Raw genomic sequence first — 57,671 nt, forward strand, 5'->3', positions numbered from 1 at the left:
AAACATGTTTGGTTATCGTTCTACATCTCCCAAGATCCGCTTTATTACGGACAGAATGGTTGTTCGTGTGGTATATGAATGGGATGCCTGTCGGTTGGCTGAATATTATGCAAAAAATAAAGATTTTCTTAAGCCGTGGGAACCCAGCAGGGATGGCAGTTTTTATCAACCTTCCGGATGGACAAATCGGCTGAATTATATTGCGGAATTACAACGGCAGGGATCGGCATTTAATTTTTTGTTATTGAGTCCTGATGAAAATGAAGTAATGGGAGTGGCTAATTTCACTAATATTGTGCGAGGGGCGTTTTATTCCTGTTATCTTGGTTATTCTTTGAGCGAAAAATGGCAAGGGCAAGGGTTAATGTATGAAGCCTTGCAACCGACAATCCGCTATATGCAGCGTCACCAGAAAATGCACCGGATTATGGCTAATTACATGCCACATAATCATCGCAGTGGAAATTTACTTAAGAAATTAGGTTTTGAACGGGAAGGTTATGCCAAGAGTTATTTAATGATTGATGGAGTCTGGCAGGATCATGTGTTGACATCATTGATTGATGATACGTGGTGGGATCATATTAATTTGTAAAATTGCCACAAATTCGGTTATGGAGGGGGGGCGTTCTGACGGGTTTATTGCCAGGGCTGAGTCAACCGCATGTAGAAACGACAAGGAATATCCCATAGGGCGCAGTTTGACCAGAGGCTGATAATTATCTTCAAGATTGCGTACAATGCTGACGGGTGGGGGGGCGCCCACAATCAAAGTATATAACACCGCCCCCAACGCATAGATATCTGTCCAAGGCCCTTGTTGGTTTTCTTCATTGGCGGTGTACTGTTCCACGGGGGTGAAGCCGGATCGGACCGTTATCTCGGTATCATCAGACAAGCATTTTGTTGTCTGGCGGCTCGATCCTAAATCCAGCAATAGGGGTGATTGATTCTCTTGGATAAAAATATTGTCCAAAGAGATATCGCAGTGTAAATAATTTCTTTGATGGAGCGTATCAAGGGCATCCAACAAAGGAAGTAATATCCGGCAAAGCCAGTTTTCATTGATAAGATGTGGGTGCCTTACCCATAATTTATTTAATGTTATCCCCTTATAAAAGGGCATTGCGATATACGCCGTGCAGTTTTGTTGCCAAAAGCGCAGAAAACGGGGAAGACAGGGATGTTCGAAACAGGACATCAAGTGCGCTTCGCGGATAAAGTTTTGCAATCCGGTATGAAATCGTTTTCTTAGCTTTTCTCTTCGTGAGTGCTTTTCTCCCCGTAAGTTGAGTTTCATATCCCGGCAGCGCATAGCGAAAGAGTGGGGCATATATTCTTTGATAGCAATAGCTTGCTTAAGATGGTGATCCCAAACACGATATACAATACTACTCCTGCTTTTGCTAATGACTTCTTCGATTTCAAATTCATTGAGGCAGTACCCAATGGGAAGAGGGGGAGTAAAACCCATGTTGCCATCGTCATAAGTTCGGTGAAAATTCTGCAAGTGGATGGCCTCTTGGTGATTTAATGGGTGAACTGAAATTGAAACTCATCCTGTTCGAGATAAACCCGAAGATGCTGGTATTGTTCATGATGCGCGCTGGCAGAAAGCAGTTGCTGACTGATTTGCGGCAGCAGCGTATTGGTCAGGATTGCATCAACCATTCGTCCACCGGACTCAATTTCGGTGCATCGGCTGACGATATGTTCGACCATAGCATCATCGAATGTTGCTGTAATACCGTGGTTTTCCAACAGGCGTTTTTTAATCCTCGCCAGTTGTAATTGTACAATACTTATCATCACTTCATCACTCAACGGGTAATAAGGAATAACCAGTAGTCGTCCCAACAGGGCAGCAGGAAATACATTCAATAATGGCTTGCGCAACGCAGCACTGAGCGTTTCTGGCTCTGGCAGTGTCTCTTGTTGGGTGCAAAGTGCATTGATCAATTCAGTGCCGATATTGGACGTCAGGATAATAATCGTATTGCGAAAATCGATATGGCGCCCTTCGCCATCTTCCATCCAACCTTTGTCAAAGACCTGAAAGAAAATCTCATGGACATCAGGGTGAGCTTTTTCGATTTCATCCAACAAGACCACGCTGTAAGGACGGCGGCGGACAGCTTCCGTCAATACTCCCCCTTCGCCATAACCCACATAGCCTGGCGGAGCCCCTTTCAAGGTTGATACGGTGTGCGCTTCCTGAAATTCACTCATATTGATGGTGATCAGGTTTTGCTCCCCACCATATAACGTTTCGGCCAGCGCGAGCGCGGTTTCGGTTTTACCCACACCGGACGGACCACACAACATGAAAACCCCGACGGGTTTATTAGGATCGTCCAGTTTGGCGCGTGAAGTGCGTACACGTTTGGCAATTAACTCTAACCCATGATACTGACCAATAACACGTTGGCTGAGGGTATCCGCCAACTGTAATACGGCGTCGATTTCGTCTTTTACCATGCGATTGAGGGGAATGCCTGTCCAGTCTGAAACAACCGAAGAGACAATATTGCTGTCTACAGCGGCAAAAATAAGTGGCTCTTCTCCCTGTACGGTTTTCAATTGTTGCTGTAACGCTGACAATTCGGCGTGCTTTGCTTCAGGGACATCATCATGTTGCTCTGTGTGCAATTGAATTCGCAGGGAAATAATTTTATCGATCAAGAAAAGTTCTTGTTCCCAACGTTCCTGCAATTGCGCTTTCTGCGCTTCCAGCGTGGCGAGTTCATGCAGAATAGTTTCTGAACGTTGTTGATCACCGATGCCTAGCTTAAATTCCCGTTCGGCAATCTCCCGCTCAATGTGCAGTGCCTCTATACGATGACGGCAATCTTCCAGTTGTGCAGGTTCGGCATATTGGCTGATGGCGACTCTGGCACAAGCTGTATCCAGCAGTGCCACTGCCTTGTCGGGTAATTGACGGGCGGGAATATAACGGTGTGAAAGGCGCACGGCGGCTTCCACGGCTTCATCCAGCAACAGCACATGATGGTGCTGTTCCAGTGCCTTGACCAGACTGCGCAGCATAAGCAGCGCCTTGCTTTCATCAGGTTCATGAACTTGAACCACCTGAAAACGACGGGTAAGGGCAGGATCTTTTTCGATATATTTTTTGTACTCAGACCACGTTGTGGCACCAAGAGTACGTAATTGACCGCGCGCCAAGGCCGGTTTTAACAGGTTGGCAGCATCACCGGTTCCCTGTTGTCCGCCGGCACCAATCAAGGTGTGAATTTCGTCAATAAACAGAATGATGGGCGTCGGGCTGGACTGAACTTCGTCGATCACTTTGCGTAAACGAGATTCGAATTCGCCTTTGGCACCGGCTCCAGCCTGTAGCATACCGATATCCAATAACCAAAGCTGGACATTGCGTAAAGGCGGAGGGACCTCTTGTGCTACAATCTTGAGCGCTAATCCTTCAATCACCGCGGTCTTGCCGACACCCGCCTCACCGGTCAGCAGGGGATTATTTTGGCGGCGACGCATCAGAATATCAATAATCTGACGAATTTCCTCATCACGCCCTGAGACTGGATCAATTTCCCCATTGCGCGCCCGGGCAGTCAGTTCCTGGCCATATTGTTGCAGAGAAGATTGTTGCAGAGAGGAATTTGCCGCAGTCTGTGGCGTTATTCCCTGTATATCCGTTGATGATGCACTTGCTTGGGACTCATCGCTATCGCTGCAAATGCCAGTGAAATTATCGAGCAGGGTATCGGCATTAATCCGATCAAATTGGGGAGAAATGGATTTCAGCGTATTGCGTAAATTAAAGGTTTTCAGGATGCCGATCAGCAAATGAGCGCTGCGAATTTCACTGACACCAAATTTCAATGATCCGTATACCCAGGCGCGCTCCACCGCATTATCAATATGCTCGGAAAGGTCAGAAATAGCACTGGCGCCGCGTGGTAAGCGATCCAGCGCGGTCACAATGTCTTTCGTCAGCGCGGATTCATCCAAGGAAAAATAGCGGATAAGTTGCTGTAAATCGCTGTTTTGTTGCTGCATGAGTTGATGCAGCCAGTGGACTAATTCGACATAAGGATTGCCACGCAGTTTACAAAAGGTGGTGGCACTCTCTAAACAAGTGAACAGAGTACGGTTAAGTTTGCCGAAGAGTACAGAACGACTGATTTCTGACATAGCGTATCATCCGTAGAGTGAGGGTTAACGGTGATAGATCAAATCGCCACGATGGGCGGGTTGGGGATTTTTACCCGGCTCAACGTGGCCAAGCCAACTACTTAATCCCAATTTGACCGGTTCTGACAGACGAATGCCTTTGACATCCGATTGATGGAGAATCAACCGGATGTCCCATGCGTATTCAATCCCCAGATATTGATAAACCCAATCATATAACTGTTTTGATTTAGATTCTCCCGGCAAGAACATCTTATATTCAGCGATGCTGAGCGGGCCCAACTCAATGCGAAACTTATGCTGAATATCGTAGAGTGCAATGCCCAGAAAAGCCGATTGACCTAAGCGGGGCAGGTGGCGTCCTGCTTTTAATTGCGCTTGATCCGATATTTCGATATTTAGCCATTGAGGAATATTCTGCACAATTTTTAACGGGATCTGGAAATAAGAAGCCAGTATTTTTTCCAACCCTTCTGCACTGTGTCCCTGACGGGATAAATGGCCGGATAAGGAATAACGGGCATGATCATGGATGGCATCTGGATTTTGCTGTGCAGGTAATCCCATCCCCACCAAACAGGAGAGATAATGGTAAAAGCGTTGGTTATCCTGACGGTCGAGTGATACGGTTGGCCGGGTATTGGCCCAGGCGCGATAGAACAACTGGATTAGCCTGTGGTGAAATAAATTGGCAAATGCGTTCAGCGTGGGATCTTGATGATTATATTGTCGCGTATAAGCATATTCGGTCATATGCAGTGGTAGTGGGCCATTGGGGCCGAACAAGCCAAAACTGTAAATCAGCATGTCAACCTGTTTTGAGTTTTCCCGCTGCTTGACGTCGGCAATCGTCGAAGGAGCGAAGATCAGGGACGCTTTTTGCCCCAATCGCAGTAGATCATGTTTCGGCAATGGGGCAGTACCCAGCCTGTAGTATGCCCCGGATTGGGCATCGATACGGCGCAGCGTTTGAAATAAGTCGAATTGCCAAGGTGTTTGGGTGAGTTGTTGCCAAAAATCATCGGGCAAACGACAGAGACGATGCAGAGAAATAGCGTTCTTTTGATTCGTATTCATTGTTGTTTATATCAATCGCTTGTTGCCCATGCGGGCAGGCCAAAAACCGATATTGCCGCGTTGCTGGCTATACAGCGTCATTTCAGTAAACGCGTTCATGGTGACCAGACGTGAGAAGAGTCTTTCCAGTACGCTGCCTAACAGCCAAGGGCTGGTGCCCGCAAATTCTTGCTCATTGACCTCTATCCTGATGCTGACGCCACGGGCGAAAACAATCGGGCCGGGTTCAGGCACCCGTCGATAAATGGTCTTTAAGGTACAATGGCGGATGCCGTTAATTTGGCGGATGACGGCCGGTTCTGCAAGGTTGGCATAGAGACTCAGCAATTGCCGCAATGCCTGAGTCCCTTGCTCGTCATCTTTATCCATAAAGTTCAGGTAATTGAGTTGAAGTTGGCTAATTAATTTCCAAGCGGCTGAACCTTGGGTTAAGGCAGGGCGTGGAATGGTGGGTCTTTTGAGAAACGCAATTTGGTTAATAGGAATTGAATCCAGCATGGCAAAATTGTCGAGATCTTGCTGACGCAGCATCGCCGATAAATCACGGTTAGTACACATCACTTCGGCAGTCAGGAATTTTAATTCATTGGGCCACGGAGCGTGTTGTTCATCGACAATGGAAACAAAGGCTTCCGTTCCGACATAACTGGTGCGGGTTCCGTAGTGCTGGGCATGTTCAGATAAGATACGCGGTTCACGGCGCACAGAAAAGTAAGCACCGTAATTGCCTTTATCATCACTGAAAGTCGACCAAAATGGCCTGAATATTTGGGTTTCTTTGCGCTTGATGTTTGCCCCGTGCAGGCGCTGTACTGAGAAAATTTCGTAGTCCAGCGGACGAATATTATCGACTACCAAATGGTATTCATTGGTACTCTCTTCCACAGAGACACGTTCCGTGATTTTAGGGAATAAATTAATCACGGGGGTACTGTTTATGGCCAAATACGTGGTCTCTACCAGACGTTCCAGATTGGCATCGGCTTTGTCCAAAAGCAGTATCAGCTCAAATTCACTTTTTTCTTTTGTTTGTTTCAGCAAAGATTCCATGCCACTGATACTGAAAAATTGAAAGCGCGCGGGAAAAGCAAAATATTCTTGGAGTTGCCGATAACCACTGAAATTACGTGGATCATTGGGGAGTAATGCCTGATCATCATCAAATCCCTCATGATGGGGGAATATATCGGGCAAGACCTGATATTGAGGGGCATGACCCAGTGTCTGGCATACTATGCCGACAGAATGTTCCATAATCAGTTCCAACAATTGCTGAGATTGAATATCTGGCCCGGCAAGAAAAAAAACCAGTTTCTTGAGATCCAGCTCATTGAGGAAGAATTTTCCCTGGCAGCTAAGGTGAATGCGCAGCGCACTGACGGCGCCATATTGATGAAGGTTCAATGCCACGAGTGGAAGATCGGCCGGAATTCTGCCCAGTTCAACGTTTTTTAGCTGCAATGGCTGCAAAGTGACATCTTGTGTGGTGGTATAGTGGAAATTGATGCCGTCTTTTTTTAATGTTTGACAGTGCATGACGGTGCCACGCGGCACTAAAAAGCCGTGACTGATATCGCCCTTGCTGGTATCCGGCTGGAGCTCGACGATGGCCATTGACGGTGTGGGAGACAAATAATTCGGGTACAGCATCTCCAGTAATTGCTCGGAAAAACGTGGAAATTCCGCATCCATTTTTAATTGAATGCGAGAAGTCAGAAAAGCGAAGCCTTCCATCAGGCGTTCAACATAGGGATCGACAACATCAATGCCATGCATACCTAAGCGATTGGCGACCTTAGGGTAGCGTTCGGCAAATTCTTTGCCCATTTCACGTAAATACATTAATTCACGGTTATAATATTCAAGCAATTTATTGTCCATAGCCCCTCTTATCTCTTCTCTGTTTCGACCTTACCCGGCTTCTTTGATGGTGAAATAACCATTTTCCAGATCGATATCACTACGGAACAGGAATTCCAGTGGCCAGGGAACGCACCACAAAAATCCTTTTATTTCTATGGATAAAGTATTGTATAGCGTCAATGAATGGGTATCGGAAACACAACTCACTTCAAGCCCATCGGGAATGATACGGGGTTCGAAGATATGAATTGCTGTCATGATCCGATGTTGGATATCTCCCCATTCTATTTCAGACAGACATTTACCCGATAAGGGAGGCAAACCAAAGTTATAAACCGAATGGCGAATTTCTGGAAAGGGCGTGAGATTTTGTTCAGACTCACTATTGATATTATTGAGCAACCATTGCAAATCTCTCAGGACATTCTGTCGTAAGGCCGAGTGCGATAGCATGTAATTGTTGATTGCTTCTTGTTTTTTATCCGGCTCATTATCGGTGAGCCTGTCCAATAAAGAAGGCAGCATTCTGTCTTTAGCAGTAATGCGTACCGTGTTATTGCGACTATGATAACCACCATGCAGTAAAGTGAGATTGTCATTCATGGATTACCTACTCGCTATTATGATTGGGCGTTTTTATAACGATTCACTTCTGCTTCATAGGCTTGCAGGAAATTTGCCCCAAACAGAACAGAATCTTGTTCAAACTCATGCACGATTTTTTGATAATGTTTGGTGAGATACTCCCACATTGATGCTTTGTTGCTCGATGATAGCGACAAACGTGGCAAACAATCGTCTTCCCGCGCTTTTCGTTCAAGAACAGCAGGATGGAATAAATGTAATATGTCTGTTGTAATGGCGCGTATTCCTGCAATCATGCCTGATTGGTGCGCTTGCAACTCGATTAAAATGTCATGGGTTGCCTGTTCAAGTGGCATAAAACCGGGTATATGGCCACCAAACATCAGTGCTAAAACCGATTGACCGGAAGGTAACAGTTTAAAGGGATTGTTGGCGTCAAGCAGGGATTGGGTCATGGCGGCATTGGCTTCGCGTTTGAGTTGGGTACGTGAAGCATTGAGTGCGATGATGCCTTGGGTTAAGCGGCTAACCAAAAGACCTAATTGATACATCTGGTGTTCATCAAATTGCAGCCTGCTTATCTCTTTTAGCCCCATGCCATCCAATAATGCCGCCAGTAACTTCCCTTCCAATTTGACACTATTGGTTTGATATTTATCTGTTCCTTTGTTTTGGGAATAATCTTGGAAAAATCCTTGTGGGTCGTGGAAGGCTTCCTCTTTAATCGGATTTCTTTTTTGTGTATCAGCCAATACAGGCTCAGAAGGCGGTTCAGGCAGCTCAGAAGGTTCAAAAATAAATTGAGGTTTCGAATGAGTTGCTTCATCCACTGAGTTCAAGGGGGCAGCGTTATCTAACAACATTTGGTTTAAGAGATCATCATTTTTGGCATGTTGTAGTGTCTTCATGTGCTTATCAGAAAACAGTGCCAGTGGGTCAATTTCCTGCTTATCATCATCTTGATCATCAGGTGGCAATCCATCAGGCGGCAATAATGTGGTCGGTGTATGGTCATTCAGGATATCTTTCTGTTGGAACGTCGTATCTGAATTGAACATCGCAATCGGATCGGTCGCCCGTAATTGTAAGGCATCAAGATCGGTTGTTACCTCAATGTGCGCCAGCGGGTCAATGGGGTTCCGTTCTTGATAATGTTGGCCTTTTATCAGGGGATTGTTTACCCGAAGATCGCTGACCAGCGGATCGTTATCGTTTAACGCTTGTTGGGTCTGATGAGCATTAACAGGAGAGCCAGCATCAGGAGTGGGGAAAATTTGCTCAAGATCATCCCAGACTTCACTGGGGATCTTTGTTTCATCACCGGTCAGCGGATGTTCACCATGAGCTATTTGGGAAGTTGCCTGTTGTGATGCACGCTTATTAATATCAATGATTTGGATCTGATAATTGCCAATATTCAGCATATCACCATCGCGGATTTCAACCTGACGATCGGGAGCCAGAGGTATCATGTTCAATAAGACCTCAGAAGCAGAACCTTGATTGTTGAGCCGGCATTCTCCATCAGCGGAAATGGACACAATAACCTGCAATCTGGCAATGGTCAGCTCGTCATCGGGTAAATACCAATTATTTTCCGTGCCGCGACCGATTGTGCCGCCTGGAGGAGAAAAGTCATAACTCAGTTGTGGTGGTTGGTTTGAACCTGAGTTTTTAACAATGGTGAATCTCATAAGTATGAATACCTATTTAACCTTCCTGCGGGAACCCACAGGAAGGTTGTTAATGTTGGTTTATGTGCTTTATCCGACTTGATTGCTATAAGAATCCCATTCATAGCTGACTTCAGCGCCTTTAGAACCTGAGGCAAACTCTTGAGAGAAGTAGCTTTCTTTATGTTTTTGGAAGGCGATAAGAATAGAAGCATAAAAACCGCCATCCCCGTATGCCAGGCTGGATCGCGCGATCAAGGCATTGGTCAAGGTTAATGTATACCAAGGCTCTTGTTTACCTCCTTGCCGGCGTACATTCAGTTTCACTTCCTTGATATGTGTCCCTTTGACGAGATACTGGCGCAAGGTGATAGCCGATTTGTCAAACAAGATATCCAAAGACAAACCAGAAACGGACACGATACCTGCACCCAATCCAGTACCTTGAGTGGCATGATTGATACGGTTAAGCACTTCCAGTGAAAACGATCTGACAGCAGTCCAATCTTTGAACTCGTTATCACCTGACTCCCCTTTAACATCAGTAAAATTAATATATGCATCAATGCCAGGAATAGACATAACTTCCGCCTTATTAAAGTTGAATGAAATAATGGGGCCAATAAAAGCATTCAATAAATGCTTATTGGCGTTAAGCATAAAAATATATGCGTGTTGAAAATCAAAGATGGGTAGGAGGTTTTGGCTAGTAGGATGTTCTATAGGTAAAATAGCTTAATTCCTTAATATCACGCTCCTTTTAATGAAGGTAATTTTGAAACCAGGCGCAGAGAAACGGTCAAGCCTTCTAGCTGATAATGGGGACGCAGGAAAAATTTAGCCTGATAATATCCCGGATTACCTTCTACGTCTTCGACCTGAACCTCTGCGGCTGCCAGCGGTTTTCTTGCCTTGGTTCCTTGTGATGAATTGACGGGATCACCATCAACATAATTGATGATCCAATCATTCAGCCAACGTTCCATGTCAGAACGCTCCTGAAAAGTCCCAATTTTGTCGCGAACAATACATTTCAGGTAGTGGGCAAAACGACAACAGGCAAATAAATAGGGCAAACGAGCCGCAAGGTTGGCATTGGCAGTGGCATCAGGATCGTAATATTCCGCCGGTTTTTGCAGGGACTGGGCGCCAATAAAGGCGGCCATATCCGTATTCTTGCGATGCAATAACGGAATAAACCCATTTTTTGCCAACTCTGCCTCACGGCGATCGCTAATGGCGATTTCTGTGGGGCATTTCATGTCCACACCGCCGTCATCAGAGGGAAACGTGTAGCAAGGCAAGTTTTCCACAATACCGCCGGATTCTACGCCACGGATGGAAGTACACCAGCCATACAGTTTAAAAGAACGATTGATATTCACCGCCATAGCATAGGCGGCGTTTGCCCAAGTGTAGTTATTGTGAGTGGGACCTTCGGTATTCTCCTCAAAATTGAAATTATCAACGGGGTTTGTGAGCGCGCCATAGGGGAGGCGGGAGAGGAAACGCGGTAGCGCCAACCCGATGTAACGCACGTCTTCGGATTCACGTAAGCTGCGCCAAGGCGCATATTCCGTGTTTTGGAAAATTTTTGTCAGATCCCTGGGATTGGCGAGTTCCTGCCAGGACTCCATTTGCATCACACTTGGTGAGGCGCCTGAAATAAAGGGGCAGTGTGCCGCCGCACTGATTTGTGCCATTTGGCGCAGCAGTTCAACATCCGGTGCCGTATGGTCGAAATAGTAATCTCCCACCAGGCAGCCGAAAGGCTCGCCACCAAACTGACCATATTCCGCTTCATAGATCTTTTTGAAAATCGGGCTTTGATCCCAACTCACCCCTTTGAAACGTTTTAGTGTGTTGCTCAATTCCTTTTTGGAAAGACACATCACCCGGATTTTCAGCATTTCATCAGTTTCGGTATTGTTGACCATATAATGCAAACCACGCCAAGCGCCTTCCAGGGTCTGGAATTCCTCATGGTGCAGAATATGATTCATCTGTTGTGATATTTTGGCATCGATTTCAGCAATCAATGACTGGATAGTACGGTAGGTATCGCCAGAAATAGTGACCGTATTTTCCAATGCCTGTTGTGCCAGTGTCTTCACCGCATTTTCAACGGCACTGCGGGTATGATCACTTTGCGGACGAAATTCCTTATTCAACAGAGAGCTTAGTTCATCAGGGGTATACTCTTTTGCGACTTGCGCTTGTTGAATTTGGGTTTCTTGTTCAGTTGAGCTCATCAATTACTCCTTATCTTCAGTACCTTCTTCCGAAGCATGATCTTCAGGTTTTGGTGCTTCCGCCAAGGATTTCAGCAGGGCGGGGTTTTGCAATATTTCGGCAATCAGTTTTTCTGCGCCGTTTTTACCGTCCATATAAGAAAGCAGGTTTGCCAGTTGGGTGCGTGCTTCCAGCAATTGCGCCAAAGGCTCGACCTTTTTGGCGATGGCATCAGGTTGAAAATCTTCCATATTTTCGAAGGTTAAATCGATATTCAGTTTGCCATCACCGGTCAGGGTATTTTCAACCTGAAAGGCCGCCCTTGGCTTGATGGAACTCATGCGCTCATCAAAGTTGTCAATGTCAATTTCCAAAAATTTGCGATCATTGACGTCAGGTAAGGCTTCTACCGGTTTTCCTGCCAAATCGGCCATAACGCCCATAACAAAGGGTAATTGAACTGCCTTCTCTGAGCCGTAAAGCTCGACATCGTATTCAATCTGTACGCGAGGGGCGCGATTGCGTGCAATAAACTTTTGTCCACTGGATTTCATAACACCTTCTCCATGACTGGATTCACCGACAAATAAGTGAATGGATTAAAATAAAAAATGATTAATCTGTATCAGGGGTATCATCAGGATGATTTGGACGGCCGAAAATGGTCTCAAGCTGATTTAACCCTTCTGGCACAAGATCGTAGATAATATTCATAAAATCGCGGTCAATCAGCCGTAGAATGCGATCAATCATTATCGGAGCCGGGTGGCTTGGCTCATGTTGAAGAAAATACGTTTTGGCTTTTTCCAATAAAATACGTGCATCATCACGGTGGCTGGCTTCGACTTCGTGCCAATGAACCGATGTCACGTTCTCGGAAGTCGCAAGGGTTGCTGCTGATGATACTGTTTGTCCTGTTGCGGTTTTCGGTTTTATAAACGGCGCGGACTCAATGAGTTCTGTATTGGCAGCATGTTCTGCAATACCACAAAACCCAATGATGGTATCCAGTTGTTTTAAAAACTGCGGCAATTCGGGGATATGGGTATCAGATAATTTGTGGCGAATAATTTCAGTCAGGGCAGTGAGTTGCTCGCGAATGGTGATGATTGCCAAGATCTCAGGGCTATTAGCTTGTTGTTTTAATTCATCCACTAATCGATTGCGTCCACCGGTATAACCTTTGATTTCGGTGACTGTACCGTTAAGCAGTAAGCAAACTTCCTGTAATGATAATTCTGTCGAAACACTTTTGAGTATCACGGTGTGTTGCGCTTTTAGCGTGCACGGGGAACCATCTTCGATCGCAGCCAGCGTGTTGAGACGAAACAGGGGATCATATTCACCATTAAACTCCAGTTTTGGCCACACATCTTGCCAATAACGCTCCAGCGCCTGACGGAGTAAATTCAGGCCATCGGCATAGCCACAAATTCCCCGTGTATTTAACCATGCCTGCATCAGGGCGATGATGACACGCAGATCTTTAGAACGGGACAGCAACTGAGTGGCTTTTTTTTCCACCTCTGTCCAGTTGGGCGGCTCAGCCGGGATAAGCACCTCACCAAACTGTTGTTCTGGTTTTTCGATGAGGAACCGTTCTAATGCCAGAAATTCATCATCATATTCGAGGTCTTCCCCGCAGGGAAACTCCGCACTGATCGGAGTGAGTAAGGCATCAATATTCATGGTATTTTCAGCTTATATTCAGTTCACCGTGGTGATCTCGATCGTGGGGATATTGATTATGCTGCTTGAAACAGTTCCGGGCTTGGGCACGAGAAAGCAGGGAAGTTAAACGGGCTAAAAACACTGTTCGGCGTAAATTCCAGTAACACTGTATGACCACTGATATTAAACCCTGCCCGTAAGCTCATATCATCAGCATAAGTTGGGTTGCCGGTTTTGCCACGCCAGATTTGTTTGGCATGATCCAGTAATCGGTTCAGTGCCCAGAAACCCGACGTTGATAAGTTCGCGGTTGTACCATTACTGAGATTTAATTGAATGCGAACCAGATTGGTTTTAGCGGGTCCCGGCCAGCTAACGAGCTGTGAAAGTTGCGGGCCGTGGCTGTATTCTACTTTCTGTCCATCGACATCCAGTATCATGCTTAATATGTCATTATCCATGCTGACCGGGCGAACCATGACGCGAAATAATGGCGTCGGGGTTCCGGCGGTAAATAGCGTATCGCGGATAATCTGGGCTTGCTGGAAAGGTTTAAGCAACGCTTTTCCCCCCGGCAGGGATTTGCCATTCACGCCGGGCATAAATTGCCATGTTGGTTGCGTTGTATCGACCTTACCCACTAAATTTTTCTGGAAAAAACTGTCCATTAAACCGGTTTCGGGAGCAAACATCCGGGCCATGTCATCAGGCTTGATATCCTGCCGTGCGTTAGGCATCAGCGGATAGCGATGAGCAATGGCCTGGTTGCAAAAACCACCAATTTCTGCACTGAGGTGCTTACCGACATTTTTCATGTCACTGAGCTGAGTATCGTGACTTGCGCCAACCGCGAGTGAGGAAACCATGCTCCGAAACGGCATGGGCAGCCGTTCTGATGTGGTTTGTAACTGCGTAATAATCTTACCGTCAGGCAAGGGCATCCCCGTATTGGTTGCATTTTGCACTGAGATTAAATACAGATATAACTCACCAATTTCTTTTAAGGTTTTATCAAAAGGAATAATGGAACTGTTTTTATTGGTTCTTTTTGCCAATTCAAGAATGGGGGCAAAATGTTTTTCTATTTCTTGTTCGGGTTGCTGTTCCGGTAAAGATTGAGCGTTATAGGACAACATTTGTTTCGGGATCTGTCTGGGCACTAATTTCGAGGTTAATTTATTCGACTGATTCTTCACAATATTATTGAGTTGCTTAATATTTGGGTTATTTTCATTCAGCGTGACATTCTTGCTGATATTAATTAAAAGATTGCGCATCGGGGAATCGGAAGAAGACAATAAACGTGCTGTACTGGCCCGTTGCTCTAAACTATCGATATTTCTTAAACGAATATCCGCTAAAAATTGATTCCACTGATAGATGTAGTCATTAATATAAAATTGCTTAACGGAATATTTGATCTCCTTATCGGTCTGCTTTTTTGCATAAGTACTGTTTGCATAAGTACCGAGCACCCAGTTATCTTGTGAATACAACGTGGTGAGAAAAGTATTGAGGTTTTTTCCAATTCCTGTCTGATAACCCGCCGGTGTGAACATGCCCGCTATCCCCTCTGTAATAGGCGCGTCACTGATACGTGAGAAAGCCAATTCAGCTTGAGGGCCGGCAAGGGTGTCCAGATTGACGGGAGATAAATTGGGATCATTCATTAACTTTTCTTTTAAATAGTTATAAGCGCGTTGTGTTGGTGGCAGGCTGCTGATTAATGCCTGTTTTTTTTCGACCAGAGCGTCATCAAAAATAAAGGGGGAAGCCACAACGTGGTGATCTAACAATTGACCGATATGTTCCCCAATTTGTTGCAACTGCTGTTGAGTGATATCTGCATTTAAGTGGGTTTTTAAATACTGCATGATCCAGTTATGCAGAAATTTACCCTCATAATGTTTAGGCTGATATAACATTTGATAAGCCTTGAGCGTATTGTAACTTTTCTCTGCGTCCTCACTATTATCATCATGCATCTGGTGGGTGATGATGATGGCTATTTGCGGCAGTAATAAAGTTTGCAGTGCTTTTCTGTACAGAGACTGGCTGGCATCACTGATTTTTTCACCGCTATACAGCCCCATCCGATAGGATAAGGGGGGATTTTCTAAAGAGAAATGCGAGCTTTTATCTAAATAGGCCAAATTGTTTAAAATGGGTAATAAGGCGTAAACATCATGGGACTCTTTTTTTAATTGCTCACCTTGTTTCACAATCGCCGGAATTTTGGCTTGGACTTCCAGCAAATAATTTTTATTATTGCTATAGCTGGTCAAAAGTAAATTCGCCAACAATGCCAGTATGGCAACCGAAATAATATATCCCAATCCACCCAAAACGCGCTTGCGGTATACCCACCAGCGGTTATAACCGGCAATGCCTGCTTCCTGAAAGATATTGTCCAGTAAATTTTTCAAAAAATAAGTTTGTCGGGTTGGGACAGGGGGAATCATCCCTTTACCATTTCCCCATGACATCGTATGGCTATTGTTATCTGTGGGTAACTGAAAAGTGTGGTTAAATTTTTCCATCACATGGTCAAATGGAGTTCCTTCTTGTGTCCCACTGGTGAAATACAGCCCTCGTGGATAATAGGGTATTTCAAATCCCGACCTGGCGAATACGATGTCAAGATATTGTGCAATCAGCGGGCGCAGGGACGCAATTTCTTGTGGGAACAGATAACTTTCAGCACATTGCCGTGGATTATGTCCGTTTAACAGAATAGAGGGTAATTCAGCCTCCAACCGCAATTGTAACTGGCTATATTGTTGTTCAAAGATGCCATTCAGGTTGAACTCATTATTTTTATTCCATTTGCCTTGTGGAACCGAATCCCATGGGAAATTAAATCCCCAAATTTGCTCACGGGCGTTTTTGTCAAAATGAGCGAAATAAGCACTAAACCCTTTTAATAAATCGGTTTTGGTGACCATGACATAAATAGGTAACCGTATCTTGAGTTGTTCATGTAACTCTGACAGACGCCGGCGCAGCATATAGGCCTGTTGATCCCGTTTCTCCGTTGAGGGATTCAGTAAATCTTCCACATTAATCGTAATAATGACGCCATTAAGCGGTTGGCGGATACGGTATTTTTTCAACAACCAGATAAGGTTTTTCCATTCATCGGCATCTTGCTGGTGCACACTGTCCTGTGTGGTATAACGGCCTGTGGTATCGAGCAGAACCGCCCTATGGGTAAACCACCAGTTACAGCTATCCCTGCCCTGCATACTGTACAGGGCGGATTGACCAAAATAGTCCGACAGTGGAAAGTGCAGGCCGGAATTTGCCAGAGCGGTTGTTTTACCCGAATGGGGGGCACCGATAACCAGATACCAAGGTAATTGATAGATATATTGGCGGTTGAAGACGTTTATCCAGCTCGGTTTATTTTTGTTGTATAAACCAGAAAAATAGGCTCTTTTCAATAATTTTGCCGCATCGGAAAAACGTTCTGCCAATGTAATAGAGTGTTCATTCTGCTGATTTTCTTGGTTTTCATCCTTGGTGATATTTAATTGCTTGGTCAGCTTTTGATTGATCCAGGATTGGTAAAACCGCGGTATTAGCTGAGTGAATAACCAAATCACGAATAAAATAATGATGATAATAATGCGTGTCGTCATTGACGCAAAAGGAACCGAATTACCGACAGAAATAATAGGTCCAAAAAACCAGATAACGAAAGAGAAAGCGGTTATGCCGAGAAAACTCCAGGTTAATCGGCTGGTCATAAGAGAAAAGAGGGCATTCAGCATGTCTTAGTTTCCTTGCATCGTTTGATTTACAGGAGAAACTAACAGTGTGATTTCGACTCGTCTGTTTTGGGCTCGGTTATCGGCGCTATTATTGGGAACCAACGGATCGCTGGCACCTCTGCCTTCGGTTTTGATTCTTTCAGGTTGGTTCAGGTAACGTTGCAGTTCTTTTTTTACCGACTTCGCTCTTGCGAGTGATAAAGCGTAATTGGAGGGAAAACGGCGGGATTTAATCGGAATATTATCCGTATATCCGACCACCAGAATTTCTCCGTTAAAATGGTTCAACGCCTCAGCCACTCGCCTGATGACATCCAAATAACGACTTTTGACCTGAATAGCACTGGTGTTAAACAAACCGTCTCCTTTTAATGTGATCACGCTCCTGTCAGGCAGGTCAGTGACAGTCAATAATTCCTCCGCGACTTCCTCCCGCAGCATACTTTGCAGATTCAGGGTGGGGGGGACGGGCGGTGATACCCGATCGCTGACTACCAGATTGGGCAAATTAGTCTGGTAAATTTTTGCCAAAATAGGATTGACCATATCATTCAACCGCCAATTCAGGCTGATATACAGGATACCGACCAAAAAAATTAATATTATTGTCGAGATCCACACCGGTAAGGAAAAGTGCCGGGATTTGATTGGTGCAGTAATGGCGCGTACTTTTTGTGATAATTCAGCGGGGTAACTCCCTCTCATTGAACGTATTAACTGAAACAGGCGTTGTTTTACCGTTTCCAATTGGGTGCGGCCGTTATCCATCACCCGATAACGCCCTTCAAAACCCAGTTGGAGACAGAAGTTAATCAGTTCTAACAGGAACAAGTTATCCCTGGGATTTTGCGATAGCTTGGCTAATAGCTGGAAAAATTTTTCCCCTCCCCAGGTTTCATTGTGAAAAGTGACGAGCAGGCCACTGCCAGACCAAACACTGCGAACCCCCCAAGGTGTCAGGGCTGCCGCTTCATCCAGTGCGGTACATAAACAGTAGCGGGCACCGATGATCACGGCGTAGGGCAGTTTGGCCTGTTGGCATTCCACCTCAAATCGCCGGATTTCATTGATCAGTTGCTGGCGTAAATGGGCGGGATCAGGGTGAACCGTTGAATGCCGGATCTGCGGGATGGTATTTAATAATGGATTGGCGGCAGAAACCAATGGGTTATGATTGGTATCACCAGAAAGCATGTCAGGTTCAGTTTTCTGCTTTTCCTGCATCATCGGCTGTGTTACCTCAATTTTTCCTGATTACGAACCGCCCAAAACTCGATATTCAGGCCAGGGAAATCACCGGCCAGATGTAATGCAAAGCCGCTGGATTTTTCCATCTGCTTCCATAAATCCCCCTCTTTTTCCAATTCGAAATAGACATAACCTGAATGCCAGGGGATCTGTCTGGGGACAGAGGGCATTGCCCGCAGGGAAATACCGGGTAATTGCAATTGAACTAATTCACGTATGCGGCCAACGGGGGCAATTTTCATTTGGGCCGGGAAGTTGTTCATCAGCATCTCATTCGCAACGTCAGCATGGACAGCCAGAATAAAGCTGAACACATGTATCATATTGGCGTCGGGTAACGTCGCAATATTCAAGCCGTGAGAGTATTCCGTTAATGGCAACTGAATCGCATGTTCTTCCAAAATGATTGATAACCCTTGGCGCAGTTGGAACATAAGTTGATTGAAACACTGCGTTAAATGGTCATGATCATAGCGAGGCAAATTCTCTTCCGGCACACGGTGTTGGGAAAAGGTCGCCAATTCAGTAGCAAATTGTAGCCATTCACTGAATAACCGTTCCGGATGCAGTAATGACAGATGCCGGATATGGTTCACTTGGCCGCTATACCGGTTTAACAGTGACAGCAGAAGAAAGTCCATAATCTCAGAATCATTGTAGCGCCCCAACTGTAACAAGCGCTGGCTGATTTGTTGGCGGCGTTGTTCCAGTAAGTCCTGTATATCGTTGATAAAGCCGACGATTTGTGGGCTGGCATGACCGTTGAGCAGAGGAGGAATAAATTGCGAATCAAGGTGGAGTTTCTTGTCACTGGTTTTATTGATGACATGCACAATGCCCAATGCCGTCCATTCGGGCGTTAAATCAGATTCCAACATCAGGCGCAAACGCATTTTGCCGAACTGTACCGCAGCGTTGCCGACTGACATGGCATTAAAGTCATTGACTTCAACTTCAAAGCTGACAAAGCGGGCTAAAGAGTCACCTTTTTCACTGAAAATAACCTCTTCTTTCCCGCGCCGGAAAATGGGCAAGGCCAGAACAACATGAGTATCTGACAGATTTTCACCAAGCTGTAACGGCGTAGGGGCATGGGTGGTATCAAAACTAAAGGGCGTTCCGTCAGGAAAAATACCGCTGGCGGAGGAAAGGCTGACTTTACCTTGGTTGAGGAGTTTCTGATCTAATTCAAGCGACAAAAACCCCCAATAGTAAGGCGCCTGCGCTATTCCCCAGTCACGAATATAGGCTTCAAAATAGTTTTCCGCCTGCTGAAAGTGGTGGGGGCGTAAAAACATCCCTTCCGTCCAGATCACTTTTTCTGATTTATTCATTATTTTCTTTATCTCCAGCCGCACAGCTTGAATGACACTCTTTAATTAGACTTAAGCCTTTGTTGGTGACTTTTACGCACACCCGTAGTTCGTCAGAAGGAGAACGCCAGAACTGATAAAAAGGGGGATTTTCAGGTACAGGAACGGGAAATGAAATCCGCCATTTCTTACCGCTCAAATTTTTATATTCAGCGATCAGCCCGATATGCCTGGCTTCCGGTTGGTTTTTTTCCATCAGGCAATGCGTGGATTGGGAAGGGAGGATAAACAGTTGATCTTCATTAACCAGTTTATCGCCCAATGCCTCCTGAGCTGTGCCTTGCAAGGAAAAAAAATCGGCAGACATAAACGCTTCATTCGATTTCAGCAAAAAAACGTCTATCTTCATCGGCTCAGAATCATTTACATTCGATTCGGTATTGAAGATAAATTGATAGGGCGGCAATTTTGCCTTTGATGAACAACCCGTTATGGTTAACAGTACTAAGGTTAACAGTATGGTGGTCATCATTGTTGTGGATAGCAAAAGTCCCTTTCTCCACAATCCGATTGAACTTAAACCCATCATGTCAGGCGGCGATGATCAGGACTTTGGTCTGGCTGGGAACAATGCGGAAACCCATCGCATTCGTCGAATTCTGCATGGTAGAACTTGACATCCGGGTTGCCGGAGAACCTTTGATCAAGACTGAGTTAGCCCCCATCACATGACGGGAGGAACCCATTACCGTGCCGGAAGCGACGCCGGTATTGGTGCCGGCGTTATCTCCGGTGGTCATGGGGATGGTGGTTGCCAGATTATGTGCCGGGCAACCCATAAATAAAATGTTGGGTGCATTGCTGATACCGGTCGTTCCTTGGGCCATATTGGGATAGGGCACCGGTACAGGCGTAAACATTGGGGTCAGGCAGACATCGGGAACGGCGAGATCCATTCCACCCCCTTGAGAATTAGCAAACATCGTTTTCCTCCTGGCCGATATTTAGCCGATATGAATTTGTTCAGCATCAATTTTGGTCATGGCTTTTGCCGTGACCATCGTCTGTTGGGCGTGTAATCGGGCATAATTTTCCGCCCGCATATCTAATTGACCGGCACGAACCTGCTCAGTTTGGGTGGTATGCCGAAACAAGCGGTGACTGAGTTGTGTGACGGTTTTCCAGAGTGATTCAAACTGATTGCCAACCAAGCGGGTGATTGAGATCCATGCTGAGAGTGATTTTCCGCTGTACTGCATTTCGCTGATATGGCAGTTTCCGTTGTTAGCAGTGATCGTTAAGTCATTACTGTTCATACTCAGGTTCCCTTGAGCAGTGATGGTCAGATCACCGGGGACGCTGATTTCAGCAATGCTCTGTTGTTCTGCCCGTTCTAATATGGCTAAGATCCAGCGCTGATTATTGATTTGCGTAATTAATACGGTATCGCCTATACAGGGGGTCAATAGGCAACTCACGGCTCGCCGGCAATGCCACTCACGGTTGGCATGACTGTTTGCCATAAAATCTGCCATAAAGCTGCCATCCTGAAGAACATCAACAATCTGGCCGCTAATCTGCTGCAATGGCTCAGTCGTAAGGGGAGCAGTCGTAAAGGTATCGATCGCAAAGGGCGTTGCAAGGGGGGATGAGGAGAGCGCATAAGAAGGCTTCGTCATGTTGATTCTCCTGATTAAATCTTGTTATGTTGCAGACTCCACTCTTCAGCGGCCAACAGTTCAGGATCATTTTCCAGAATACCTTGGCGGTCAGAGAACAATGCGCCAACCTGTTGAGCACGATGAAAAAGGGTTCTCATAAAGTGAGCAGTACGAAAATCACAGTTGTTGACGTTTGCATAGGAAAAATCGGTGTAAGGCATATGACAACCGGTGAACTGTGCATTTTCTGCATTCACGTTGTGCATGACGGCCATCGCGAGATTACTGTGCCGGAAATCAGCAGATGCCAGACAGGCACCAACAAACAGGGCTTGCTCAAACAGACTATTTTTGCAACGGGCGCGGGTTAAATCTGCTTCAATAAATAGTGACTGGGTGGCATTGACATTCGAGAGTAAAGCGTCTTTTAAAATCGCACTTTTGAAATTGCAATTGGTCAGTATGGCGTGGCTGAAATTGACCGATTCAAGCTGGCTACCGATAAATTGGCACATTTTAAGTGTCTGTTTGTGAAAATTTTGTTTACGCAGATCACACTCAAAAAAAATCGCTTTGTTAAATTCACTGGCAGAAAAATCGCTGGTGCGTAAATCCTGACGAAAAAAAGTGACCAGAAAAAGCTGGCCGTGGCGAAACTTTGTTTGATCCATCGATGAATGAAGAAATGTGATGCGATCAAAGTGACTGTGGCTGAAATCAGCATCTTGCAGTGAACAGGAGATAAACTGGGAACTGTTCTGTTTGGTCGCGGTAAACTGGGTTTTTTTTAAACTAGATTGATTGAATACGTCGTTGATTAATCTGCTGTTATTAAAAATTGCCCGTCCCAGATTGCACTGCTCAAAAATGTTTTGTTCAAGGGTTGCTGAATCGAAAGTCGCGCCTTCGGCCTGACATCCGGTAAAAATGGATTCCTTAATCAAGGTATGAGAAAGATCCGCACCGGAAAAATCGACTTCTCTAAAAATTCCCCCTGATAAATCACGTCCGCTCAGGGAGATGTTCTGCAAACTGATTTTTTCAATCACCTCACCCTGTTGGATTTTGTCGACCAGTTCATCCGCCGTCAGGAGACTCATACCACATCCTTATCCCGTTTAGGCAAGGTCTTGGTGCGCTTAATATACGCCTCTTTAATTGAGGTTGAATCGCTGATAATGGATTGGGACAAATCAGTACGGAACAGATTGGCGTGCCGTAAATCTGCGTTGTTAAAGCTGCATTTCTGCATAAATGCGCTCATCAGGTTGGCATTATTCAGCAAGGCACCGCGGAAATCCGTTCTGATAAACAGACTTTTGCCTGCATTCAGATACTGCATATCGGCTGACCGGCAGTCAGCTTCACTGAGATCGCTGTTATTCAACGTCGTGGCATAGAAGTTAGCCTGAACCAGCGGCATTTGGCGCAAATTGCATTCTGTCAATGTGGCATGGCTGAAATCGGCCTGATTCAGTTCACTGTTCATGGCAAACGCGCAGGTCAGCAAGTTGGCTGAATGAAAGCGGATACCGTTCGCCTGCGTTTCCACCCATGAACAACTTTCCAGCGTGGCATGGTCAAAAACTGCGTGTTTTAGCTTGCAGTGAATAAAGGCCACTTTAGTCAGGTGGGCGTTATTGAACGTGAGGGCCGGGAGTTCAAGTTGCAAAAACGTACAGTTGTTCCATTGCGAATCGGGGAATTGGCAATGGGTAATAAAGATCTGTTGCAGGAGTAAATCTGTAAAGATGACGCGGTCAAAGCGGCAACGATCAAATCGCGTTTCCTGTAACTGGGTTTCGGTAAAACTGGCCGTAGAAAAGTCACTCTGTTCACAGTTAGCCAGTGCCAAACTGGCATGATCTAATTTGGCACCACGTAATGAAGCGTGGCAAATTTCTGTTCTGGCCAGCATGGCTTCGCTGAAATTGGCTTCATCCAATTGGCAATGATTGAAACACGCGCTTTCCAATAAAGTACGGGTGAAATTGGCTCCTTGTAAATCCATACCAGACAAATCCGCGCCGGTAAAATCCATGCCAGTGAAATCACCCCCTTGCCGCATGATGGTTTGTACCCGCTGGCGAATGATTTGTGACAGGTTACCGGTCAGGCGCAGGGCAGGAGCCTGTTTTTGCACTGAAGATAAGTACAGGGTGTGGAGCGATTGTGCCATTTGAGCGAGATCTTCATCACTCAGCCCCATTTGCTGTTGTTGCCGGTGTAGCGTGTCCCGTATTTTATGCAGATTTTCGGGTCCCCGGTGCTGAGGCTCTGCCGTCAATTTTTCGGTATCAATACCTTGTTCTTTTATCTTCGCCAGCATCTCGGTTTTTTTTAATTCAATATCACTGTTTTTTTCGGCAATATCGTGCTCAATTTTTTCCACAAATTCCGGCAGATCACTGAGTTTGGGCAGGGTAACGGGTTCAGTTTCCGCCGGGATCATTTCGGTAGAGAGCAACGTATTGATATCCTGACCATATTCAGCCAACCGTTCTTGTTGCTGTTCACGCAGGCGTTTTTCCCGATTTTGCAGATTTTGCTGTAAGGGGGAGTGATTTTCGGGGAGTTCAGTATCTAACCATGCGCCAACCAGCGCTTCGGGCAGCAAATCTTTTTCCCGGAACGTGTAAAGAACGCCTTTTTCTTTATCCAACCGTTGTTCAAGTACCCGCAGATAATGTTCCGTTGAACGCGGCTTCCCGCGCAATTCCAATGCCGGCATCATGTGCAGGACATCCTTGGCGTCATCTTCATTAACTTGTGCGCTGCCATGCCAAATTAATAGCATCTGTTCCCGATGGGGAAAAAACCATACAGTGGTATTGCGCATGACGACTTCTTCAAAAATTTCTTCATCAAGACGCAAGCGTTTGATAAAACAACGAGCGTTCCAGGATGGCAAAATCCCTTCCTGAACCGGTTTTTCGGGGTGCATATTCCAGATGCGCCACGTTGCGTGTTCCGGCAATGCGGGATGTTCTTCCCACCATTGATCCTCAGGGGCGGCATTAAATAACCGCCAATCCATGTCATTGGCAAAGCCGGGAAATTCGTTTTCCAGCCACGCCTTATCATATTTTTTCCCGATACGGGCAAAGCGGCGTGGCCAGATAATATCCAGCGGGCAAAAACTGGCCGGCACGGGAACGTCCTGTTGCGACGTTAATTTCCGCTGTGACATTAAGCGATGATGCAGTGTTTCGATGTTGGGCAGGCGATGAATTTTCATCCCATTATCCCGCTCTTCTGGATTGACACCGATGCCGTGTGGATTTTCTTCATAGCCTTCGCCACCCAACGCCCGGCTCCAGTCCAGTCGCATTTGCTCAAACGGCTGGGAGGGGGAGGGATGGTCATCATGCCAATAACGATCACCGAAAACCGCCAATGTCTTATCCAATTGCCCAATTTGAATGCGCGCCGCGCAAGCGGTTTTATCGCTTTGATGATGGGTGTAGGCATAACCGGTGGCCAGAAATTCCGCACACGGTTTAGGCATGGCGAGATCAATAATCCCATTACAGGTTTTCAATTCACTTTCTGCCAGTTGCCAAAGCTCCGCCTCCGGGCGCAAACGTGGGGCAGAACTCATATCCGCCAACGCCATAATGGCAATCCCCAGATGGTTTTTTTGCAACCAACGATAAGGTCGGTAAAGCAGGCTTAGGCGCAGTGGTTTGATGATTTTCATTCAGAGCCTGACGGATAGCGTGATTAACTCATAAGATGTAATGAGCTGTTTGAGAGGTTGACGTCTGCTTGATCAATCGACGCATTCGCGTTACCGAGTTTTACATCATTTTTAGCAAGATCCACCACAGTTTTGCTCATTGATACATCAGTAAAACCGAGAGAAATATCGTCATGACTCATGCTAAATTTAGTATTGGAGAATGATGCATCGGTACTGCTCATATTGAGTCCCACCAAGGAAATAGATAAACCTTTGGACGAAAATAGAGATTGTGGACAATCTATGACTACATTAGTATCACTTTTGATCGTAATCAGGTTAGGGCTTGAAATTTTTGTCACACCGGTAATATCCTGTACCCAGTTGCCATCAATCGTTGCTTTTAAATCCCCGTTGACCTTGTAAGTATCGCCGCCATTGATCTCGGTTTTTCGTCCATCTTTGATCGTTTCTTGCTGACCACTTTCAACCGTTAAGGTATCTTTGCCGCTAATGGTTGTTTCATGATTTGCTTTATAGGTGAAACTGGCATTTCCCGTGACGGTATCTTTTTGCTGCTTTTTTATTTCAGTGGTACGGTTGCCGTCAATAGTGACTTTTTTATCTTTTTCCACCGAAATATTCATGTCACGTTCTGCGTGCAGGTTAAATAATTCCTTATCGGGTTCATCATCTAAAAAGAGGTAGTTTGCCTGATCATGCTTACCTCCTTTGGTATTCGACATAATACCGACACGGGTTTCATGTTTGGGCAGTTCCCACGGTGGCATATTCTCATTGTTATAGGTGCTGCCGATGACTAACGGTTTATCAGGATCACCATTGACGAAACTGATAACCACTTCTTCACCCACGCGAGGGACACAGACACTGCCGTAACGCCAGCCAGCCCAATGTGTCGAAACCCGTACCCAGCAAGAGCGGGTATCATCTTTTTTGTCATCTTTATCCCAACGGAATTTCACTTTGATACGACCGTATTTGTCTGTCCATATTTGCTTATTTTTGGGGCCGGTGACAACGGCGGTTTCCAGGCCGGTCACTTTTGGCCACGGTGTCACTGCCAACGGTTTCCAATGAGTGTCAGCCGGAATGGCCTCAAATTGAATGATGTTTTTCGGTGCAGGCGAATTTGAATCAAGTTCGTCGGTGATATTATTAACTAATTCGCCAACGACAATCTCAGCAGGATTGTCAGCGGAAGTTATCGTGGGCGTCGTAACGTAAGGCTTTTCATAAAAATGGTAGCGTGCGCCGATAATCAGGTAATCATTATGTGTATCGCCCTTGATATCATGGGGCAGTGATAGCGTGAAAGTATGTCCTGCCGCCATTCCCAACACATTGCCTTCACCATCAATCAATTCACTTTTTGCTTCAGCCGCTTTTTGGCGCACTTTGGCATAAAATTGCCCTTGATCACTTTCTACATAGTGCCCCGGCCAAATGAATATTTCGGTGTCATCAATCGAGCTGCTTGGAGTTTGAATGGCGGTATAGAGTTTGGCCCGTGGTTTACGGAAGTCGTAGTCGTCAAGACTGTAAGTATTCGGTATGGTGATGCTGGAGACATTCCAATTATAAATATATTCTGTAAGGTGTTTTTTCAATGAATTACCCACACTGTGATACTTAATGGTGTCATAGCCGGGCAGGGGTTGATGGGATTGGGGCGCATCAACCAAAATTAGGGTATGGTTTCCCATATCATGTTTGAAATAATAGTAAATGCCTTCATGTTCCATCAGACGATGGATAAAATCGAAATCAGTTTCATTATGTTTGACGCAGTATTCCCAAGTGCGATATCTTTCAATAAGTTGGTTTTCAAATTGAATGCCAGTCTGACTGAATACCTCAGCAATAATATCGGGTACCGTTTTATCTTGCCAAATGCTATAACCCAGTTTTTGTTTCAACTCCCACAATTTAGGCCGGACGGTGGCGGTATATAAATAAAGCCTGTCATCATATTTATAAAAAGGTGCGTAAGATATTTTTTCGATATATCCACTTAAGTATCTTGTCGGTGTGGATTTGTTTTTTATTTCTACAGTGAGTATCGTATTATGCAGTGATATTGGGTCCGACAATCTCTTCTTACTCAATAATTCAACCTCAAACTTGTAGGCTTCAGATAACCTTTCCACCCCTTTAAGGGATTTGAAATATAAAGACTTATCAGATAATGAGCTATGTGCGATAAACTTTCTTTTCATGGGATATCCTTGCTTTTGTTTAAAGCTACCGCATATTCCTTGCAGGGCAGGGAACATACAAAAAGAGGGGGTAATATAGGGTGATGGCTTCTCTGGTATGAGTTAAGCAGAATGTTGACTATTTGCAATCTGTTGCTGCTATTCTGTTGATGAAATATATAAGTTTATTTTTATCGTTTTGTCCGGTTTTATTACTATGGATATGTATGTGTTTATTAAGTAAGATTTTTTAAAGATTGCAAATTTATTTAACACTGTAAATGGTTTAACTCTGTTGATTAAATCTTATTTTAGATTGGAATGCGTAACTAGTTAATTATCATGCGCATTATAAGAGTGGTCGGGTTAATTATTCTATTTTTTGTCGGAAATAATGTTTTTTCTGGTTAATTAATATCGCTTTTATCAGAAAATCGCCCTTTGTTATTTTTGAGGGCAGGATGTCCCTGACAGGATATGAACGATGCTTTTGAGTGACATCCGGCGAGCAAAAAAACAACACAATACCGCATTGAAATGAAGGGAAATGATTAATATTCAATAATATTATCTTGATTTCTTTGCGCTAATCGCTTTACATCTTTTATATTCATTGCATAGAAACCAATCTTAGAAAATACCATGAATTTACTGAAATCACTGGCAGCGGTCAGCTCAATGACGATGTTCTCCCGCGTTCTGGGCTTTATCCGTGATGCCATCATTGCCCGTATATTTGGGGCTGGCGTGACGACAGATGCCTTTTTCGTTGCCTTCAAATTACCTAACCTGTTGCGCCGCATTTTTGCTGAAGGCGCTTTTTCGCAAGCGTTTGTTCCTATTCTTGCTGAGTATAAAAATCAGCAAGGGGATGAAGCGACACGCACTTTTATTGCTTATGTGTCAGGCATGTTGACGCTGATTTTGGCGCTGGTCACCGTGATAGGGGTGATTGCTGCGCCTTGGGTCATCTATGTGACGGCGCCCGGTTTTACTGATACACCGGATAAGTTTGTCTTAACCCGTGATCTCCTCAGAATTACCTTCCCCTACATTTTTTTGATCTCGCTGGCTTCCTTGGCGGGCGCTATTCTCAATACGTGGAATCGTTTTTCTGTGCCCGCCTTTGCACCCACTTTGCTGAATATCAGCATGATTTTTTTCTCGCTGTTTGTGGCGCCTTACTGTCACCCACCGGTGATGGCATTGGGTTGGGCCGTGATTGCGGGGGGGATTTTGCAATTGGCTTATCAGCTTCCTCACCTGAAAAAGATCGGGATGCTGGTATTGCCGCGCGTTTCCTTCCGTGACAGCGGTGTATGGCGGGTTATTCGCCAGATGGGGCCGGCTATTTTGGGGGTTTCAGTCAGCCAGATTTCTTTGATTATTAACACTATTTTTGCCTCGTTTCTCGTTTCAGGCTCGGTTTCGTGGATGTATTACGCGGATCGTTTAATGGAATTGCCTTCGGGCGTGCTGGGCGTGGCGTTAGGCACAATCCTGCTGCCTTCACTGGCAAAAAGTTTTTCCAGTGGGGATCACGAAGAGTATAGAAGGTTAATGGATTGGGGATTGCGCCTGTGCTTTTTGTTGGCACTGCCTTGCGCGGTGGCGCTGGGAATGTTGGCAGAACCGTTGACCGTGTCACTTTTTCAATACGGCAATTTTTCTGCCTTTGATGCAGCAATGACCCAACGGGCATTAATTGCCTATTGCTTTGGTCTAATGGGATTGATTGTGGTTAAAGTCCTTGCCCCGGGTTTTTATTCTCGTCAGGATATTAAAACCCCGGTAAAGATTGCGATTGCAACCCTGATTTTGACGCAGTTAATGAATCTGGTGTTTATCGGCTCCTTGAAACACGCCGGGCTGGCGCTTTCGATTGGGTTGGCGGCCTGCTTTAATGCCGGCATGCTGTATTGGCAATTACGTAAGCGGGACATTTTTAAGCCATTGGCGGGTTGGGGTGTTTTCCTGCTGAAATTGGGAGTCGCAATAGCAGTGATGGTGGCGGCGTTATTGGCCATGTTATGGCTGATGCCGGCATGGGAGCAGGGCAATATGGCATTGCGCCTGTTACGATTAATGGGGGTTGTCATTGTGGGTGCCGGTAGTTATTTTGCGGCATTGGCGTTAATGGGTTTCCGCTTGAAGGATTTCGCCCAGCGGGGATTGCGGTAATATCTTTTTATTGAACAGCCGCCCAATAATGATTGGGCGGTGTTACCAGCTTTGTTTTTTGGCTATCACCTTTTTCACCTAGCGTTAAATCATAGAGATTCAAGCGAGGCAGAATATGTGTTCTATACATTTCAATATCTATATCAATATTATGCTTAGCAAGTATATAGCATTGATAATGCTGGTTATTACCCCAAAATGGATCTAGGTCACGAATAAATTCCTAAATTTAGCATATAATCATTATTAATATATTTATTCCGTTTTTCATCTTCATAATTAATGCTTCCTTGATTTTTAGGTCATTTTATTTGTAGAGAATAACGTTTAATTCCATTAAAATTAGCGCTATAGGTTGATAATGTTTTATTATTTACTAAGTGCTTGATAAGCTTTATGGATTCTATTTTGGTGGATTCCATGATAATTCCTTATGTTATTTATGGTAAGATAAAATAAAAAATAACCTGCTAATATTGAATGATGTTTTCTTGGTCGTCAATAAAGACTATTTATTTGGAGTACACACTATAAACTTTAAGTTGTAGATCGCAAAACGAAAGTGCGGATTGATATAAATAAAAATCAATTATTTCAAAATGATAAATGTAAAATACTATTGAATGAGTTGTGGGTTGTGATGAGAATACAGAATATACAGGATATTCCGTGATTGAATTTTAACTCATTGTTTAATAAATAAAAAATAAAAAAAATAGATATAAAACGTGTAATGCAAATAAATATTTGACAGATTTATAATCAATGTCTAATACTGATATAAATAACATTCCAAAATTGTCGATCACTTCCTTACTCCTTGTGGTATGAGCAGTAAGGGAACCTTATAATCTGAGTGTATCGCTATTATGAAAAATTATTTATAAGTACCATATTACAACATGGTGCTGGCATGTATCATTAATAAAATAATGAAAAAATCCCACATTAGAAAATGTTAAAGAAAAATAACCATTATAGTAGAGGTAATATTATGACTACGCAAAACAAATCAAACTGCAATTATTCTTCTGTAACTAAGTTTATGAAAAATTATGGTTTGGATAATGATGCAGAATATTATGCAGGTGGTGGTTTTGAAATCATAGAAAACAAAAAAGGAGGGATTGAAATTTTTTTTCTAGGTGGAGGTAAGATTGATAATATCATTAACATGTATCCAGATGTCAATAGTCATTCTGGATACAGCAGTGAGCAACTTCCTCTTTCAACCGAAGTTATTTCGCCTCGTATAAAAGATACATATGCAACTAAATTTGACAAAGGAAGAATAGCTTTATTTTCCATGCATAACAATAGAATAGATTATATTTATGAAAATGTAAATACAGAAAAAGAACGTTGGAGTTCAGTTAAGACTATAAATTTCCCTCCTTATATTAAAGAAGAGATGATTTATGATATACAGGTAAATCATCTTGAATTGGATGATGGAGGTGAAGGTATAATTATTAATTTAATAAAAAATGATGGTTATGACAAAAATGATGATTATAACAAAATAGTGTTATCAGTAGATAAAATTGAAGATAATGAACCAAAAGTAGAACCTAATATTATTGATAATAAATGGTTATATGATGAGAGGTATTCGGAGTGTTCTAATGTGATATCAACTGGAAATACTATCAGGACAGCTGCTATAGAATTTATCAAGTATGATAAGAAACATCAAGAAAAATCCTTCTCATATGTTAAATACTTATGGAAGAAGGGTGATATTACAAGAAAAGATTATGACGGTCAAGATGGTAAATTTGATAGTGACATTACTAATATAGATGGATTAATATCCATAGATGATGGGAAAAAGAGGAGAACCTATTGTAAAGTATCTACAGTAAATTCTCATCAGTATATAATTTCATTGAATGTCGAGGATGATAAGGTATCGATAAGTAAAATTTTTTCTGATCAATCAATAAATTTAGATACAAAGAAAAATCAAATAATAAATTTTTCAGCATCACTTGATGAACAAAAAAACACACATTTATTTATTAAGTATGGAAACGATACAGAAATGTATGGTAAAGGGGCACTATATCATATGATGGAAAACAATAAATCACCTAGTGGTTGGGGTGATCCTGTTCTAATTAACCAAAGTGTGATGTCATATATCCCTCTTTCTACTACATCAGGAAATATTAATGTTTTTTTTGTTGATAATGTAGTTGATCATAACTTTTTTATTCGTTCAATGTGGTCACTTGAAAATAATCAATGGATTAATAGTAACATTACACCTGGGAAACCTGAAGTCATAAAAGAGTTTACTTCTTATAGTACCGAGTTATACGTGAAAGATAAAGCAGGATTCCCACTGGTTAATGAACCTGTAGAAATATCATCATCTACTCAAACTCAGCTGGTGGTTAATGGTGATATCTATTTCATTGATGAAGATGAAAAAATATCAATCGAAACGAATATGCGAGGGAGTTTTACGATTGTACAACCCGCTGAAAATTTAGGTGTAGCAGCACTATCGTTTACATTACCTCACCGTGATTTTTCTCCTGTTGCAATTCGTCAATACGCTGATATAAAAAATCGTCTATCTAAATTAACTGGTCAGGAGTTAAAAAATGCCAAGGATAGTGAGGGGAACCCATTATTAGATAATATTTCTTCAGATGCTGCTGATCATATAGTGCAAAGCGTAAGACGATGTATGGAAATTGCTGATGCCGCACCGAAGTTACGAAGTACATTGAAAAAAGAACCTCATGTTGGAAAATATACAACTGAAACATTACGTCAGCTAGAGACATTGCAGGTATCTAAGCAGTATCAACCATGGATGCTTGATTTAAGTAAGAATACACCAATTTATCGCGAACTAAGTGAAGAAGAGCTTCAAGAAAAAGTAGCTAATTTATTTAGCCTGTCAGAGTGGTTTAGCAGTATAGGAGATTTTATTTTAAATGTAAAAAATGAAGTTTTTAAAATTATTGATATTACCACGCGCGCTCTCAGTGATGGGGTTGAAGTTATATTTAAATTTTTTGAAAATGGAGTGGAAAAAATTTTTAATGCAGTGGTGAAATCTGTTCAGGATGCTTTAAATATAGCATCGTCAATATTTGATTATATCAAGCTGACAACTGAAAAAATCGTTGAATGGATTGGGTTTGTTTTTGATTGGGATGATATTCTGAGAACTAAGGAAGCTGTTTCTCATGTTTTATCTCTGCAAAAAGGATTTTTTATAGGAGCGACTGAAAAGGCGAGGCATGCTGTTGACAAAGGTTTGAAAGATATTAAAGATGGAATTAATAATTCTTTCGATAAAATTATAGATCAGTATAAGGATAAAAATGTTGGTTATTATTATTATCAAATCGAGTCATTTAAGAATAAAAACAGTAAGTTGTCTGAAAATATGAATAGTGTTTTTTCTAATAATTTTTTGTTAGATCATGTTCTTAACTATAGTGTTAACAATGATTTTGAATCATCATTAAATGTCAATCAACTTCAGTTTGCGGTTAATTATGGCGATGAATCAATAGAAAATTGGAAGAATCAGGCTACAAAATATAGTAATGGTTTTTCAAATTCTGATGCCGTTAGGTCTTTGGGTGAAAAATTGGCCAAGTATGGAGATATTGACGCTATTTTATCAATGACAATGAAAGATGTGTTGGAAATTTTCAAGCTGCTAATAAATGCAGCAATGAAAGGTATAACTGAACTATTTGATTCAACTATGAAAGTCGTTGAAATTATTATTGGAAAATATTCTGACCTTATAGAGATACCTTTAGATATTCCTTTTGTGTCAATGTTTTTCAAATTTATTACGAAAAATGAAAAAAATCCAAGCATAAATGATTTAATATCATTAATTATTGCTATGCCAGTAACTATACTGTCAAAAATTATATTAAATAAAAAACTATTTCCTGATAAAGACAGTGTGTTGCAGTTCAAAAAAGAAATCAATTTAACCAGGTTGCTCGACATCATAAATTCAAAGGATAATAATTCCACTGGTCTAATAAAACATATTGGGGAGGTGCAAAGTAAAAAAAATACCAAGGCTGACGAACCTTACATAATAGCATTAAAAATTATTAGTGCAGTTTGTACTGCATTATCAGGAATGATTGAAGGCCTTCGTGTAGCAGCTTTTATGTTTGAAGAAGCATATCCCAGCGATAGACTTACAACAATTAAGACTTATATAAAATACTTTAGTGCTTTAATATCCACTATTAATGTAATTTGTAGTGCTTTTTATTCCTTTAAAGATCCTTTTTCAGCAATACTTTTGGTATTTAATTGTATTAGGAGTGTTATATTAATTTGTTTTATTATGGTTGAAATTTCTTCTCCATATGTTGATGATGAAATGATTCTCTCACTTAACGTGATTTTTGGTTTAATCATATTTATGTTTTCTTTAATTTTGGGATTATTTTCCAAACAAAATTGGACTGATATTGTATTGGGCTGTTTATCTGGATTGTGGTTATCACTTGGTGTAGTTGCTTTGATTAAACTTCCTTTTCCCTGGCCTGTATTTGGTGTGTCTGCTCAATATATTACAGGAATGTCTGCTTTTGCCATTAAAGTATATAAACTTGCACCTGATGAATTGTGCACCTGATATACAGCACAAATGAAAACAGATGCACGCAAGCCCACGACAGGGCAACAAGACAGAAAAGAGAAAAAACTGGCATGATTTGTTCATGCCAGTTTGTAAAGGGTGTGATTACATCCGTTCTACCGTCTGGATACCCAATGTATCCAGACCTTGTTTCAGGGTTTTGGCGGTCAACAGTGCCAGTTTCAGGCGGCTTTGACGGAGTTCTTCGCTATCCGCACTCAGGATTGGGCAATGTTCGTAGAAACCAGAGAACAGGCCGGCCAGATCATAGAGGTAAGCACACATCACATGCGGTGTACCTTCACGGGCAACGGTGGTGATCGTTTCTTCAAATTGCAACAGGCGGGTCGCCAATGCCTGTTCACGTTCTTCATTCAGCAAAACAGGGTGGGTCAGGCTGCTTTCATCGATTTCTGCTCGTTTGAAGATCGAATTCACACGGGTATAGGCATACTGCATATACGGTGCGGTATTGCCTTCAAAAGCGAGCATGTTATCCCAGTCAAAGACATAATCGGTCGTCCGGCTTTTGGACAGATCCGCATATTTCACCGCGCCAATACCAACGGCATTGACGACCTTTTTCAGCTCCTCTTCCGGCATATCTGGGTTTTTCTCGCGGATCAGGGCACCTGCGCGTTCGATGGCTTCGTCCAGCAAATCAGACAACCTGACGGTCCCTCCCGCACGGGTTTTGAATGGCTTGCCGTCTTTGCTCAGCATCATACCGAACATGTGGTGTTCGAGTGACAGGGATTCAGGAATGTAACCCGCCTTGCGGACGATTGTCCAAGCCTGCATCAGGTGTTGGTGTTGGCGTGAGTCGATGTAGTAAAGCACGCGGTCAGCATGCAGGACTTCATGACGGTATTTGGCACACGCGATATCCGTGGTGGTATAAAGATAGCCCCCGTCTTTTTTCTGGATGATAACCCCCATCGGTTCACCTTCTTTGTTCTTATACTCATCAAGGTAAACCACAGTAGCGCCATCACTTTCAACCGCCAGCCCGCGTTGTTTCAGATCGGCAACAATGCCGGGCAGCATATCGTTATACAGGCTTTCACCCATGACATCTTCTTTTGTCAGCGTCACATTCAGGCGATCATAAGTTTCCTGATTCTGTGACATGGTGATGTCAACCAGTTTGCGCCACATGGCACGGCAATATTCATCACCCCCTTGCAGTTTGACGACGTAGTTACGGGCACGAACCGCAAACGCTTCATCTTCGTCATAGGTTTTCTTCGCTTCACGATAGAAAGCTTCCAAATCCGCCAGTGCCATGTCACTGGCATCTTCATTCTGGACTTTTTCCAGATAGGCAATCAGCATCCCGAACTGGGTGCCCCAGTCACCAACATGGTTGGCCCGGATGACTTTATGTCCCAGAAATTCAAGGGTACGTGCGGCAGCGTCGCCAATAATGGTGGAGCGAATGTGGCCAATGTGCATTTGCTTGGCAACATTGGGTGCAGAATAATCGATGACGATGGTTTGCGGTGCTACCGGCGTGATGCCCAGTTTTTCATCTTTCAGCGCTGTTTCGAGATTGGTCGCAATCCACGCTTGATCCAGAAAAATATTGATAAAACCAGGGCCTGCGATCTCAATTTTGCTGGCAATGCCTTGCAGATCCAACAAACTGACGACTTTTTCTGCTAATTGTCGGGGGGGTATTCCCACTTTTTTAGCTGCCGCCATGACCCCATTTGCTTGGTAATCACCAAACTGAGCTTTTGCAGATTGACGAACGTGTGCTTCGCTGTCAGCCGGGGCACCCGCAGCAATCAGCGCATGGCTGATTTTTTCTGAAAGAATTGCCTGAATATTCACCGTATTACCTTAAATTACGCACAAAAGCCCCTGCATTTGGACTATGCAATGACTTTCAAGCGTGTGAGTTATGAGAAAATAACGGGTTTTATATCATATTCAGCTTCCTGCATGCTACCATCAGCCGCCGCGGGTGGTATAACTTTTTGTTTTCAGCTTGTCTTTCAGGCGATTATTCGTCGTTTTGGTTAAAGAGATCATAAAAAATGTGGCATAGCCAGCAAAAATGACTTTTTCCTTAGGCAGATTTAGCAAAAAACTCTAACCTTGTGATTTCCAACAAACTACTAAAGAAAATTAGTTGCCATAGTTAATGAGTTCACTAATAAAGGCATCTTGAAATACGACGAGTATAAAAGATTGTTGAAAGTTTATATCCAAGGGGCTTTGAATGATAAAGCTGGAAATTTGCTGTTATAGCATAAGCTGTGCTTTGGTTGCACAAAAAGCGGGCGCTGATCGCATCGAATTGTGTGCAAGCCCGTCGGAAGGTGGGGTGACACCCAGCTTCGGGGCGTTGCAGCACGCCTTACAGTGTTTATCCATTCCTGTGCATCCCATTGTCCGTCCAAGAGGGGGAGACTTCTGTTACAGCAACACAGATTTCGACGTGATGAAAAATGATGTTGCGCGTATTCGTGATATGGGATTTTCTGGGGTCGTTTTCGGCGTTTTGAACGAAGAAGGTCATATCGACAGGCTTCGCATGAGACAATTGATGTCATTGTCAGGAAATATGGAAGTCACTTTTCATCGCGCTTTTGATATGTGCTTCAACCCTCACGTTGCGTTGGATCAACTGACAGAGCTTGGTGTACAACGTATTTTAACTTCAGGCCAGCAACAAAATGCGGAGTTGGGGTTGCCCCTGTTAAAAGAGTTATTACAGGCGAGCCAAGGGCCGATTATTATGCCGGGGGCTGGGGTCAGAATGAGCAATATCAGTAAGTTTCTGGAAATTGGCATAACAGAAGTTCACAGTTCAGCAGGCAAAATGGTGCCTTCTGCCATGAAATACCGGAAAGCCGGTGTGACGATGAGTTCTGACGACAGTGAAGTAGATGAATATGCTTACCACTGTGTTGATGGGCAGTTAGTTGAATCAATGAAGGGAGTGATTAGTTTGGTTCAACGGAAAGAATAAAATACTCCAATTTCATATAAATACCCAAATTTCCAGACACACAGCTAACTGCGTGTCTGGGGGATATGAAAGCTATGCTTTGCGGGCAATAAGGACAGCCCGCAGGGGTGCCGGGTAACCTTCTATCGTTTTATTGTGATCGTTTGGATCAAGAAAATCGGCCAGTGATTCCGTCTTCATCCACTCTGTTTGGCGCTGTTCATCCCGTGTTGTGACCGCATGATCAACAATTCTGACATCAATGAAACCACATTTTTCCAGCCAAATTTTCAGCATCTTGGCCGAGGGAATAAAGTAGACATTGCGCATTTGTGCATAACGCTCACCCGGCATCAGGCATTGATGTTCGTCACCCTCAATGACCAAACTTTCCAAAACTAACTCGCCACCGGAAACGAGCTGGTTTTTCAGTTGCCACAAATGGTCAAGGGGAGAGCGGCGATGGTAAAGCACGCCCATTGAAAACACCGTATCAAAGGCTTTGAGTTCTGGCAGTTGTTCGATACCTAAAGGCAGCAGATGGGCGCGTTGATCGTTGCCCAGTAATTTTCTGACCGCCTCAAATTGACAAAGGAAAAGCTGAGTTGGGTCAATTCCCACGACTAAATCAGCGCCTTCACCTACCATGCGCCACATGTGGTAACCGCTGCCACAGCCGACATCAAGGATGGTTCTGCCTGCTAAAGAAGAAATATGGGGCAGGACACGATCCCATTTCCAGTCAGAGCGCCATTCGGTATCAATCTCCACGCCATACAGCGAAAAAGGCCCTTTACGCCACGGCATCAATAGCTTCAGGATATTTTGAATACGGGCTTTTTCGCCGTTTGATAATGCTGGCTCATGGTTCGCCATCACGCCATTTTTCAGGTCAAGTTGGCTAGGGTGAATTTCAGGCAGATTCTCCAGAATTTTTACCCATGAATTGAACTGACCATGCAGTGCGTCTTTCTGCCAATGATTTAACTGTGCAGGCAGGCATTCTAACCAGTGACTCAAGTGGTTTTTGGCGATCAATTGATAAAAGTTACTGAAATCAATCATTATTCAGCTCCTTTTATCGCTAGTAATGATCCAAAGTTAAAACATTGGAACCAGACTTCAACGTGCTGAAAGCCAGCTTGTTTGAGGCGTGATTTATGGGTTTCAACCGAATCTGTCCGCATGACATTTTCCAACATACTGCGTTTTTGGCTGATCTCCAGTTCGCTGTAACCATTGGCGCGCTTGAAATCATAGTGCATGTTGAACAGCAATTCGCCAATTTGATTATCTTCAAAATTGAATTTTTCAGACAGAACCAAAACACCCCCAGGCTTTAAACCAGTATAGATTTTATCCAGCATTTTCTGGCGATCATCGGGATGCAGGAACTGTAAGGTGAAATTTAAAACGACCATTGAGGCATTTTGAATGTCGGTATCAAGAATGTTCTGTTCGATGACGTCAACGGGGATGCTGGCCTTGAAAGAATCAATATGGCGGCGGCAGCGCTCGATCATTGCGGGTGAGTTATCGACAGCAATAATACGGCAACCCGCTGTATGGGAGGGGTTATTGTTGTCTTCGGTGCGATTTTTTTCGTCACTAATAGCACGGCGGATGGATAGCGTGGCTGCACCAAGGGAACAACCGAGATCATAAATTTGACTGTTTGGCGTGACAAAACGTTCTGCCAGCATACCTATCATAGAGATGATATTGGAATAACCGGGTATTGAACGTTTAACCATATCAGGAAAGACTTCGGCCACACGTTCATCGAAACGCCAGTCACCTAAATTGGCTATTGGGGCAGAGAACAGGCTGTCCCGTTGATTATGAGATTCTTGATTTGACATAACAGCATTGATGTTGGAAACAATAAGAAGCGGTTATTCTAGCAGAATGCGGGAAAAGGCAAAAACCCCTGAGGCGGTACGATACCGCCTTGGTTTGGGTATAGGGAAAAGATTAGGTATAAAGAGAGAAAATCTGCTCCCACGGTAAATAATAGATGTTATTGATAATCATTATCACCATTGAGATATAGGTTGCGGCCATACCCATACGTCGCCAGCGCATATCTCGATGGTGCAAGCCAAAGTAGTGAAGCACTCTGCCTGCAAGTAAGACTAATCCACAAATGTGCAGCATCCAAACGGGGGCTCCATTCATCTCCATCATAACCAATAACAGCATTGAAATTGGAATGTACTCAACAGCGTTACCATGCACCCGGATGGCGGTCTGCAATTCATAAAAACCGCCATCACCATAGGCGACCTGATATTGCGTTCTCAATTTGACGACATCCAGAGACAGTTTAATTAACAGTAGTGCGCCCAGTACGATATAAAGCGAGCTAACCATTTTTTAACTCCATTGCCTAACCAAAAAACGGCCAAGTGATGATAAACCGCAAAAATAAAACTGTCGCTATAAATCATAGTATTTAATAATAAATTCTATGAATGTAACCAGATAGCAAAAAATTGTCTTGCCAGGAACGGTGTTCTGACCTTATCTCCGGTCAGAATTTCCAGTATAATAGCAGCCTTTTTTGCAATTCTTCCTAAAAGAACAATGCCAAAATTTCCGCAGCAGAAAGCATAACGAGCTGAGTAAAAGGATAGTGTATGCGTACTAATTATTGTGGGCAGTTGAACCTGACCCATGAAGGCCAGAAAGTGACTCTTTGTGGGTGGGTAAATCGTCGCCGTGATTTGGGTGGCTTGATCTTTATTGATATGCGAGATCGCGAGGGCATCGTTCAGGTATTTTTTGACCCAGACCAGAAAGAGGTCTTTGCTCAGGCTTCTGAACTGCGTAATGAATTTTGTATTCAAATTACCGGGATTGTGCGTGCGCGCCCTGATCACCAGATTAATCAAGAGATGGCGACCGGCGAAATTGAAGTTTTCGCAGAAAGTTTGATGATTTTCAACCGCTCAGAGCCATTGCCGCTGGACAGCAAACAGAACAACAGCGAAGAGCAGCGTCTGAAATACCGCTATCTTGACCTGCGTCGTCCAGAAATGTCACAACGTCTGAAAACCCGCGCGAAAATCACCAGTTTTGTCCGTCGTTTTATGGATGAAGCGGGTTTCATCGATGTTGAAACCCCAATGCTGACTAAAGCGACGCCAGAAGGGGCGCGTGACTATTTAGTGCCAAGCCGTGTGCATAAAGGCGAATTTTATGCCCTGCCGCAATCTCCACAGCTTTTTAAGCAATTGTTGATGATGTCTGGGTTTGACCGTTATTACCAGATTGTGAAATGCTTCCGCGATGAAGATTTGCGCGCCGATCGCCAGCCGGAATTCACCCAGATCGACGTTGAAACTTCGTTTATGACCGCCGAACAAGTGCGCGAAATCATGGAAAAAATGATCCGTGAATTGTGGCTGGCGGTGAAAGGTGTCGATTTGGGTCACTTCCCGATGATGACATTCGAAGAAGCCATACGCCGCTTTGGTTCAGATAAACCCGACTTGCGTAACCCGCTGGAGTTGGTGGATGTTGCGGATCTGGTTAAAGACGTGGAATTCTCTGTGTTTGCCGAGCCGGCCAACAATCCGAAAGGCCGCGTTGCGACGCTCCGCGTTCCCGGTGGTGCAGAGTTAAGCCGCAAGCAGATTGATGAATACGGCAAATTTGTCGGTATCTATGGTGCGAAAGGCTTGGCGTGGATCAAAGTGAACAACCGTGCTGCGGGTCTGGAAGGGATACAAAGCCCGATTGCCAAGTTCCTGTCCGCAGAAGTGGTTGAAGGCTTGTTGTCCCGTACTCATGCCCAAGATGGTGATATCCTGTTCTTCGGCGCTGACAAGAAAAATATTGTCACTGATGCGATGGGAGCGCTGCGCCTGAAACTCGGCCGTGACCTGAATCTCACCGATCTGGCAAGCTGGAAACCCCTTTGGGTGGTGGACTTCCCGATGTTTGAAGACAACGGCGCGGGTGGTTTGACGGCCATGCACCATCCATTCACCTCTCCGCGTGATATGTCGGCTTCTGAATTGGAAAGCGATCCAGAATCCGCTATCGCGAATGCGTATGACATGGTGATCAATGGCTATGAAGTGGGTGGTGGCTCTGTCCGTATCCATCGCAATGAAATGCAGCAAACCGTATTCCGTATTCTGGGAATTAATGAGCAGGAACAGCAGGAGAAATTTGGCTTCTTGCTGAATGCCCTGAAATACGGTACGCCTCCGCATGCTGGTCTGGCTTTCGGCCTGGATCGCCTCGTCATGTTGCTGACCGATACCGACAATATTCGTGATGTGATCGCGTTCCCGAAAACAACCGCAGCGGCCTGTTTGATGACGGATGCGCCAAGCCCGGCGAACCCAACATCATTGGCAGAACTGGCGATTTCAGTGGTTAAAAAAGAGAACGAATAATGGCTTATAAGCGCCCTGAATCTGTACTGGTTATGATTTACGCCGTTGACAGCAAAAGGGTGCTGATGCTACAGCGACGGGACGATCCGGAATTTTGGCAATCGGTAACAGGTAGCCTTGAACAGGACGAAAAACCGCGTGAGGCGGCGTTACGTGAAGTACAGGAAGAGGTAGGCATTGATATTATCAATGAAAATCTTGAACTGATAGATTGCCAACGCTGTCTTTATTATGAGATTTTCTCGCATTTACGCCATCGATACGCGCCGGGGGTCACGCGAAACAAAGAGCATTGGTTCTCTTTGGCGCTACCTGCGGAGCGGGAGATCTTGCTGACTGAACATTTGGCTTATCAATGGTTGGCGGTGGAAGACGCGGCCAGATTGACAAAGTCGTGGAGCAATCGGCAAGCAATTGAAGAATTTGTTATTTAGTCTACAAGACGTTTTACCGGAGATATTTTCATGGCAGGTCATAGTAAATGGGCCAATACGAAACACCGCAAAGCTGCACAGGATGCAAAACGCGGTAAAATTTTCACTAAAATTATCCGTGAATTGGTCACGGCTGCGCGATTGGGCGGCGGTGATCCCGATTCTAACCCACGGTTGCGAGCTGCCGTCGATAAAGCGCTGTCCAACAACATGACACGTGATACCTTGAACCGCGCGATTGCCCGTGGGGTGGGTAACGACGATTCAGATAACATGGAAACCATCATTTATGAAGGCTACGGCCCCGGTGGTACGGCGGTGATGGTGGAGTGCCTGAGTGATAACCGTAACCGTACCGTTTCTGATGTTCGTCATGCGTTCACCAAAACCGGCGGTAACCTGGGAACTGATGGTTCTGTTTCTTACCTGTTCACCAAAAAAGGGGTTATTTCCTACGCACCGGGTTTGGATGAAGATGCGGTGATGGAAGCGGCGTTGGAAGCGGGTGCTGACGATGTTGAAACTTATGATGATGGCGCAATTGACGTCTATACTACTCCAGAGTCTTTCGGCGATGTGAAAGACGCACTGGATGCCGCCGGCTTCAAGGCCGATTCTGCGGAAGTTTCGATGATCCCATCTACCAAAGCGGAACTGGATGCAGAAACTGCGCCGAAATTACTTCGTCTGATTGACATGTTGGAAGATTCTGACGACGTGCAGGAAGTTTATCATAATGGTGAAATCTCTGATGAGGTTGCAGCACTGCTGTAATTAGGCATTAGGGGTCACAGCGTAGAGAAAGTGTTCCTCAATTCAGGGCACTTTCTCTAACGTTTTTATCCCATATCACAGACGAACCGATGTAAGCGAGATTTAACGAAATTTAAGCAAACAGTTCGATATGGCGATTATTCTTGGTATTGACCCTGGCTCCAGAGTCACGGGATATGGCGTTATTCGCCAGCATGGACGGCAACTTATCTATCTCGGTAGCGGTTGTATTCGCACAAAAGTCGATGATTTACCCAGTCGTTTGCAAAAGATTTATGCCGGAATTAGCGAAATTATTACCCAATTCCAGCCTGATGCGTTTGCCATCGAGCAGGTTTTCATGGCAAAAAATGCCGATTCTGCCTTGAAACTGGGTCAGGCGCGCGGTGTCGCGATTGTCGCGGCCTCTAACCAGTCTATTCCTGTCTTTGAATATGCCGCCCGTCAGGTTAAGCAGACTGTGGTCGGTACGGGAGCGGCCGAAAAAAGTCAGGTTCAGCATATGGTGCGTTCGATGTTGAAATTATCAGCAAATCCACAGGCTGATGCCGCCGATGCCTTGGCGATTGCGATTACGCATTGTCATCTCAGCCAAAATTTACTGCGGGTCGGTGATGCACGGTTAAATTTGACGCGAGGCCGTTTGAAATAGTCGAGGCTGGATATACGTCCAGCTTTTTTTATGCTATAAGCTAAATGATATTTCAACATCATAGATCACTTCCTGACGCCTTGCGCCGTGAGGCGTCAGGAAGTTTCATAATTTTTCAAGGGGTAAACAGTGATAGGGCGTCTGAGAGGAACTGTATTGGAAAAACAGCCACCATTGGTTTTATTGGAAACGAATGGCGTCGGTTATGAAGTTCATATGCCAATGACCTGCTTTTATGAACTGCCTGAAATTGGCCAAGAAGCGATCTTATTTACCCAGTTTATTGTGCGTGAAGATGCCCAGTTATTATACGGTTTTAATGATAAACAAGAGCGGGCACTTTTCCGCGAACTGATTAAAGTCAACGGGGTGGGGCCAAAATTAGCACTGGCCATCCTTTCGGGCATGTCTGCCCAACAATTCGTTACAGCCATAGAGCAAGAAGCCATCGTTTCACTGGTCAAATTGCCGGGTGTCGGCAAAAAAACGGCCGAAAGACTCGTCGTAGAGATGAAAGATCGCTTTAAGGGGCTTAATGGTGATCTGTTTAAGCAAAGTAGCGATATTAATTTACCTGTTGCCAGCAAACAAGCGAATTCGGCTGCTGATATTGAAGCCGAAGCCGCTGCCGCACTGGTTTCTCTCGGATATAAACCGCAGGAAGCCAGCCGGATGGTGAGCAAAATTGCAAAATCGGGTGCAGATTGTGAAACCCTTATTCGAGAAGCGCTTCGTGCGGCTCTGTAATCACAGGAGTTAAGTGATGATTGAAGCTGACCGTCTGGTTTCAGCAGAAGTTCTGCAAGATGATGAAGCCATTGATCGTGCGATTCGGCCGAAATTTCTGTCTGAATATGTTGGTCAACCCCATGTTTGTGAACAGATGGAAATTTTTATCCAGGCGGCACGTCAGCGTGGTGAAGCATTGGATCACTTGTTGATTTTTGGTCCTCCCGGATTAGGTAAAACTACACTGGCAAATATCGTTGCCAATGAAATGGGGGTTAATCTTCGTACCACATCGGGGCCGGTATTGGAAAAAGCAGGGGATCTTGCTGCCATGCTCACTAATCTGGAACCGCATGATGTGTTATTTATTGATGAAATCCACCGTTTATCGCCGGTAGTGGAGGAGATCCTCTATCCTGCAATGGAAGATTATCAACTGGATATCATGATTGGCGAAGGGCCAGCCGCCCGATCCATCAAGATTGACCTCCCACCATTTACGTTGATAGGGGCGACCACGCGCGCAGGCTCTTTAACTTCACCCCTGCGTGACCGCTTCGGTATCGTACAGCGCCTTGAATTTTACAATGTTGATGATTTGCAGAGCATCGTTTCCCGTAGTGCGCGCTATATGGGATTAGCTATTTCCGATGACGGGGCAAGACAAATCGCCATGCGTTCCCGTGGCACGCCCCGTATTACCAATCGGTTATTGCGTCGGGTGCGGGACTTTGCTCAGGTGAAAGGTGATGGTTCTGTTAACAGCCATATCGCATCCCAAGCCCTTGATATGCTGAATGTGGATTCTGCCGGATTTGATTTCCTTGATCGTAAGTTGCTGCTTGCCATTATTGATAAATTTATGGGTGGTCCCGTTGGATTGGATAACTTAGCCGCGGCGATTGGTGAAGAGCGAGAAACTATCGAAGATGTGCTGGAGCCTTTCCTGATCCAACAAGGATTTATTCAACGAACGCCACGAGGGCGAATTGCAACCCATCATGCTTATCGGCATTTTGGTTTGAGTAAGGACAGTGAATCATAGTCATTTGGCATAGAAAAGGGCTATAACTTATTTCAGTTATAACCCTTATTACTCATTGAATGCGGGGGCGATAAATATTAGCTCCTGGCCTTGCTGGTTAAACTCAATGCAAATAATACCGCCGAACAAAGCACAACAGAAGGCCCTGCCGGTGTGTTATAGAATGCCGATAATGTCAATCCTCCCGTCACAGAAAGCATACCGACAATAATGGCAAAAACGGCCATTTGCTCAGGGGTATGGGAGAAACGACGGGAAGTCGCGGCAGGGATAATCAGCAGGGAAGTGATAATTAACGCTCCGACGAATTTCATTGCCAGCCCAATTGTTAATGCTGTCACTAGCATCAGCAGAACACGCAGGCGTTGGATTTTTATGCCATCGACGAATGCCAAATCTTGGCTAACTGTCATTGATAACAGCGCGCGCCACTGCCATATCAGTAATCCGGCAACCATCGTGACACCCACCGCAATCAGCCACAAATCTTCATACGTCACAGACAATAAATCGCCAAATAAATAGGCCATCATATCGACCCTGACACTGGTCATAAAACTGACGACGACTAAGCCTAGTGACAGGGCACTGTGAGCCAAAATACCCAATAGGGTATCAACCGCTAATTGTGGCCGCTTTTCCAGCCAAACTAAAATAATGGCCAAGATGAGTGTCACCGCAATCACGGCATAAAATGGATTGATATTCAGTAAAAAACCAAATGCAACACCCAGCAGTGAGGCGTGTGCCAGAGTGTCACCAAAGTAGGACATTTTGCGCCAAACAACGAAAGAACCAAGTGGCCCTGCGGCAATGGCCAAAAAAATACCGGCCAGCCAGCCGGGAAACAATAATTCAATCATCGATGTGATCCCCTAACATTTTTCAAAACAATTTTCCCTTTAAGATCATGATGATGATTGTGATGGTGGCGGTAAACGGCCAGTTGCTCTGCACCATGACGCCCAAACATGGCAATAAATTCTGGATGCATTGACACGACTTCAGGTGTGCCAGAGCAGCAAATGTGTTGATTAAGGCATAAAACTTCGTCTGTTTTTGCCATCACTAAGTGCAGGTCATGGGATACCATAAGTACAGCACAATTAAGTTCTGTTCTGATTTGGTTGATTAAATCGTAAAGCGCCAATTGACCATTGACATCAACACCTTGTGTGGGTTCATCAAGGACTAAAAGCTGAGGGTGATTAAGTAAGGCTCTGGCGAGCAGCACTCGCTGAGTTTCTCCACCAGACAGCTTTTGCATCGGTTGCTCCAGTAAGTGAGCAGCGTTGACCCGATTTAATATCGGCATGATATCTGCGGGTTTCACATTGAGCTTTAGCATCATAAAACGCTTAACCGTCAGGGGCAGAGTCGGGTCAAGGTTAAGTTTCTGCGGAACATAACCAATTCTCAATGCAGGGCTTTGCTCGATAGTACCCGAAGTGGGTTGGACTAAACCAAGCACGACACGAACTAAAGTGGATTTCCCAGCGCCGTTTGGGCCGATCAGGGTCAGGATTTTCCCTTGTTTGAGATTGAATGAAATATTGTTTAGTACCTTCTTGCGGTTACCAAATTCAACCGTAATGTTTTTTAGGGTGATCATAGTTGACATGTTAAAAGTGTCTTGCAGAATCATTAAGATGTTATAATATAACATCACTCAGTTTTCTGCATGGAATATTCATATTATGTTACACAACTCACAGAAATACGCGCATAAATTTTTTCATAAGATCGCACTGGCTACTGTGTTGGTAGCAGGCAGCAATTGCGCGGCGCAGGCAGATGTCATTACCTCCATCCGTCCATTGGGTTTCATTGCCGCTGCCATTACTGATGGGGTAACAAAGACTCAGGTACTTCTGCCTGATGGCGCATCTCCACACGATTATGCGTTACGGCCTCTGGATGTACAAAAAATTAATCAAGCTGATTTGGTGGTCTGGGTTGGTCCAGATATGGAAACTTTTTTGGCTAAACCGATAGCCAAAATTGAAAGGAATAAACAACTGGCACTGGCTGAATTGTCAACAATTAAGCCATTCTTACTGAAGAATAATGATGACGGAAATAATTTAGAAGATGAATCATATCAGCATAAATATGAGGAAAATCAAGGGCATCATCATCACGGCGAATATAATATGCACATCTGGCTTTCTCCAGAGATTGCCAAAGAAGCCGCTAAGGCAATATATGCTCGGCTTGTTGAGCAGTATCCTCAACAAAAACAGCAATTAGAAGTAAACCTACGTAAATTCAATGGACAGTTAGCACAAACTGATAAGAATATTGCTAACGTTTTAAAGCCTATACGAAAACAGGGTTATTTCGTTTTTCATGATGCCTATGGTTATTTTGAAAAGCACTACCAATTAGCTCCGTTAGGGGGTTTCACGGTCAATCCTGAAATACAACCTGGTGCGCAGAGATTACACAACATACGAACACAACTGGTTGAGCAGAAAGCGAGATGTATTTTTGCTGAACCTCAATTCAGGCCAGCCGTTATTCATGCCGTAGCAAAAGGTACTGATGTACGTATCGGAATACTTGACCCTTTAGGGAGCGGCATCGTATTGGACAGAGATAGCTACATGGAATTTATCACTCAGCTGTCAAAACAATACGCGAGCTGCCTGAATTAGTACAATAAGGAATTTTATTAGTGCAGCAGATAGCGAAAACTATCGTTCTGGTATACAACAACCTGCCTAAACCACACAAGATCATGCTTGGATCTTTAACGCTAGTCACTTTGGCTATCGCAATATGGCGGCCTGTTGTCTACCATGAACAAGAACGGACTGGTAGCATTATTCTCAGTACTCCCGATAGTATTCCGGATGCAACGGATGATGTCGCTGGGGATGAGAACGAACAACTCCCCAATGAAGGCATTGGGGATGATGAGGGTAATTCTGCTGATACCGCAGCGAATGTGCCGCATCAGTATGTTGTTTCCAGCGGTGATACACTGAGTTCGATTTTAACTCAGTTCGGTATTGATTCCTCTGATGTCGCGTTGTTGGCAAACCAATATAAGGTATTGCGTAACTTAGGTATTGGTCAGTCATTATCTTGGACGACTGACGATAACGGTAACTTAAAAACGCTGACGTGGGATATATCACGCCGTGAAACACGTGTTTATACCCGCGAAGGGGATACGTTCAACGAAACACAAGAACTCCAGAAGGGAGAATGGAAAAACAGTGTTATCACCGGAACCGTCAATGGTAGTTTTAACAGCAGTGCCCTGATTGCTGGGTTAACCAGCAGTGAAGCCAGAGAAGTGACAAAAGCGCTGCAATGGCAGATAGATTTCCGCAAATTGCGTAAAGGTGATCGTTTTTCTGTGTTGATGTCCCGTGAACTGCTTGACGGGAAAAGTGAACAGAGCCAGTTGTTAGGCGTTCGCTTGCAAAGTGGCGGCAATGATTATTATGCCTTTCGTGCCAATGATGGACGTTTTTATGACAGCAATGCTTCCGGTTTGGAGCGTGGTTTCCTGCGTTTTCCTACGACTAAACAATTCAGAGTCTCCTCTTCTTTCAATCCACACCGCTTAAATCCGGTAACCGGCAGAATTACAGCCCACAAAGGGGTTGATTTTGCTATGCCGGTAGGAACACCGGTTCTGGCGGTGGGTGATGGTGAAATCGTTGTAGCTAAATTTGATGGTGCGGCGGGTAATTTCATCGCCATTCGGCACGGTCGGCAATATACCACGCGATACATGCACTTAAGGAAAATATTGGTAAAACCAGGCCAGAAAGTGAAACGGGGTGAACGTATTGCGCTGTCAGGGAGTACGGGGCGCTCAACAGGCCCACATCTGCACTTTGAATTCTGGGATAACCAGCGGCCGGTTAACCCGCTTACGGCAAAATTGCCGCGTTCTGGTGGGTTGGGTGGCAAAGAGCGTGCAGAATATGTCGCAATGGTTAAGGAGATGAAACCTCAATTGTTGCTAGATTAAATACACCAGCTTCAGATTATTGACAGACATAAAAGCGGATGATTGTTATCATCCGCTTTTATATTATTTTTTGTTGTAAACTTGCACCTTGAGAACAAATGTTGGAATCATCAGAGTTAGCTCATGAATAAAGAAAAAGATACAGATAGTAAATTGGGATATGTCCCTCGGTTTCATCGAGCTTATTTACATCCCCGTTATTGGGGGCTTTGGGCCGGCGTAGGTATATTGGCAGGATTATCCTATGTCCCTGCAAAATGGCGTGATCCATTTCTGGCTAAAATAGGCACTTGGGCGGGCAGAAAAGCAAAAAGTGCACGTCGTAGGGCGAAAATCAATTTAATTTACTGTTTTCCTGAGTTAACGGCACAACAACGCGAAACGCTGATTGATCGTATGTTTGCGACGGCGCTTCAATCATTTGTTATGCTGGCGGAGCTTTGCCTCAAGGGGGTGAAATCGACACTTGAACGTACCCAATGGCATGGTGAAGAGATTATTCAAACCTTAAAAGCACAAGGCAAGAATGTGATTTTTATGGTTCCACATGGCTGGTCGGTTGATATCCCTGCTATGTTGCTGATAGCACGCGGTCAAAAAGTGTCAGCTATGTTTCATCATCAGAGTAATCCTGTCGCTGATTACTTATGGAATAAAGCACGCCATCATTTTGGTGGCCGTTTGCATTCCCGTGACGCAGGAATTAAACCCTTTATCGCGTCAGTGCGTGAAGGTTTTTGGGGCTATTATTTACCCGATCAGGATCATGGTGAAGAACACAGCGAATTTGTCGATTTTTTTGCCACTTATAAAGCGACACTGCCTGCACTTGGGCGTTTAATGAAAGTTTGTCGCGCAGCCGTTGTTCCGTTATTTCCGGTTTATAACTGCCAGACTCATAAGTTGGATATTTATATCCGTCCGCCAATGGATGATATTGCAGGGCAGGATGATGCCTATATTGCGCGCCGCATGAATGAAGAATTAGAAGAATTGGTTAAACCTAACCCTGAACAATACACGTGGATCTTAAAATTGCTTAAGACGCGGAAAGAAGGGGATATTGAACCTTATAAAAGGAAAGATCTTTGATTATTACTCCTCGCAGCGCGAGGAGTAAGGCATTTTCATAATTTAAGGGTATCGCAATTACTCAACTTCAAGCACACGGCAGGTATTGGTACTGCCAATAGTGCCCATTTGGTCACCTTGAGTCACGAGTACGAGATCCCCAGAGATGAGATAGCCTTTATCGCGCAGGCGGTTCACGGCTTCGTTTGCCGCCGCGATCCCATCAGTATGTGAACTACAATAAACTGGCGTTACACCACGATAAAGGGCAGTGCGGTTTAAGGTTGATTCATGGCGAGACATCGAGAAGATAGGCAGGCCGGAACTAATACGGGACATCATGCGTGCGGTGCGGCCAGATTCAGTCATGGCAATAATCGCTTTGACGCCTTTCAGGTGGTTGGCAGCGTACATGGTGGACATTGAAATCGCTTCTTCAATGCTGTCAAATGTCATATCCAAGCGATGTTTGGAGATATTGACACTGGGCATTTTTTCCGCACCAAGACAGACTTGTGCCATAGCGGCAACGGTTTCCGCAGGATATTGACCTGCCGCCGTTTCGGCAGAAAGCATCACCGCATCAGTCCCATCCAGTACTGCGTTGGCGACATCCATCACTTCAGCACGGGTTGGCATTGGGTTGGTTATCATGGACTCCATCATTTGTGTGGCCGTAATCACGACACGATTCAGTTGGCGAGCACGGCGAATTAGTTTCTTCTGTACACCAACCAGTTCAGGATCACCGATTTCAACACCGAGATCACCGCGAGCGACCATAACAACATCGGACGCCAGAATGATTTCATCAATAATTTCGTCGCTGCTGACGGCTTCCGCCCGCTCAACTTTTGCGACGATTTGGGTTTCACAGCCTGCATCTCGTGCAAGGCGGCGGGCGTAATTCAAATCTTCACCTGAACGGGGGAAAGAAACAGCGAGATAATCAACACCAATTTTGGCGGCGGTCATGATATCTTCCTTATCTTTTACCGTCAGCGCCTCGGCTGATAATCCGCCACCCAGTTTATTGATGCCCTTATTATTGGAAAGGGGGCCGCCGACAGTCACTTCTGTGAAGACTTTCATACCCTGAACATCTAAAACCTTCAATTGGACGCGCCCATCATCCAGTAGCAGGATGTCACCGGCCGTTACATCTGAAGGCAGACCTTTATAGTCAATGCCGACTTTTTCTTTATCTCCTTCTCCTTTACCCAAATTGGCATCCAGCAGGAATTTATCCCCAACATTCAGGAAAATTTTTCCTTCCTTAAATGTGGATACACGTATTTTGGGGCCTTGAAGATCACCGAGGATAGCAACGTGGCAGCCTAAACGGGCAGCAATTTCGCGCACTCTATTCGCACGTTGGAGATGATCTTCCGCAGTACCATGAGAAAAATTAAGGCGGACGACGTTGGCTCCCGCTTTGATAACGTTTTCTAGATTGTTGTCACGATCTGTAGCCGGGCCAAGTGTAGTGACGATTTTTGTTCTTCTGAGCCGTCTGGACATGTATTACTCCGTTGACTTGTGAAGTATACCTTCCGTTTTTCAAGTTGCTTGCTGTAACTCAAAATCCATTGGGTATATGCGTTTTCGATTACCGTAATATAACCATTTAATTTATTGATTATTAACCCTGTACTGCGAATATGCAGATGGGGAAAGTCTACCTATGCTACCAGTCTGGGGAGTTGATAAATAGTGAACAAAAACACAGTCTATTTTCTGGTTTATTCATGCTTATCAAAGCGTGAATTACGCAACGCGTCTTTGACCCTCTTCAAATTATCCCTGAATTTTGCGCCTCGGCGCAGGGTAAAACCCGTTGCCAGCACGTCAATGATGGTTAATTGCGCAATTCTTGAGACCATCGGCATATAAATATCGGTATCTTCGGGAACATCCAGCAGAATGGAGAGCGTCGCTTCGTGTGCTAATGGAGAGCCTGTCGAAGTAATGGCGATCACGGTGGCATCATTTTCGCGAGCCAGTTTCGCAATTTCGACGAGGTTTTTTGTTCTTCCGGTATGGGAAATCAGGACGACAACATCGCCTTCGCTACTGTTAATGCAGCTCATTCGTTGCATTACAATATCGTCAAAGTAGGTCACTGGAATGTTGAAGCGAAAAAATTTGTTCATGGCATCATGGGCGACAGCGGCTGATGCCCCTAAACCGAAAAAAGAGAGTTTTCTGGCTTGGGTTAGCAGATCAACAGCCCGGTTAATTGCCGCAATATCCAGATTACCTTTGACCGTTTCCAAATTTGCCATCACGGATTCGAAAATTTTGTGTGTATAAGAGGTGACGCTGTCACTTTCTTCCACATTACGGTTTACATAAGGTGTGCCATTGGCGAGGCTCTGTGCCAGATGCAATTTAAAATCGGGAAACCCTTTGGTGTTGAGGCGGCGACAAAAGCGATTAACCGTCGGTTCACTCACATTCGCCATTTTAGCCAGAGTGGCAATACTTGAATGGATGGCAGTCTGTGGTGAAGCAAGGATGACCTGCGCCACCTTTTTCTCTGACTTACTCAAAACATCAAGACTATTTTGGAGCCGTTCCAGTGTGTTCATAAGACGAAGTTCAACCTCGGTTTTAACGATTTCATTAACAGGGGGAAATCTATGTCATTTTTATGAAAATATACTACTTGTCATTGAACGCTGGCAGTGGCAACAACCGGATAACCTGGGATTTTTCATCAAAATATGACAAGTGTCTAACTTTCAACTTAGTAAGATTACTTCTTAATCGTTGTAAATTTTCAGTTGATAGTCACTGCTCAGTGTAAATTATGACCATATCGTCAATGAATGCAAAATGGTAATCAGTATTTACTGCCTATAACCAAAAGAGTACATTACCTGCAAGTTCTGTAAAAAAATTACAATACCCCGTAATTGAGGAGATGCAACATGGCGGTGACGTCTACAGCTCAGGCTTGTAATTTGGTAATTTTTGGGGCGAAAGGAGACTTAGCACGCCGGAAATTAATGCCTTCCCTTTACCAGTTGGAAAAAGCAGGTTATATCCATCCGGATACCCGAATTATCGGTGTCGGCCGGGCTGACTGGGATAAAAAAGCCTATACCAAAGTCGTTGAGGAAGCGTTAGTTACATTTATGTCTGAGAAACTGGACTCAGAATTATGGAAGAAGCTGAGTTCACGTCTGGAATTTTGTAATTTGGACGTCAATGAAACGGAACATTTCACCGAATTGGCAAAAGTCCTTAATAAGGATAACTTGCCTGCTATTCACTATTTTGCCATGCCGCCAAGTACGTTTGGCTCAGTATGTCATGGGCTGGGTGCTGCGGGACTGAATACGGAACCCAACCGGGTTGTGATGGAAAAACCACTGGGAACCGATCTTGCTTCTTCCAAGGCGATTAATGATGAAGTTGCAAAGTATTTTAATGAGCGCCAAATTTACCGCATTGACCATTATTTGGGTAAAGAAACGGTATTGAACTTGTTGGCACTGCGTTTTGCCAACTCACTTTTCGTCAATAATTGGGATCACCGCACCATTGATCATGTGCAAATCACGGTTGCTGAAGAAGTGGGTATTGAAGGGCGTTGGGGTTATTTTGATCAGGCAGGGCAGATGCGCGACATGATCCAGAATCATCTTCTGCAAATCCTGACCATGATTGCCATGTCACCCCCGTCTGATCTGACAGCCGATCGCATTCGTGACGAAAAAGTGAAAGTATTGCGTTCATTGCGTCGAATTGATCAGACCAACGTCAGGGAAAAAACGGTTCGCGGGCAATATACCGCAGGTTTTGTGCATGGTAAGAAAGTGCCGGGTTATCTGGAAGAAGAGGGGGCGAATAAGGCCAGCAAAACGGAAACTTTTGTTTCGATCCGTGTCGATATTGATGACTGGCGTTGGTCAGGCGTGCCTTTTTACCTGAGAACCGGAAAGCGCTTGCCGGCTAAATGTTCTGAGGTGGTTGTCTATTTTAAAGAGCCTCCGCTGAATCTGTTTGCTGAATCCTACCAGCAGTTACCGCAGAATAAATTGACGATCCGTTTGCAGCCGGATGAAGGCATTGATATTGAAGTGCTGAATAAAGCGCCGGGACTGGAACATAAGCACCGTTTGCAAACAACCAAACTGGATCTGAGTTTCTCGGAAACATTTAATCAGACACATCTTGCTGATGCTTACGAAAGATTACTGTTGGAAGCGATGCGTGGCATTCAGGCTCTGTTTGTCCGCCGTGATGAAGTGGAAGAAGCGTGGAAGTGGGTTGATTCTATAATGGACGCATGGGCAGCAGATAATGAACCACCGAAGCCTTATCAAGCGGGGACTTGGGGACCCGTTGCTTCCATCGCGATGATCACGCGCGATGGCCGTTCATGGAATGAATTTGAGTAACGAACGGTATTTTCTACTATTATTATCTGGTTATCATCATCTGGCCGCGTTTTGCGGCCAGATCCCATCCAAGCACATAAAACAGGTCATTGAAAAAGTTACCTGTCAGTTGTGTTTATTGTTGGAATATGCTAAAAATAAAAGTAATCAATTCCATAATGAGGGTTCGTAGTATATCACACGGCGATTATGTGTGATGAAAGAATAAAATATTATGAATAGCGCCAAAAGCGTCAACATTCAGCATAGTAACAAAATTCAACGTTGTACCCATGTTTTTTTCCTCTCAACTATCTTATCCAGTGAGCACTACTGGTGCGGTGCCCTTTAGGGCCTTCTCCTACTAACCGGTTCTTCACCGGCAATTTTCGTTTGCCAAAATATTTCGCTAAAACGTCAGTTTAATTCTGATGCTGTGTAATTGCATTTGCTGCCGCTCTTGTTGGCATTTATAGCTAGGTATCTTGGCATGCTTATCAGTATGTTCAGGAGAAAAAAAATGATTTATTGGATGTTTCTTGCACTGGCGATTATGACAGAGGTGGTGGGTACTTTGTCAATGAAACAAGCCAGCGTTTCGGGTGATCTGACCGGCATGATTGTGATGTATACCATGATCACAACTTCTTATGTCTTGTTGGCAATTGCTGTAAAAAAAGTAGCATTAGGCGTCGCTTATGCACTTTGGGAAGGTATTGGGATCCTGTTTATTACCACTTTTAGTGTGATATGGTTCAACGAGTCACTGTCATTGATGAAAATGGGTGGATTGGCATTGCTGATAGCCGGAATTGCCTTGATCAAGACGGGGACAAAAAAGAACCAAGACCATGCTCCAAATGATATTTTGAACAAACAAATTAAGGAGGCATGATATGCTAACTCAATTTGAATGGTGGCATGGGGCATTTCTGGTTCTGGCTGTTGTTTTGGAAATTATAGCGAATATTTTATTGAAATTATCCAACGGTTTTCAGCGCTTCTGGCTCGGTATTTTATCTCTGATTGCGGTTTTAGGCGCATTCAGTGCACTGGCTCAGGCAGTGAAAGGGATTGAACTTTCCATTGCTTATGCGTTATGGGGGGCATTCGGCATTATTGCTACAGTCGCTGCTGGCTGGATAATGTTTAATCAACGACTGAATTTTAAGGGATGGAGTGGTATTGTGCTGCTGTTGATCGGCATGATTATAATTAAGATGGCTTAATTTTTTGCGTTCCATACCTTAAATTTCATTTTGTAGATTCATTTCCAGAATGGCATTGAAGAAGTGATAACTTTTTCAATGCCATGTTTGTTTGATGAATACAGATTATAAGGCAGCGATAATTTTAATTTCTACTTTATAGTCAGGGTTCATCAATGCTGCTTGAACCGTACAGCGGACTGGCGCGCTCCCGGCAACAACCCACGCATCCCAGGCGGCGTTCATACCTGCAAAATCGGCCTTGTCCGCCAGAAAGATCGTCGCATCCAGAATCTTGCTCTTATCTGAACCAAGACGCTGTAACAGGGCATCAATGGTTGCCAGCGTATCGGCGGTTTGCGCTGTAATATCGCCATCCAGTTGTTCTGGCACGCTGGTGTAATAGATAGTGCCATTGTGAACGACCGCTTCTGACCAACGGGCATCTGGATCAATGCGTTTAATAGTCATTAAATCTCCTGTTAATTTGTACAGTTTTTTGCTGAATTGGGGTGGTTATTACCCTTCAGTATTGGCATAATTCTGCCACATTTTATTGAAAGAGACAGTTCGTGTCAGACGATTTTGCGAAAAATGGCATACTTGCCAACGCCATACCGGGTTTTAAGCCGCGTGATGCCCAACGGGAAATGTCTTCGGCTATTACCGTTGCGATCAAAAAACAGCAACAACTGGTCGTGGAAGCAGGAACGGGAACCGGTAAAACATTTGCTTATCTGGTGCCTGCTTTGCGCTCCGGTAAAAAAGTGATCATTTCTACTGGCTCCAAGGCGTTGCAGGATCAGCTCTACAATCGAGATCTTCCCACCATCGTTGATGCTTTAGGTTTTACAGGCAATTTGGCGCTATTGAAAGGGCGCTCAAATTATTTATGCCTTGAACGCCTTGAACAACAGTCAATCGGCAATTCCCAACTGGAAGCCGAAATATTGGCACAAGTTATCAAACTCAGGCATTGGTCAGCCCATACAGAAGAGGGTGATATTAGCACCTGCCACCAAGTGGCGGAAGACAGCACCGTTTGGCCGTTGGTCACCAGTACTAATGACAATTGTCTTGGCAGTGATTGCCCACGCTATCAGGAATGTTTCGTGCTGAAAGCCCGCCGCAAGGCGATGGAAGCGGATATCGTGATTGTTAACCATCATCTGTTTATGGCCGATAGAGTGGTTAAGGATAGCGGATTTGGTGAATTAATCCCGCAGGCCGATGTAGTGATTTTCGATGAGGCTCACCAGATCCCCGATATTGCCAGCCAATATTTTGGTCAGCAGTTAAGCAGTCGCCAATTAATGGATTTATCGCGTGATATCATCATGGCTTACCGCACTGAAGTTCGGGATCAGGCGCAGTTGCAAAAAAGTGCCGATCGTCTCAGCCAAAGTGCGCAAGATTTTCGTTTGTCATTGGGTGAAAACAGCTATCGGGGCAATCTCCGAGAAGTCTTACAGCAGCCGCAAGTTCAGCGGGCATTAGTGCGTTTGGATGATGCCCTTGAGCTTTGTTATGACGTGATGAAGCTCTCTTTGGGGCGTTCAACCATGTTGGATGCGGCTTTTGAACGGGCAACGGCTTACCGCAATCGTCTTAAGCGCCTGATTGATGTCAACATACCCAATTACAGTTATTGGTTCGAGAGTTATGGACGGCATTTTTTGCTGGCACTGACACCATTATCTGTCTCCGATAAATTCAGTGAGATGATCCGTGAACAACCGGGGTGTTGGATTTTTACCTCAGCAACATTGTCGGTCAATGAACAGCTAAACCATTTCACCGAACGTTTAGGATTGAAGCAAGCCCAAACATTACTTCTGCCCAGTCCATTTGATTACCCACGTCAAATGTTATTGTGTGTTCCGCGCCATTTACCCTCACCCAACCAACATGGCGGTGCAAAATGGCTGGCCCGTATGTTGAAGCCTTTGATTGAAAGCAATAAAGGGCGTTGTTTTTTCCTCTGTACTTCCCATCAAATGATGCGCAGTTTGGCAGAAGAGTTC

Annotated in this window: 46 protein-coding genes (1 of these 46 running past the window's edge); 17 read left to right on the forward strand and 29 right to left on the reverse strand. The window is 44.4% G+C overall.

The genetic code is table 11. From position 1 onward, the window contains the following. Window positions 1–4: 4 nt before the first annotated feature. The gene (gene rimJ, locus PSI15_RS03980) at window positions 5–595 is read left to right on the forward strand and encodes a ribosomal protein S5-alanine N-acetyltransferase (RefSeq protein ID WP_273582447.1); all 591 of its coding nucleotides are present in this window, start codon (window positions 5–7) and stop codon (window positions 593–595) included. Here the strand turns inward: rimJ and PSI15_RS03985 are convergent. The 19 genes from PSI15_RS03985 to PSI15_RS04075 all read right to left on the reverse strand — a co-directional run bounded on the left by PSI15_RS03985 (window position 554) and on the right by PSI15_RS04075 (window position 27,185). Continuing rightward, window positions 554–1,510 (reverse strand): serine/threonine protein kinase, encoded by a 957-nt coding sequence (locus PSI15_RS03985; protein WP_273582397.1) that lies wholly within the window; start codon window positions 1,508–1,510, stop codon window positions 554–556. The two genes, rimJ and PSI15_RS03985, sit on opposite strands and share 42 nt — an antisense overlap. A gap of 20 nt (window positions 1,511–1,530) precedes the next feature. Beyond that, window positions 1,531–4,167: a type VI secretion system ATPase TssH gene (tssH, locus tag PSI15_RS03990; protein WP_273582398.1), complete on the reverse strand. Its 2,637-nt coding sequence runs from the start codon at window positions 4,165–4,167 to the stop codon at window positions 1,531–1,533. Window positions 4,168–4,191: 24 nt separating this feature from the next. Next, window positions 4,192–5,244: a type VI secretion system baseplate subunit TssG gene (gene tssG / locus PSI15_RS03995; protein WP_273582399.1), complete on the reverse strand. Its 1,053-nt coding sequence runs from the start codon at window positions 5,242–5,244 to the stop codon at window positions 4,192–4,194. A 6-nt stretch (window positions 5,245–5,250) separates the two neighbouring features. Further along, the gene (gene tssF / locus PSI15_RS04000; RefSeq protein ID WP_273582400.1) at window positions 5,251–7,125 is read right to left on the reverse strand and encodes a type VI secretion system baseplate subunit TssF; all 1,875 of its coding nucleotides are present in this window, start codon (window positions 7,123–7,125) and stop codon (window positions 5,251–5,253) included. 30 nt (window positions 7,126–7,155) lie between these two features. Continuing rightward, entirely contained in the window at window positions 7,156–7,710 is a 555-nt protein-coding gene (locus tag PSI15_RS04005) for a type VI secretion system baseplate subunit TssE (protein ID WP_045970620.1), read from the reverse strand. Between the two features lie 17 nt (window positions 7,711–7,727). After that, a complete protein-coding gene (locus PSI15_RS04010; RefSeq protein ID WP_273582401.1) occupies window positions 7,728–9,386 on the reverse strand; it encodes a type VI secretion system-associated FHA domain protein in 1,659 nt (552 codons plus the stop codon). A 69-nt stretch (window positions 9,387–9,455) separates the two neighbouring features. Beyond that, a complete protein-coding gene (locus tag PSI15_RS04015; protein WP_045973442.1) occupies window positions 9,456–9,947 on the reverse strand; it encodes an Hcp family type VI secretion system effector in 492 nt (163 codons plus the stop codon). 167 nt (window positions 9,948–10,114) lie between these two features. After that, window positions 10,115–11,617, reverse strand: a complete 1,503-nt coding sequence (tssC, locus tag PSI15_RS04020) for a type VI secretion system contractile sheath large subunit (RefSeq protein ID WP_273582402.1) — start codon at window positions 11,615–11,617, stop codon at window positions 10,115–10,117. Between the two features lie 3 nt (window positions 11,618–11,620). Next, window positions 11,621–12,151, reverse strand: coding sequence for a type VI secretion system contractile sheath small subunit (gene tssB / locus PSI15_RS04025; RefSeq protein WP_045970626.1), 531 nt, complete (start codon window positions 12,149–12,151; stop codon window positions 11,621–11,623). A gap of 61 nt (window positions 12,152–12,212) precedes the next feature. After that, window positions 12,213–13,286, reverse strand: a complete 1,074-nt coding sequence (gene tssA / locus PSI15_RS04030) for a type VI secretion system protein TssA (RefSeq protein ID WP_273582403.1) — start codon at window positions 13,284–13,286, stop codon at window positions 12,213–12,215. Window positions 13,287–13,342: 56 nt separating this feature from the next. Beyond that, complete coding sequence (tssM, locus tag PSI15_RS04035; RefSeq protein ID WP_273582404.1) at window positions 13,343–17,041, reverse strand: type VI secretion system membrane subunit TssM; 3,699 nt, start codon at window positions 17,039–17,041, stop codon at window positions 13,343–13,345. A 3-nt stretch (window positions 17,042–17,044) separates the two neighbouring features. Then, window positions 17,045–18,268, reverse strand: coding sequence for a DotU family type VI secretion system protein (locus PSI15_RS04040; protein WP_273582405.1), 1,224 nt, complete (start codon window positions 18,266–18,268; stop codon window positions 17,045–17,047). Between the two features lie 8 nt (window positions 18,269–18,276). Beyond that, window positions 18,277–19,623, reverse strand: a complete 1,347-nt coding sequence (gene tssK / locus PSI15_RS04045; protein ID WP_273582406.1) for a type VI secretion system baseplate subunit TssK — start codon at window positions 19,621–19,623, stop codon at window positions 18,277–18,279. Beyond that, window positions 19,616–20,149 (reverse strand): type VI secretion system lipoprotein TssJ, encoded by a 534-nt coding sequence (tssJ, locus tag PSI15_RS04050; protein WP_273582407.1) that lies wholly within the window; start codon window positions 20,147–20,149, stop codon window positions 19,616–19,618. The genes tssK and tssJ overlap by 8 nt, the downstream gene beginning before the upstream one ends. Window positions 20,150–20,192: 43 nt before the next feature. After that, window positions 20,193–20,585 (reverse strand): DUF4150 domain-containing protein, encoded by a 393-nt coding sequence (locus tag PSI15_RS04055; protein WP_273582408.1) that lies wholly within the window; start codon window positions 20,583–20,585, stop codon window positions 20,193–20,195. A 21-nt stretch (window positions 20,586–20,606) separates the two neighbouring features. After that, on the reverse strand, window positions 20,607–21,281 hold the full coding sequence (locus tag PSI15_RS04060) for a DUF3540 domain-containing protein (RefSeq protein ID WP_273582409.1): 675 nt from the start codon (window positions 21,279–21,281) through the stop codon (window positions 20,607–20,609). A gap of 14 nt (window positions 21,282–21,295) precedes the next feature. Then, on the reverse strand, window positions 21,296–22,363 hold the full coding sequence (locus PSI15_RS04065) for a pentapeptide repeat-containing protein (RefSeq protein ID WP_273582410.1): 1,068 nt from the start codon (window positions 22,361–22,363) through the stop codon (window positions 21,296–21,298). Then, on the reverse strand, window positions 22,360–24,963 hold the full coding sequence (locus tag PSI15_RS04070; RefSeq protein ID WP_273582411.1) for a DUF2169 family type VI secretion system accessory protein: 2,604 nt from the start codon (window positions 24,961–24,963) through the stop codon (window positions 22,360–22,362). Before PSI15_RS04070 ends, PSI15_RS04065 begins: the two co-directional genes overlap by 4 nt. 23 nt (window positions 24,964–24,986) lie before the next feature. Further along, the gene (locus PSI15_RS04075; protein WP_273582412.1) at window positions 24,987–27,185 is read right to left on the reverse strand and encodes a type VI secretion system Vgr family protein; all 2,199 of its coding nucleotides are present in this window, start codon (window positions 27,183–27,185) and stop codon (window positions 24,987–24,989) included. Between the two features lie 621 nt (window positions 27,186–27,806). Between PSI15_RS04075 and murJ the strand changes: the two genes are divergently transcribed. Both murJ and PSI15_RS04085 read left to right on the forward strand, forming a co-directional pair. Further along, window positions 27,807–29,345, forward strand: coding sequence for a murein biosynthesis integral membrane protein MurJ (gene murJ / locus PSI15_RS04080; protein WP_273582413.1), 1,539 nt, complete (start codon window positions 27,807–27,809; stop codon window positions 29,343–29,345). A 994-nt stretch (window positions 29,346–30,339) separates the two neighbouring features. Next, complete coding sequence (locus PSI15_RS04085; protein WP_273582414.1) at window positions 30,340–33,984, forward strand: hypothetical protein; 3,645 nt, start codon at window positions 30,340–30,342, stop codon at window positions 33,982–33,984. Window positions 33,985–34,092: 108 nt separating this feature from the next. Here PSI15_RS04085 and argS read toward each other — a convergent pair whose 3' ends face one another. Together argS and PSI15_RS04095 are read right to left on the reverse strand one after the other, a co-directional pair. After that, window positions 34,093–35,823: an arginine--tRNA ligase gene (gene argS / locus PSI15_RS04090; protein WP_273582415.1), complete on the reverse strand. Its 1,731-nt coding sequence runs from the start codon at window positions 35,821–35,823 to the stop codon at window positions 34,093–34,095. Window positions 35,824–35,943: 120 nt separating this feature from the next. Then, window positions 35,944–36,078 (reverse strand): hypothetical protein, encoded by a 135-nt coding sequence (locus PSI15_RS04095; protein ID WP_273582416.1) that lies wholly within the window; start codon window positions 36,076–36,078, stop codon window positions 35,944–35,946. 136 nt (window positions 36,079–36,214) lie between these two features. Here PSI15_RS04095 and cutC point away from each other — a divergent pair, with 136 nt between their 5' ends. Continuing rightward, a complete protein-coding gene (gene cutC, locus PSI15_RS04100; protein WP_273582417.1) occupies window positions 36,215–36,967 on the forward strand; it encodes a copper homeostasis protein CutC in 753 nt (250 codons plus the stop codon). A gap of 72 nt (window positions 36,968–37,039) precedes the next feature. On the opposite strand, the gene cmoB is transcribed toward cutC, so the two are convergent. From cmoB to PSI15_RS04115, 3 genes are all read right to left on the reverse strand, one after another. Next, window positions 37,040–38,011 carry a tRNA 5-methoxyuridine(34)/uridine 5-oxyacetic acid(34) synthase CmoB gene (gene cmoB / locus PSI15_RS04105; RefSeq protein WP_273582418.1) on the reverse strand — a complete coding sequence of 324 codons (972 nt, stop codon included), beginning with the start codon at window positions 38,009–38,011 and terminating at the stop codon, window positions 37,040–37,042. After that, window positions 38,011–38,808 carry a carboxy-S-adenosyl-L-methionine synthase CmoA gene (gene cmoA, locus PSI15_RS04110; protein WP_273582419.1) on the reverse strand — a complete coding sequence of 266 codons (798 nt, stop codon included), beginning with the start codon at window positions 38,806–38,808 and terminating at the stop codon, window positions 38,011–38,013. The genes cmoB and cmoA overlap by 1 nt, the downstream gene beginning before the upstream one ends. Before the next feature lie 112 nt (window positions 38,809–38,920). Continuing rightward, window positions 38,921–39,319, reverse strand: coding sequence for an MAPEG family protein (locus PSI15_RS04115; RefSeq protein WP_045970657.1), 399 nt, complete (start codon window positions 39,317–39,319; stop codon window positions 38,921–38,923). Window positions 39,320–39,585: 266 nt separating this feature from the next. Between PSI15_RS04115 and aspS the strand changes: the two genes are divergently transcribed. From aspS to ruvB, 6 genes are all read left to right on the forward strand, one after another. After that, the gene (aspS, locus tag PSI15_RS04120; RefSeq protein WP_273582420.1) at window positions 39,586–41,355 is read left to right on the forward strand and encodes an aspartate--tRNA ligase; all 1,770 of its coding nucleotides are present in this window, start codon (window positions 39,586–39,588) and stop codon (window positions 41,353–41,355) included. After that, entirely contained in the window at window positions 41,355–41,789 is a 435-nt protein-coding gene (gene nudB / locus PSI15_RS04125; protein WP_045970661.1) for a dihydroneopterin triphosphate diphosphatase, read from the forward strand. The genes aspS and nudB overlap by 1 nt, the downstream gene beginning before the upstream one ends. A 30-nt stretch (window positions 41,790–41,819) precedes the next feature. Further along, on the forward strand, window positions 41,820–42,563 hold the full coding sequence (locus PSI15_RS04130) for a YebC/PmpR family DNA-binding transcriptional regulator (protein ID WP_045970663.1): 744 nt from the start codon (window positions 41,820–41,822) through the stop codon (window positions 42,561–42,563). A gap of 130 nt (window positions 42,564–42,693) precedes the next feature. After that, entirely contained in the window at window positions 42,694–43,215 is a 522-nt protein-coding gene (gene ruvC / locus PSI15_RS04135; RefSeq protein ID WP_273582421.1) for a crossover junction endodeoxyribonuclease RuvC, read from the forward strand. 129 nt (window positions 43,216–43,344) lie between these two features. Then, the gene (gene ruvA, locus PSI15_RS04140) at window positions 43,345–43,962 is read left to right on the forward strand and encodes a Holliday junction branch migration protein RuvA (RefSeq protein ID WP_273582422.1); all 618 of its coding nucleotides are present in this window, start codon (window positions 43,345–43,347) and stop codon (window positions 43,960–43,962) included. A gap of 16 nt (window positions 43,963–43,978) precedes the next feature. Continuing rightward, window positions 43,979–44,989 (forward strand): Holliday junction branch migration DNA helicase RuvB, encoded by a 1,011-nt coding sequence (gene ruvB / locus PSI15_RS04145; RefSeq protein ID WP_273582423.1) that lies wholly within the window; start codon window positions 43,979–43,981, stop codon window positions 44,987–44,989. Between the two features lie 77 nt (window positions 44,990–45,066). Here ruvB and znuB read toward each other — a convergent pair whose 3' ends face one another. Continuing rightward, entirely contained in the window at window positions 45,067–45,852 is a 786-nt protein-coding gene (gene znuB, locus PSI15_RS04150) for a zinc ABC transporter permease subunit ZnuB (protein ID WP_273582424.1), read from the reverse strand. Then, entirely contained in the window at window positions 45,849–46,610 is a 762-nt protein-coding gene (gene znuC / locus PSI15_RS04155; RefSeq protein ID WP_273582425.1) for a zinc ABC transporter ATP-binding protein ZnuC, read from the reverse strand. Before znuC ends, znuB begins: the two co-directional genes overlap by 4 nt. Window positions 46,611–46,686: 76 nt before the next feature. On the opposite strand from znuC, the gene znuA reads away from it, so the two are divergent. The 3 genes from znuA (at window position 46,687) to lpxM (ending at window position 50,072) form a co-directional block, all read left to right on the forward strand. Then, on the forward strand, window positions 46,687–47,646 hold the full coding sequence (gene znuA, locus PSI15_RS04160) for a zinc ABC transporter substrate-binding protein ZnuA (protein ID WP_273582426.1): 960 nt from the start codon (window positions 46,687–46,689) through the stop codon (window positions 47,644–47,646). A 20-nt stretch (window positions 47,647–47,666) separates the two neighbouring features. Next, window positions 47,667–48,980 (forward strand): murein DD-endopeptidase MepM, encoded by a 1,314-nt coding sequence (gene mepM / locus PSI15_RS04165; protein WP_273582427.1) that lies wholly within the window; start codon window positions 47,667–47,669, stop codon window positions 48,978–48,980. A gap of 123 nt (window positions 48,981–49,103) precedes the next feature. After that, window positions 49,104–50,072, forward strand: coding sequence for a lauroyl-Kdo(2)-lipid IV(A) myristoyltransferase (lpxM, locus tag PSI15_RS04170; protein ID WP_273582428.1), 969 nt, complete (start codon window positions 49,104–49,106; stop codon window positions 50,070–50,072). A gap of 57 nt (window positions 50,073–50,129) precedes the next feature. On the opposite strand, the gene pyk is transcribed toward lpxM, so the two are convergent. Both pyk and PSI15_RS04180 read right to left on the reverse strand, forming a co-directional pair. After that, entirely contained in the window at window positions 50,130–51,572 is a 1,443-nt protein-coding gene (pyk, locus tag PSI15_RS04175; RefSeq protein ID WP_273582429.1) for a pyruvate kinase, read from the reverse strand. Window positions 51,573–51,793: 221 nt separating this feature from the next. Next, window positions 51,794–52,642 carry a MurR/RpiR family transcriptional regulator gene (locus PSI15_RS04180; protein WP_045970685.1) on the reverse strand — a complete coding sequence of 283 codons (849 nt, stop codon included), beginning with the start codon at window positions 52,640–52,642 and terminating at the stop codon, window positions 51,794–51,796. 342 nt (window positions 52,643–52,984) lie between these two features. Between PSI15_RS04180 and zwf the strand changes: the two genes are divergently transcribed. From zwf to mdtI, 3 genes are all read left to right on the forward strand, one after another. Then, complete coding sequence (zwf, locus tag PSI15_RS04185) at window positions 52,985–54,460, forward strand: glucose-6-phosphate dehydrogenase (RefSeq protein ID WP_045970687.1); 1,476 nt, start codon at window positions 52,985–52,987, stop codon at window positions 54,458–54,460. Between the two features lie 499 nt (window positions 54,461–54,959). Then, complete coding sequence (gene mdtJ / locus PSI15_RS04190) at window positions 54,960–55,334, forward strand: multidrug/spermidine efflux SMR transporter subunit MdtJ (protein ID WP_045970689.1); 375 nt, start codon at window positions 54,960–54,962, stop codon at window positions 55,332–55,334. 1 nt (window position 55,335) lies between these two features. Then, on the forward strand, window positions 55,336–55,668 hold the full coding sequence (gene mdtI, locus PSI15_RS04195; RefSeq protein WP_045970691.1) for a multidrug/spermidine efflux SMR transporter subunit MdtI: 333 nt from the start codon (window positions 55,336–55,338) through the stop codon (window positions 55,666–55,668). A gap of 105 nt (window positions 55,669–55,773) precedes the next feature. Here the strand turns inward: mdtI and PSI15_RS04200 are convergent, their stop codons facing one another. Then, window positions 55,774–56,118 (reverse strand): RidA family protein, encoded by a 345-nt coding sequence (locus PSI15_RS04200; protein WP_045970693.1) that lies wholly within the window; start codon window positions 56,116–56,118, stop codon window positions 55,774–55,776. Window positions 56,119–56,219: 101 nt separating this feature from the next. Here PSI15_RS04200 and PSI15_RS04205 point away from each other — a divergent pair, with 101 nt between their 5' ends. Beyond that, window positions 56,220–57,671, forward strand: the 5' portion of a protein-coding gene (locus PSI15_RS04205; protein WP_273582430.1) for an ATP-dependent DNA helicase. It continues 465 nt past the right edge of the window; the window shows 1,452 of its 1,917 coding nt (coding positions 1–1,452); its start codon is at window positions 56,220–56,222; the stop codon falls past the right edge of the window.

The organism is Xenorhabdus sp. PR6a, from assembly GCF_028599065.1.
GTDB lineage: Bacteria > Pseudomonadota > Gammaproteobacteria > Enterobacterales > Enterobacteriaceae > Xenorhabdus > Xenorhabdus doucetiae.

What these genes read in the sequence shown, in the direction of transcription:
- rimJ (WP_273582447.1), top strand. Translation starts at nt 5, where the DNA reads ATGTTTGGTTATCGTTCTACATCTCCCAAGATCCGCTTTATTACGGAC.
- tssH (WP_273582398.1), bottom strand. Translation starts at nt 4,167, where the DNA reads ATGTCAGAAATCAGTCGTTCTGTACTCTTCGGCAAACTTAACCGTACT.
- tssG (WP_273582399.1), bottom strand. Translation starts at nt 5,244, where the DNA reads ATGAATACGAATCAAAAGAACGCTATTTCTCTGCATCGTCTCTGTCGT.
- tssF (WP_273582400.1), bottom strand. Translation starts at nt 7,125, where the DNA reads ATGGACAATAAATTGCTTGAATATTATAACCGTGAATTAATGTATTTA.
- PSI15_RS04005 (WP_045970620.1), bottom strand. Translation starts at nt 7,710, where the DNA reads ATGAATGACAATCTCACTTTACTGCATGGTGGTTATCATAGTCGCAAT.
- PSI15_RS04010 (WP_273582401.1), bottom strand. Translation starts at nt 9,386, where the DNA reads ATGAGATTCACCATTGTTAAAAACTCAGGTTCAAACCAACCACCACAA.
- PSI15_RS04015 (WP_045973442.1), bottom strand. Translation starts at nt 9,947, where the DNA reads ATGTCTATTCCTGGCATTGATGCATATATTAATTTTACTGATGTTAAA.
- tssC (WP_273582402.1), bottom strand. Translation starts at nt 11,617, where the DNA reads ATGAGCTCAACTGAACAAGAAACCCAAATTCAACAAGCGCAAGTCGCA.
- tssB (WP_045970626.1), bottom strand. Translation starts at nt 12,151, where the DNA reads ATGAAATCCAGTGGACAAAAGTTTATTGCACGCAATCGCGCCCCTCGC.
- tssA (WP_273582403.1), bottom strand. Translation starts at nt 13,286, where the DNA reads ATGAATATTGATGCCTTACTCACTCCGATCAGTGCGGAGTTTCCCTGC.
- tssM (WP_273582404.1), bottom strand. Translation starts at nt 17,041, where the DNA reads ATGCTGAATGCCCTCTTTTCTCTTATGACCAGCCGATTAACCTGGAGT.
- PSI15_RS04040 (WP_273582405.1), bottom strand. Translation starts at nt 18,268, where the DNA reads ATGATGCAGGAAAAGCAGAAAACTGAACCTGACATGCTTTCTGGTGAT.
- tssK (WP_273582406.1), bottom strand. Translation starts at nt 19,623, where the DNA reads ATGAATAAATCAGAAAAAGTGATCTGGACGGAAGGGATGTTTTTACGC.
- PSI15_RS04055 (WP_273582408.1), bottom strand. Translation starts at nt 20,585, where the DNA reads ATGTTTGCTAATTCTCAAGGGGGTGGAATGGATCTCGCCGTTCCCGAT.
- PSI15_RS04060 (WP_273582409.1), bottom strand. Translation starts at nt 21,281, where the DNA reads ATGACGAAGCCTTCTTATGCGCTCTCCTCATCCCCCCTTGCAACGCCC.
- PSI15_RS04065 (WP_273582410.1), bottom strand. Translation starts at nt 22,363, where the DNA reads ATGAGTCTCCTGACGGCGGATGAACTGGTCGACAAAATCCAACAGGGT.
- PSI15_RS04070 (WP_273582411.1), bottom strand. Translation starts at nt 24,963, where the DNA reads ATGAAAATCATCAAACCACTGCGCCTAAGCCTGCTTTACCGACCTTAT.
- PSI15_RS04075 (WP_273582412.1), bottom strand. Translation starts at nt 27,185, where the DNA reads ATGAAAAGAAAGTTTATCGCACATAGCTCATTATCTGATAAGTCTTTA.
- murJ (WP_273582413.1), top strand. Translation starts at nt 27,807, where the DNA reads ATGAATTTACTGAAATCACTGGCAGCGGTCAGCTCAATGACGATGTTC.
- PSI15_RS04085 (WP_273582414.1), top strand. Translation starts at nt 30,340, where the DNA reads ATGACTACGCAAAACAAATCAAACTGCAATTATTCTTCTGTAACTAAG.
- cutC (WP_273582417.1), top strand. Translation starts at nt 36,215, where the DNA reads ATGATAAAGCTGGAAATTTGCTGTTATAGCATAAGCTGTGCTTTGGTT.
- cmoB (WP_273582418.1), bottom strand. Translation starts at nt 38,011, where the DNA reads ATGATTGATTTCAGTAACTTTTATCAATTGATCGCCAAAAACCACTTG.
- cmoA (WP_273582419.1), bottom strand. Translation starts at nt 38,808, where the DNA reads ATGTCAAATCAAGAATCTCATAATCAACGGGACAGCCTGTTCTCTGCC.
- PSI15_RS04115 (WP_045970657.1), bottom strand. Translation starts at nt 39,319, where the DNA reads ATGGTTAGCTCGCTTTATATCGTACTGGGCGCACTACTGTTAATTAAA.
- aspS (WP_273582420.1), top strand. Translation starts at nt 39,586, where the DNA reads ATGCGTACTAATTATTGTGGGCAGTTGAACCTGACCCATGAAGGCCAG.
- nudB (WP_045970661.1), top strand. Translation starts at nt 41,355, where the DNA reads ATGGCTTATAAGCGCCCTGAATCTGTACTGGTTATGATTTACGCCGTT.
- PSI15_RS04130 (WP_045970663.1), top strand. Translation starts at nt 41,820, where the DNA reads ATGGCAGGTCATAGTAAATGGGCCAATACGAAACACCGCAAAGCTGCA.
- ruvC (WP_273582421.1), top strand. Translation starts at nt 42,694, where the DNA reads ATGGCGATTATTCTTGGTATTGACCCTGGCTCCAGAGTCACGGGATAT.
- ruvB (WP_273582423.1), top strand. Translation starts at nt 43,979, where the DNA reads ATGATTGAAGCTGACCGTCTGGTTTCAGCAGAAGTTCTGCAAGATGAT.
- znuB (WP_273582424.1), bottom strand. Translation starts at nt 45,852, where the DNA reads ATGATTGAATTATTGTTTCCCGGCTGGCTGGCCGGTATTTTTTTGGCC.
- znuC (WP_273582425.1), bottom strand. Translation starts at nt 46,610, where the DNA reads ATGTCAACTATGATCACCCTAAAAAACATTACGGTTGAATTTGGTAAC.
- znuA (WP_273582426.1), top strand. Translation starts at nt 46,687, where the DNA reads ATGTTACACAACTCACAGAAATACGCGCATAAATTTTTTCATAAGATC.
- lpxM (WP_273582428.1), top strand. Translation starts at nt 49,104, where the DNA reads ATGAATAAAGAAAAAGATACAGATAGTAAATTGGGATATGTCCCTCGG.
- pyk (WP_273582429.1), bottom strand. Translation starts at nt 51,572, where the DNA reads ATGTCCAGACGGCTCAGAAGAACAAAAATCGTCACTACACTTGGCCCG.
- PSI15_RS04180 (WP_045970685.1), bottom strand. Translation starts at nt 52,642, where the DNA reads ATGAACACACTGGAACGGCTCCAAAATAGTCTTGATGTTTTGAGTAAG.
- zwf (WP_045970687.1), top strand. Translation starts at nt 52,985, where the DNA reads ATGGCGGTGACGTCTACAGCTCAGGCTTGTAATTTGGTAATTTTTGGG.
- mdtJ (WP_045970689.1), top strand. Translation starts at nt 54,960, where the DNA reads ATGATTTATTGGATGTTTCTTGCACTGGCGATTATGACAGAGGTGGTG.
- mdtI (WP_045970691.1), top strand. Translation starts at nt 55,336, where the DNA reads ATGCTAACTCAATTTGAATGGTGGCATGGGGCATTTCTGGTTCTGGCT.
- PSI15_RS04200 (WP_045970693.1), bottom strand. Translation starts at nt 56,118, where the DNA reads ATGACTATTAAACGCATTGATCCAGATGCCCGTTGGTCAGAAGCGGTC.